The sequence below is a fragment of the Candidatus Pseudomonas phytovorans genome (assembly GCA_029202525.1).
Lineage (GTDB): Bacteria > Pseudomonadota > Gammaproteobacteria > Pseudomonadales > Pseudomonadaceae > Aquipseudomonas > Aquipseudomonas phytovorans.
In genome coordinates this window covers 4,669,026-4,726,696 of sequence record CP119325.1, presented here as the reverse complement: position 1 = coordinate 4,726,696, position 57,671 = coordinate 4,669,026, and the positions used below count along the sequence as shown (strand labels likewise).

At 61.1% G+C, this 57,671-nt stretch carries 47 protein-coding genes, 4 tRNA genes and 3 rRNA genes (2 of these 54 cut by a window edge); 30 read left to right on the top strand and 24 right to left on the bottom strand.

Translation table 11 applies throughout. The features are described from left to right. The 3 genes from P0Y58_20735 to P0Y58_20725 all read right to left on the bottom strand — a co-directional run. Positions 1-213: the 5' portion of a Na+/H+ antiporter subunit C gene (locus P0Y58_20735; GenBank protein ID WEK29312.1), read on the bottom strand. The gene continues 132 nt to the left of window position 1, outside the view; only the first 213 of its 345 coding nucleotides appear in the window; its start codon is at positions 211-213; the stop codon falls past the left edge of the window. Then, on the bottom strand, positions 213-3,128 hold the full coding sequence (locus P0Y58_20730) for a monovalent cation/H+ antiporter subunit A (protein ID WEK29311.1): 2,916 nt from the start codon (positions 3,126-3,128) through the stop codon (positions 213-215). Before P0Y58_20730 ends, P0Y58_20735 begins: the two co-directional genes overlap by 1 nt. A gap of 149 nt (positions 3,129-3,277) precedes the next feature. After that, entirely contained in the window at positions 3,278-4,228 is a 951-nt protein-coding gene (locus P0Y58_20725; GenBank protein WEK29310.1) for a DMT family transporter, read from the bottom strand. A gap of 83 nt (positions 4,229-4,311) precedes the next feature. Here P0Y58_20725 and P0Y58_20720 point away from each other — a divergent pair, with 83 nt between their 5' ends. Next, complete coding sequence (locus P0Y58_20720) at positions 4,312-4,875, top strand: XRE family transcriptional regulator (protein WEK29309.1); 564 nt, start codon at positions 4,312-4,314, stop codon at positions 4,873-4,875. A gap of 47 nt (positions 4,876-4,922) precedes the next feature. On the opposite strand, the gene P0Y58_20715 is transcribed toward P0Y58_20720, so the two are convergent. Continuing rightward, a complete protein-coding gene (locus P0Y58_20715; protein ID WEK29308.1) occupies positions 4,923-5,471 on the bottom strand; it encodes a cysteine hydrolase family protein in 549 nt (182 codons plus the stop codon). A 172-nt stretch (positions 5,472-5,643) separates the two neighbouring features. Between P0Y58_20715 and P0Y58_20710 the strand changes: the two genes are divergently transcribed. Continuing rightward, positions 5,644-6,024 carry an antibiotic biosynthesis monooxygenase gene (locus P0Y58_20710; protein WEK29307.1) on the top strand — a complete coding sequence of 127 codons (381 nt, stop codon included), beginning with the start codon at positions 5,644-5,646 and terminating at the stop codon, positions 6,022-6,024. Here the strand turns inward: P0Y58_20710 and P0Y58_20705 are convergent. Together P0Y58_20705 and P0Y58_20700 are read right to left on the bottom strand one after the other, a co-directional pair. Beyond that, positions 6,003-6,773 (bottom strand): alpha/beta fold hydrolase, encoded by a 771-nt coding sequence (locus tag P0Y58_20705; GenBank protein WEK29306.1) that lies wholly within the window; start codon positions 6,771-6,773, stop codon positions 6,003-6,005. The two genes, P0Y58_20710 and P0Y58_20705, sit on opposite strands and share 22 nt — an antisense overlap. Then, a complete protein-coding gene (locus P0Y58_20700; GenBank protein WEK29305.1) occupies positions 6,757-7,875 on the bottom strand; it encodes a DUF3182 family protein in 1,119 nt (372 codons plus the stop codon). Before P0Y58_20700 ends, P0Y58_20705 begins: the two co-directional genes overlap by 17 nt. A gap of 220 nt (positions 7,876-8,095) precedes the next feature. On the opposite strand from P0Y58_20700, the gene P0Y58_20695 reads away from it, so the two are divergent. After that, positions 8,096-9,904 carry an aminopeptidase P family protein gene (locus P0Y58_20695; GenBank protein WEK29304.1) on the top strand — a complete coding sequence of 603 codons (1,809 nt, stop codon included), beginning with the start codon at positions 8,096-8,098 and terminating at the stop codon, positions 9,902-9,904. A 41-nt stretch (positions 9,905-9,945) separates the two neighbouring features. Here P0Y58_20695 and P0Y58_20690 read toward each other — a convergent pair whose 3' ends face one another. Together P0Y58_20690 and rhtA are read right to left on the bottom strand one after the other, a co-directional pair. After that, a complete protein-coding gene (locus tag P0Y58_20690) occupies positions 9,946-10,227 on the bottom strand; it encodes a hypothetical protein (GenBank protein WEK29303.1) in 282 nt (93 codons plus the stop codon). A 190-nt stretch (positions 10,228-10,417) separates the two neighbouring features. Beyond that, entirely contained in the window at positions 10,418-11,305 is an 888-nt protein-coding gene (gene rhtA / locus P0Y58_20685; GenBank protein WEK29302.1) for a threonine/homoserine exporter RhtA, read from the bottom strand. A 632-nt stretch (positions 11,306-11,937) separates the two neighbouring features. Between rhtA and P0Y58_20680 the strand changes: the two genes are divergently transcribed. From P0Y58_20680 to P0Y58_20665, 4 genes are all read left to right on the top strand, one after another. Further along, positions 11,938-13,474: ribosomal RNA gene (locus P0Y58_20680) — 16S ribosomal RNA — on the top strand. A 278-nt stretch (positions 13,475-13,752) separates the two neighbouring features. Further along, a 23S ribosomal RNA gene (locus P0Y58_20675) occupies positions 13,753-16,645 on the top strand. A 151-nt stretch (positions 16,646-16,796) separates the two neighbouring features. Then, positions 16,797-16,912 (top strand): 5S ribosomal RNA (rrf, locus tag P0Y58_20670). The 16S, 23S and 5S rRNA genes sit together here, the layout of an rRNA operon. A gap of 181 nt (positions 16,913-17,093) precedes the next feature. Further along, positions 17,094-18,902: an ABC transporter ATP-binding protein/permease gene (locus P0Y58_20665; GenBank protein WEK29301.1), complete on the top strand. Its 1,809-nt coding sequence runs from the start codon at positions 17,094-17,096 to the stop codon at positions 18,900-18,902. 30 nt (positions 18,903-18,932) lie between these two features. Here P0Y58_20665 and P0Y58_20660 read toward each other — a convergent pair whose 3' ends face one another. From P0Y58_20660 to P0Y58_20650, 3 genes are all read right to left on the bottom strand, one after another. Next, on the bottom strand, positions 18,933-20,135 hold the full coding sequence (locus P0Y58_20660; GenBank protein WEK29300.1) for an MFS transporter: 1,203 nt from the start codon (positions 20,133-20,135) through the stop codon (positions 18,933-18,935). Between the two features lie 72 nt (positions 20,136-20,207). After that, on the bottom strand, positions 20,208-20,522 hold the full coding sequence (locus P0Y58_20655; GenBank protein WEK29299.1) for a helix-turn-helix domain-containing protein: 315 nt from the start codon (positions 20,520-20,522) through the stop codon (positions 20,208-20,210). Beyond that, positions 20,509-20,829 carry a transcriptional regulator gene (locus P0Y58_20650; protein WEK29298.1) on the bottom strand — a complete coding sequence of 107 codons (321 nt, stop codon included), beginning with the start codon at positions 20,827-20,829 and terminating at the stop codon, positions 20,509-20,511. Before P0Y58_20650 ends, P0Y58_20655 begins: the two co-directional genes overlap by 14 nt. A 447-nt stretch (positions 20,830-21,276) precedes the next feature. On the opposite strand from P0Y58_20650, the gene P0Y58_20645 reads away from it, so the two are divergent. The 5 genes from P0Y58_20645 (at position 21,277) to P0Y58_20625 (ending at position 26,443) form a co-directional block, all read left to right on the top strand. After that, on the top strand, positions 21,277-23,517 hold the full coding sequence (locus tag P0Y58_20645) for a TonB-dependent siderophore receptor (protein WEK29297.1): 2,241 nt from the start codon (positions 21,277-21,279) through the stop codon (positions 23,515-23,517). Positions 23,518-23,652: 135 nt separating this feature from the next. Then, positions 23,653-23,940 carry an iron transporter gene (locus tag P0Y58_20640; protein ID WEK29296.1) on the top strand — a complete coding sequence of 96 codons (288 nt, stop codon included), beginning with the start codon at positions 23,653-23,655 and terminating at the stop codon, positions 23,938-23,940. Beyond that, positions 23,937-25,457 carry a PepSY-associated TM helix domain-containing protein gene (locus tag P0Y58_20635; GenBank protein WEK29295.1) on the top strand — a complete coding sequence of 507 codons (1,521 nt, stop codon included), beginning with the start codon at positions 23,937-23,939 and terminating at the stop codon, positions 25,455-25,457. The genes P0Y58_20640 and P0Y58_20635 overlap by 4 nt, the downstream gene beginning before the upstream one ends. Beyond that, entirely contained in the window at positions 25,454-25,792 is a 339-nt protein-coding gene (locus P0Y58_20630; GenBank protein WEK29294.1) for a DUF3325 domain-containing protein, read from the top strand. Before P0Y58_20635 ends, P0Y58_20630 begins: the two co-directional genes overlap by 4 nt. Before the next feature lie 111 nt (positions 25,793-25,903). Continuing rightward, complete coding sequence (locus P0Y58_20625; protein ID WEK29293.1) at positions 25,904-26,443, top strand: histidine phosphatase family protein; 540 nt, start codon at positions 25,904-25,906, stop codon at positions 26,441-26,443. Between the two features lie 3 nt (positions 26,444-26,446). On the opposite strand, the gene P0Y58_20620 is transcribed toward P0Y58_20625, so the two are convergent. After that, complete coding sequence (locus P0Y58_20620; protein WEK29292.1) at positions 26,447-27,232, bottom strand: sulfite exporter TauE/SafE family protein; 786 nt, start codon at positions 27,230-27,232, stop codon at positions 26,447-26,449. Positions 27,233-27,339: 107 nt separating this feature from the next. Beyond that, the gene (locus P0Y58_20615; protein ID WEK29291.1) at positions 27,340-27,933 is read right to left on the bottom strand and encodes an XRE family transcriptional regulator; all 594 of its coding nucleotides are present in this window, start codon (positions 27,931-27,933) and stop codon (positions 27,340-27,342) included. A 116-nt stretch (positions 27,934-28,049) separates the two neighbouring features. On the opposite strand from P0Y58_20615, the gene P0Y58_20610 reads away from it, so the two are divergent. The 3 genes from P0Y58_20610 to P0Y58_20600 all read left to right on the top strand — a co-directional run bounded on the left by P0Y58_20610 (position 28,050) and on the right by P0Y58_20600 (position 30,703). Continuing rightward, positions 28,050-29,186, top strand: coding sequence for an FAD-dependent oxidoreductase (locus P0Y58_20610; GenBank protein WEK29290.1), 1,137 nt, complete (start codon positions 28,050-28,052; stop codon positions 29,184-29,186). A gap of 12 nt (positions 29,187-29,198) precedes the next feature. Beyond that, on the top strand, positions 29,199-29,576 hold the full coding sequence (locus tag P0Y58_20605) for a RidA family protein (GenBank protein ID WEK29289.1): 378 nt from the start codon (positions 29,199-29,201) through the stop codon (positions 29,574-29,576). A 62-nt stretch (positions 29,577-29,638) separates the two neighbouring features. Then, complete coding sequence (locus P0Y58_20600) at positions 29,639-30,703, top strand: hypothetical protein (GenBank protein WEK29288.1); 1,065 nt, start codon at positions 29,639-29,641, stop codon at positions 30,701-30,703. 27 nt (positions 30,704-30,730) lie between these two features. On the opposite strand, the gene mcpA is transcribed toward P0Y58_20600, so the two are convergent. Both mcpA and P0Y58_20590 read right to left on the bottom strand, forming a co-directional pair. Further along, complete coding sequence (gene mcpA / locus P0Y58_20595; GenBank protein WEK29287.1) at positions 30,731-32,617, bottom strand: methyl-accepting chemotaxis protein McpA; 1,887 nt, start codon at positions 32,615-32,617, stop codon at positions 30,731-30,733. 142 nt (positions 32,618-32,759) lie between these two features. Beyond that, the gene (locus tag P0Y58_20590) at positions 32,760-33,638 is read right to left on the bottom strand and encodes a LysR family transcriptional regulator (GenBank protein ID WEK29286.1); all 879 of its coding nucleotides are present in this window, start codon (positions 33,636-33,638) and stop codon (positions 32,760-32,762) included. Between the two features lie 102 nt (positions 33,639-33,740). Between P0Y58_20590 and P0Y58_20585 the strand changes: the two genes are divergently transcribed. Further along, complete coding sequence (locus tag P0Y58_20585) at positions 33,741-34,169, top strand: PACE efflux transporter (protein ID WEK29285.1); 429 nt, start codon at positions 33,741-33,743, stop codon at positions 34,167-34,169. Between the two features lie 21 nt (positions 34,170-34,190). Here P0Y58_20585 and P0Y58_20580 read toward each other — a convergent pair whose 3' ends face one another. The 6 genes from P0Y58_20580 to folD form a co-directional block, all read right to left on the bottom strand. After that, positions 34,191-35,252 (bottom strand): hypothetical protein, encoded by a 1,062-nt coding sequence (locus P0Y58_20580; GenBank protein ID WEK29284.1) that lies wholly within the window; start codon positions 35,250-35,252, stop codon positions 34,191-34,193. 95 nt (positions 35,253-35,347) lie between these two features. Beyond that, entirely contained in the window at positions 35,348-36,016 is a 669-nt protein-coding gene (locus P0Y58_20575) for a GntR family transcriptional regulator (protein ID WEK29283.1), read from the bottom strand. A gap of 16 nt (positions 36,017-36,032) precedes the next feature. Then, positions 36,033-36,737: a FadR/GntR family transcriptional regulator gene (locus P0Y58_20570; protein ID WEK29282.1), complete on the bottom strand. Its 705-nt coding sequence runs from the start codon at positions 36,735-36,737 to the stop codon at positions 36,033-36,035. 44 nt (positions 36,738-36,781) lie between these two features. Next, a complete protein-coding gene (locus P0Y58_20565) occupies positions 36,782-38,098 on the bottom strand; it encodes a C4-dicarboxylate transporter DctA (protein WEK29281.1) in 1,317 nt (438 codons plus the stop codon). A gap of 339 nt (positions 38,099-38,437) precedes the next feature. Further along, entirely contained in the window at positions 38,438-43,258 is a 4,821-nt protein-coding gene (locus tag P0Y58_20560; protein ID WEK29280.1) for an NEL-type E3 ubiquitin ligase domain-containing protein, read from the bottom strand. Positions 43,259-43,493: 235 nt separating this feature from the next. Continuing rightward, positions 43,494-44,348 carry a bifunctional methylenetetrahydrofolate dehydrogenase/methenyltetrahydrofolate cyclohydrolase FolD gene (gene folD, locus P0Y58_20555; protein WEK29279.1) on the bottom strand — a complete coding sequence of 285 codons (855 nt, stop codon included), beginning with the start codon at positions 44,346-44,348 and terminating at the stop codon, positions 43,494-43,496. 270 nt (positions 44,349-44,618) lie between these two features. Here folD and P0Y58_20550 point away from each other — a divergent pair. The 4 genes from P0Y58_20550 (at position 44,619) to P0Y58_20535 (ending at position 45,070) form a co-directional block, all read left to right on the top strand. Continuing rightward, positions 44,619-44,695: transfer RNA gene (locus P0Y58_20550), tRNA-Arg, on the top strand. Between the two features lie 42 nt (positions 44,696-44,737). After that, positions 44,738-44,813: transfer RNA gene (locus P0Y58_20545), tRNA-His, on the top strand. 52 nt (positions 44,814-44,865) lie between these two features. Further along, a tRNA-Leu gene (locus P0Y58_20540) sits at positions 44,866-44,950 on the top strand. Positions 44,951-44,994: 44 nt separating this feature from the next. After that, positions 44,995-45,070: transfer RNA gene (locus P0Y58_20535), tRNA-His, on the top strand. 86 nt (positions 45,071-45,156) lie between these two features. Here the strand turns inward: P0Y58_20535 and P0Y58_20530 are convergent. After that, positions 45,157-45,459, bottom strand: coding sequence for a Fis family transcriptional regulator (locus tag P0Y58_20530; protein WEK29278.1), 303 nt, complete (start codon positions 45,457-45,459; stop codon positions 45,157-45,159). Further along, entirely contained in the window at positions 45,456-45,812 is a 357-nt protein-coding gene (locus tag P0Y58_20525) for a type II toxin-antitoxin system RelE/ParE family toxin (GenBank protein WEK29277.1), read from the bottom strand. The genes P0Y58_20530 and P0Y58_20525 overlap by 4 nt, the downstream gene beginning before the upstream one ends. A 208-nt stretch (positions 45,813-46,020) precedes the next feature. Between P0Y58_20525 and P0Y58_20520 the strand changes: the two genes are divergently transcribed. The 7 genes from P0Y58_20520 to P0Y58_20490 all read left to right on the top strand — a co-directional run bounded on the left by P0Y58_20520 (position 46,021) and on the right by P0Y58_20490 (position 55,042). Beyond that, entirely contained in the window at positions 46,021-46,320 is a 300-nt protein-coding gene (locus P0Y58_20520) for a DUF6388 family protein (protein ID WEK29276.1), read from the top strand. Between the two features lie 246 nt (positions 46,321-46,566). Further along, positions 46,567-47,880, top strand: coding sequence for a trigger factor (gene tig, locus P0Y58_20515; GenBank protein WEK29275.1), 1,314 nt, complete (start codon positions 46,567-46,569; stop codon positions 47,878-47,880). A 91-nt stretch (positions 47,881-47,971) separates the two neighbouring features. Continuing rightward, the gene (clpP, locus tag P0Y58_20510; GenBank protein ID WEK29274.1) at positions 47,972-48,613 is read left to right on the top strand and encodes an ATP-dependent Clp endopeptidase proteolytic subunit ClpP; all 642 of its coding nucleotides are present in this window, start codon (positions 47,972-47,974) and stop codon (positions 48,611-48,613) included. 108 nt (positions 48,614-48,721) lie between these two features. Continuing rightward, positions 48,722-50,005, top strand: coding sequence for an ATP-dependent Clp protease ATP-binding subunit ClpX (gene clpX, locus P0Y58_20505; protein WEK29273.1), 1,284 nt, complete (start codon positions 48,722-48,724; stop codon positions 50,003-50,005). 162 nt (positions 50,006-50,167) lie between these two features. Further along, positions 50,168-52,564 carry an endopeptidase La gene (gene lon, locus P0Y58_20500; protein ID WEK29272.1) on the top strand — a complete coding sequence of 799 codons (2,397 nt, stop codon included), beginning with the start codon at positions 50,168-50,170 and terminating at the stop codon, positions 52,562-52,564. Positions 52,565-52,716: 152 nt separating this feature from the next. Continuing rightward, positions 52,717-52,989 carry an HU family DNA-binding protein gene (locus P0Y58_20495; GenBank protein ID WEK29271.1) on the top strand — a complete coding sequence of 91 codons (273 nt, stop codon included), beginning with the start codon at positions 52,717-52,719 and terminating at the stop codon, positions 52,987-52,989. Between the two features lie 181 nt (positions 52,990-53,170). Further along, positions 53,171-55,042, top strand: coding sequence for a SurA N-terminal domain-containing protein (locus P0Y58_20490; protein WEK29270.1), 1,872 nt, complete (start codon positions 53,171-53,173; stop codon positions 55,040-55,042). Positions 55,043-55,219: 177 nt separating this feature from the next. Here the strand turns inward: P0Y58_20490 and P0Y58_20485 are convergent, their stop codons facing one another. Beyond that, on the bottom strand, positions 55,220-56,260 hold the full coding sequence (locus tag P0Y58_20485; GenBank protein WEK29269.1) for a patatin-like phospholipase family protein: 1,041 nt from the start codon (positions 56,258-56,260) through the stop codon (positions 55,220-55,222). 177 nt (positions 56,261-56,437) lie between these two features. Between P0Y58_20485 and P0Y58_20480 the strand changes: the two genes are divergently transcribed. The 3 genes from P0Y58_20480 to P0Y58_20470 form a co-directional block, all read left to right on the top strand. Continuing rightward, positions 56,438-56,716 (top strand): lipoprotein, encoded by a 279-nt coding sequence (locus P0Y58_20480; GenBank protein ID WEK29268.1) that lies wholly within the window; start codon positions 56,438-56,440, stop codon positions 56,714-56,716. A 14-nt stretch (positions 56,717-56,730) separates the two neighbouring features. Continuing rightward, positions 56,731-57,498, top strand: coding sequence for a CHAD domain-containing protein (locus tag P0Y58_20475; protein WEK29267.1), 768 nt, complete (start codon positions 56,731-56,733; stop codon positions 57,496-57,498). A gap of 88 nt (positions 57,499-57,586) precedes the next feature. Next, on the top strand, positions 57,587-57,671 hold the 5' portion of the coding sequence (locus P0Y58_20470) for a thioesterase family protein (GenBank protein ID WEK29266.1). The gene runs 713 nt beyond the window's last position; only the first 85 of its 798 coding nucleotides appear in the window; its start codon is at positions 57,587-57,589; its stop codon lies beyond the right edge, outside the window.

Below are 57,671 nucleotides of genomic sequence, written 5' to 3'. Positions count from 1 at the left end.
CGGGTCGGTGTAGTGCAGTAGATCCTGGGTGACGCCATCCTTGATGATGGGCTCCTTGCCGATGAACAGGCTGCCCATGCTGAAGATGAACAGGTTCACGCCGTACGACAGCAGGCACAGGCCCATGATCACCTGATAGGTCCGCGGGCGCAGGATCAGCCACACCCCCGAGGCGGCCAGCACGCCGATGGCGACTGCAATGACTTCTTCCATCAGGCGGCTCCTGCTTGGCTGGTTTTCGATGAATTGCCCGGGCGGTAGGCGCGCACCGACTGGTGCGCCAAGGCAGTGAGGATCAGCAGTGTCGAGCCGACCACCACGGTGTACACGCCAACATCGAAGAACAACGCGCTGGCCACGTGCATATCACCGAGCAACGGCAGGTGCAGGTGGGCGGTATGGGTGGTCAGGAACGGGTAGCCCAGCAGCATGGCGCCGACCCCGGTCAGGGTGGCGCACAGCAATCCGGTGCCCATCCAGCGCAGTGGGCGCAGGCTCATCTGCGCCTCCACCCACTGGGTGCCAGCCACCATGTACTGCAGGATGAACGCCACCGACATCACCAGGCCGGCGACGAAGCCGCCGCCTGGCTGGTTGTGGCCACGCATGAACAGGTACATCGACACCAGCAGGGCGATCGGCAGCAGCAGGCGCACCAGCACTGCAGGCACCATCATGAAGCCCAGGGCAGTGTCTGTGGCATGCCGCGGGTTGATCAGGTCGGTGACCACGTCAGGCGCCAGTTGGCGTTGTTGTGCCGGCAACTGCATGCTCTCTTTTGGTGGGCGGAAGCGCCGCAGCAGGGCGAACACGGTCAGCGCCACGGCCGCCAGCACGGTGATTTCACCGAGGGTATCGAAGCCGCGGAAGTCGACCAGCATCACATTGACCACGTTGGTACCGCCACCTTGGGGCAGCGCCCGGCTCAGGTAGAACGAGGAAATGTCGTTGGGGGTGGGCCGGGTCAGCATGGCGTAAGACAGCAAGGCCATGCCGCCACCCACCAGCACCGCCAGCAACAGGTCGCGCAGGCGGCGCATGCGGGCACGCTCCAGGCTGCCCGGTAGCGGCGAAACGCCTTCGATACGCCGTGGCAGCCAGCGCAGGCCGAGCAGGATCAGCACGGTAGTGACCACTTCCACCACCAGCTGGGTCAGGGCCAGGTCGGGTGCGGAGAACCAGACGAAGGTGATGCAGGTCATCAGGCCGCAGACACTGACCATGATCAGTGCTGCCAAACGGTGGTACTTGGCCTGGTAGGCGGCGCCGAGGGCGCAGGCGATGGCGATCAGCCACAGCGCGACGAACACGCCCGAGCCCGGAATCTTGGGCCGGTCACCCCAGCTGAGCCCGCTGTAGAGCATGGGCGTGAGGCCGGCGAGGAAGGCCGCGAGCACCAGCATGAACAGTTGCGACTGAAGGCGCCGGGAAGTGAACAGGCGTTCGACGCGCCGCGCCAGCAGCATCAGGTGCACCTGCCCGTGCTCGAACAGGCGCTTGCCGTTGAAGCGCTCGATCACCGGTGGGTAGGGGAAGCGGCCCAGGCGTAGTTGCTTGCGCAGCAGCAGGTACAGGACGATGCCGCCGCTCATGGCCACAAGGCTCATGATCAGGGGCGCGTTCCAGCCGTGCCAGATGGCCAGGCTGTACTCCGGCAGGGTACCGCCTACTACCGGGAGGGCTGCGGCGGCCAGCAGCGGGCCGACCGACTGGGCGGGGAAGATGCCCACCACCAGGCAGGTGAGTACCAGCAGCTCGACCGGTGCACGCATCCAGCGTGGCGGCTCGTGCGGGGTATGGGGCAGGTCCTGGGCGGTGGGGCCGAAGAACACATCCACGGTAAAGCGCAGGGCATAGGCCACGCTGAAGGTACCGGCCAGGGTGGCGATCACCGGCAACGTTGCTTCGACCCAGGCGGTGGAGCTGATGAACACTGTTTCGGCGAAGAACATTTCCTTGGACAGGAAGCCGTTCATCAGCGGCACACCGGCCATCGAGGCACTGGCCACCATGGCCAGGGTCGCTGTGTACGGCACCAGGCGGATCAGGCCGCTGAGGCGGCGGATGTCACGGGTACCGCTTTCGTGGTCGATGATGCCGGCGGCCATGAACAGCGAGGCCTTGAAGGTGGCGTGGTTGAGAATGTGGAAAACGGCAGCGACCGCCGCCAGCGGGCTGTTCAGGCCCAGCAGCAGGGTAATCAGGCCCAGGTGGCTGATGGTCGAATAGGCCAGCAGGCCTTTGAGGTCGTTCTGGAACATGGCGGCGAAAGCGCCAAGAAGCAGAGTGATGGCGCCGGCACCGCCGACGATCCAGAACCACTCCTCGCTGCCTGATAGCACTGGCCAGAAGCGCGCCAGCAGGAATACGCCGGCTTTGACCATGGTGGCTGAGTGCAGATAGGCCGATACCGGGGTGGGCGCTGCCATGGCATGGGGCAGCCAGAAATGGAAAGGAAACTGTGCGCTCTTGCTCAGGGCGCCGATGAGGATCAGGGGCAGCAGCACCGGGTATAGCGCATGCTGGCGGATGGTGTCGCCGGCAGCCAGGACCTTGTCCAGGTCATAGCTGCCGACCACATGGCCAAGTAGTAGGGCACCCACCAGCAGGCACAAACCACCGGCGCCGGTCACCATGAGCGCCATGTAGGCGCCGCGCCGGGCGTCTGCGCGGTGGTGCCAGTAGCCGATCAGCAGGAAGGAGAACAGGCTGGTCAGCTCCCAGAAGAACACCAGCTGAATCAGATTGCCAGAAATCACCAGGCCGAGCATGGCGCCCATGAAGGCCAGGAAGAAGGCGAAGAAGCGCGGGACCGGGTCTTGTGGCGACATGTAGTAACGGGCATACAGCGACACCAGCGTGCCGATGCCCAGTACCAGCAGCGAGAACAGCCAGGCGAAGCCGTCCATGCGCAGCACCAGGTTCAACCCCAGGCTGGGCAGCCAGAGGAATTCTTCGCGAATCACGCCCCCGTGGGCAATTTGAGGGTACAGCAGTGCTACCTGGACGGTGCCGACCAGGGCCACGAGCCCGGCAAGAATGGACTCGGCGTTACGTGCGTTGTGCGGCAGCACGGCTGCCAGGCAACTGCCCACGAACGGCAGAAGCAATAGCACTATCAATGACATAGGGGCCTATTCTGGAGAAGTTTGCAAAGATCATACGTGCCGGGGGAGTGATCACCAACACGCAAGCTGTCGCAGAATCCTACAAACAGGCTGTGACAAGCTGTTTTTTTATAACAGTTTTTTACAAAGCATAGTCGCTGTTGCCATCTTTACAGCCCGGCCTGGCGTTCGCCTTCACCTTGCATGTCGGGTACTTCAACGGTTTCGCGGGGGCGGCGTACCTTGAGTTCGCTGACCACCACCGCGATCACGATCAGGAGGCCACCGAGCAGCGCCACACCCGGCAGGCGTTCGCCGGCAATGCGCCCGACGATCCCGGCCCACACCGGTTCACCCGCATAGATAAGGGTGGCGCGGGTGGGCGAGACCGATTTTTGCGCCCAGTTCATTGCCACCTGGATCACCGCGCTCATGGCACCCAGGCCTACTGCGCTGGCCAGTAGCAGCCAGGAGAAGTCGGGGATGCGTTCCTGGGTCGGCACGATCATCAGGAACGCCAGCAGCGAGGCGGTGGCCAGTTGCACCACGGTGACCCGGCGCACATCGACCTGGCCGGCGTAACGGCTGATCAGGATGATTTCGGCGGCGATGGCTACCGCGCTGATCAGGGTCACCACTTCGCCCTCGCTGAAGTGCAGGCTGCCGCCTGCCGGCCCGGCCAGCAGCATCAGGCCGACGAACGCCAGGCAAATACCGATGCTGGGCATCAAGCCAGGCCGACGGCCCAGCACTAGCCACTGCAACAGCGGCACGAACGGCACGTACAACGCAGTGATGAACGCGGACTGGCTGCTGCTGATGGTCTGCAGGCCCATCGTTTGCAGGCCGTAGCCGAGCATGATCGAGACGCCGATCAGCATGCCGGCCTTGAGCTCGGTGAAGGTCAGCCCGGGCAACGCCCGCGCCGAAACCACGCCCACGAACAATGCAGCCGCAGCGAAGCGCAGGCCGACGAAGAACATCGGGCCGCTGACGGTCATCACGTTGTGCACCAGCAGGAAGGTCCCGCCCCACAACATGGTGATGAACACCAACACCAGTTCGGCCTTGCTCAGGCGGAAGGTAACGGCGGGGGTCGGTTTGTTGCGGGCCTGGCTCATGGTCTTGCGCACTCGGAGGGGGCGGCGCACAATCGCCGCAAAGTGGGCAGTATACTGCGCAATCTTGACCAGTGAGCAATATAGTGCACAAAGATCCTTCGCATCGGGCATCGGTGCTGCAACATGTCAGCCTCAACGTACGCAGCCTGCGCAATGCTGCCGGGCTCAGCCAGACGGCCTTGGCCGAGCGCTCCGGGGTCAGCCGGCGCATGCTGGTGGCGATCGAGGCGGGCGAGAACAACGTCAGCCTCACAACCCTCGACCTGATCGCCGAAGCCTTGGACGTGGCTTTCAGCACCCTGATCCAGGCGCCTGACCAGCGCGACCCCGGCCGCATCGAGGAACTGGCCTGGGCCGGGGAGTACCCGCAGAGCAGGGCCGTGCTGCTGGGTAGCAGCACGGCGCGGCGCGAGGTGGAGCTCTGGGAGTGGACCCTGGCGCCGGGCGAATGCTATTGCAGCGAGGCCGATGCCGAAGGCTGGAGCGAGCAGATCTATGTGGCTGAGGGGCAACTGACGCTGATAATCGAAGGCGTAGAGCATCTCCTGCGGGCGGGGCAGTTCCATGTGTTCCCCAGCAACTGCCGGTACGCCTATCGTAACGATGCTGCGGTTGCAGTGAGATTTGTCCGCAATGTGGTGATTTGAGCTTGCAGGCTTTGGGGCGCAAAGTGCACCCCAAAGCTCCATGCAGATCAGTTCTTCAGCAGCTCATCCGTCTTCACCACCGAGGCATAGGCAAATGCCAACGCCGCCATTGCCGAATCATGCACCTGCGCGGCTGGCACCTGCTTGCCATTGAACTCCAACGGCAGGGTCGCGCAAGCATCGTGCGCCACGGTCACCTTGTAGCCCAGGTCGGCCGCTGCACGGGTAGCCGCGTCGATGCACATGTGGCTCATGCTGCCGACGATGGTCAAGGCTTCGACGCCATGCTGGTCCAGCGTGTGCTCAAGGTCAGTGCCGAGGAAAGCATTGACCTTGTGCTTGAGCACCACCGGCTCGCCTGTCGCGGGTTCGACCTTGGGATGGATGGCCGCACCTTGCGAGCCAGGGGCGAAGAATGGTGCATCTGCACTGTCGAATTCATGCCGCACATGCACCACCAGGTCGCCGCGCTGGCGTGCCGCCGCCAGCAGTAAGGCGGCGTTGTCGGCCGCTTGGTCCGCGCCATCAAGGGTCCACTTGCCGCCTGGGAAGTAGTCGTTCTGGATGTCGATGATGATCAGCGCCTGCTTGCTCATGCTGTCTCCTGGGGAAGTAGTCGTAGGGAGCCTTTAGTTATAGGCTGTTTGCACAGACTTGAGGATTGGCACGAGCGGCACCAAGCGGCAGAAACCACTTGACCTTGACTTTACTTGAGGTTTTACCCTGCTCGGCATCGCGAAGCATGCGCCCTTAACCAGGAGAACGTCGATGTCGGCAATCCCTCATGCCCTGTGGTTCACCCAGATGATCGAATACGAAGTGCCCAGCACGTCCCAGGATGCGCTGGCCCAGGCGCTGGTAGCACGCAGCGAATTGCTGGTTACGCGTTGCGAAGGGCTGCAGGGTGTCAGCATCCAGGCCAGTGACGATGGCAGCCGTGTGCTGCAATACCTGCAATGGCAGTCACGCCAGGCCTGGGCGGCGGCCGCTGTGTACTTCGTCGAGGAACCCTTCCTTGAACTGCTGGGCCAGCATCAGGCGCGTGGCGTCAACTTTGCTGCCTATCAGACCCTGCGCAGCCTGGTGCGTGGAGCCGATGGTGGCCTGCAGTGTGAGGTGGGTAAGCCTCAGGCATACCAGGGGGCGTAATGCGGATAGCGGTCCAGGCGGGCGCCTATCACCATTTCGCTGATCCATGCCGCCAGGATCGAGCTGTAGGCTTTCTGGCTCGCTTCGCTGGACAGCGCGTGGTCGGCACCGTCGACGATGCGATGGGTGAGCGAGTGGGCGCTGACGAACGCCGACCGGTAGCTCATCAGCGTGCTGTGCGGCACATAGTCGTCCTGCTCGGACTCCACCAGCAACACATCTCCGCCGAATTCGGCGCACGCCGCCAATGCGCGATTGTCTGCCGGGGCCAGCGATCGTTGGCGGTAGACGTTCAGGCGTTGGCGGTCGAGGGTTTGCTTTGGCGTGTTCCATTCTTCGTCCCAATACATGGCGGGTACCCGTAAGGCCAGCCATTTGACGGACCGTTCGCGGGTCAGCAAGGTTGCCAGGTAGCCACCATAACTGCTGCCGATGATGGCGATGGCACTGCTGTCCACGGCCGGATGGCTGAGCAGCCGGTCGTAGGCCACCAGTAAGTCCTGCAGATTCTGTTCACGGGTGACCGTCAGGCGCTGGCTTTCGGTTTTTTCATGGCCGCGCAGGTCGAAGGTCATGCACACGCAGCCCAGCCCGGTGATGTGCCGGGCACGGGCCAGATCACGCTGCTGGCTGCCGCCCCAGCCGTGCACGAAGAGGATGCCGGGCATCTTGCTGCCAGGGCTGACCAGTGTGCCGACAATGCTGTCGTTGTCGACTTTCAGTTCAACGGTTTCACTCTGAACGGCCATGTTCGCGAATTCGTGCAAATTTGCTGAGTTGTCCGAGTTCACTGTCGTTTCCTTGGTAGAAGAGAGTGGCGTCAGCGGGCAGATCGGGCGTTCCGAATACTTCGTGGGTGGAGGCACGCACCCGCTGCAATGCCGGGTCATCGGCAAAAGCCTGCAGGGCCAGCAGCTCGGCACTGCTGGCACCGCCCAGGCGCCAGGATTGTTCGAGCACACCGCTACGCAGGTGGCCCTGAGGGTTCAGGCCGCGAGCGATGTCGTAGTTGCGCCGTGAGGCGATGAAGCCTGCGAAGTGCTGCTCGGCAGCCTGCTCATAGGCGGTTGCCTGGTTGATGGCCAGACGCAGGTGGTCTTCCATCGGGAGTTGCAGTAGTGCGTGATAGTCACCACGTACCACCACCAGGTCGGAACCGCCGTATACCTCAATGCCCTGATGGTCGCGGGTCAGTTGCTGGGTGCCGTGATAGCTGCAGGTCAGGCCGGCGACGCGCACCTGGCCGACGCTGAAGGTTTGCACGTCGCTCAGGTCTTCTTCGAGTACTAGCCCCCACAGTGCCAGGCTCTGATCATCCATGGTGGCTAGCAGTGGCTCCAGCGCGTGCTCCGTGGTGATGACCTGCTGCCCGCGGCCTGCGCAGGCCAGCACGGGTTTGACCCTCAGGGGGCCGTCGAGCAGCAGCAACTGTGCGGCTGCACGCGCATCGGCCTTGCTGAACACGGTGTAGCCGCGCAGCAAGGCGTTGCTTGCCTGTCGAGCGAACTCATCGGTCCAGCCCGGCGGGAAGCTGGCCCCGGCCGGCAGCGGATGGGAAATCGCCTTGGTCGCCATGTAGGGGTATGGCACCAAGCCGCCGAAAAGGTCGTTCTCGCCAAGAATGCCCAGGGCGGCATAGCGCTTGGGGTCAATCAAGGTCTCTGTGGGCAGGTAATAGTAGCCATCGGCGTCGCCTGGCTGCTCGCCGGGCTGTAAATGTGGGCAGCCCAGCAGATGGGCCAGGCCATCGGCAAGCTTGAGGTGTGCGCCGTGCTCATGGTCGGGCGTGTGTTCGCGGGTGTCGAGCAGCACTACGCCGGCTTTCGCTTCGCTGGCACTTGGCATGGTCATCTGCCTGTGTGCGATGAATGTACTGTGTGTGAAGCCGGTGCCTTGGGGAAGTTCAGCGCAAGTTGATCGGTGGTCCTGACGCTTTTGTAGGAAGGGTCCTGTGAGCGCAGGGCGAGGCGGGCAATGCATGCGGTGTTCTGGTCGTCGCGATTGCAGCACTCTGGCGGCTGTTCCATTATCGGCATATTGGATCAACCGTGATGTAGCCGCAGGAGAGCGCATGAACGTCCAGACCACCCTTGAGCAAAGCGTGCCACAGCGCCTGACGAACGTGCGCCAGGCCATGGCAGCAGGGGGCATTGATGCCTTGCTGGTACCGTCGGCCGACCCCCACCTTTCCGAGTACCTGCCCGGTTACTGGCAGGGGCGCCAGTGGTTGTCGGGTTTTCACGGCTCGGTTGGCACGCTGGTAGTCACGCCGGGATTTGCCGGTTTGTGGGTCGATAGCAGGTATTGGGAGCAGGCGGATCACGAGCTGGCCGGCAGTGGTATCGAACTGATGAAACTGTCGCCAGGTAAACCCGGGGCACTGGAATGGCTGAGCGATAACGTTGAGGCCAACGGCAGCGTTGCGGTGGATGGGGCGGTCATGGCACTGGCATCAGCGCGCCAGCTGGCTGACCGGCTGAAGGCACGCGGGGCACGGCTGGTCACCGACACCGACCTGCTGAGCCAGGTCTGGGAGGGGCGCCCTGCGTTGCCAGGTAACCCTGTGTACCAGCACTTGCTGCCGCACGCTACGGTTAGCCGGGCGGAAAAACTCGCGCAATTGCGCCAGGGCATACAGGCCAGAGGGGGCGACTGGCACTTCATTGCTACCCTCGATGACATCGCCTGGCTGTTCAACCTGCGCGGCAGCGATGTTTCGTACAACCCGGTTTTCCTGGCCTTTGCCTTGATCAATCAGCAGCAGGCCATCCTGTTCGTGGGCCAGGACAAAGTGGATGCGCACCTGCGTCAGGTGCTGGCGGTCGACGGCATCGAGGTGCGTGATTACAGCGAGGCAGGTAAGGCTCTGGCTGCCGTTCCGGCGGGGGCGCGGTTGCTGGTGGATCCTGCCCGTGTGACCTGCGGGCTGCTGGACAACCTGGCAGCTGAAGTGGTGCTGGTCGAAGGGATTAATCCCACTACCCTGAGCAAGTCCTGCAAAGGTGACGACGACCTTGTGCATATCCGCCAGGTGATGGGGCAGGACGGTGCGGCCTTGTGCGAGTTCTTCGCCTGGTTCGAGGCCAACCTCGGGCAGGGGGTCATCACCGAACTGACGGTTGACGAGCAATTGAGTGCCGCACGTGCCCGGCGCCCGAACTTCGTATCGCTGAGTTTTTCGACCATTGCCGCCTTCAATGGCAATGGCGCAATGCCGCACTACCGTGCTACGCAGCAGTCGCATGCGGTCATCGAGGGCGATGGCTTGTTGCTGATTGACTCGGGGGGGCAATACCTGGGGGGCACCACCGACATCACCCGGATGGTGCCAGTCGGTAACCCCAGCCTTGCACAGAAGCAGGATTGCACCCGGGTACTCAAGGGTGTGATCGCCCTGTCGCGTGCCACGTTCCCGAAAGGGGTGTTGTCGCCGTTGCTCGACGCCATTGCCCGGGCACCGATCTGGGCTGATCAGGTGGATTATGGCCACGGTACCGGGCACGGGGTAGGCTATTTCATGAACGTGCACGAAGGGCCACAAGTCATTGCCTACCAGGCGGCCCCTGCACCCCAGACGGCGATGCAGGCGGGCATGATCAGCTCGATCGAGCCGGGTACGTACCGCCCGGGGGAGTGGGGCGTACGTATCGAGAACCTGGTGGTCAACCGCGAAGCGGGGAAGAGTGCCTTCGGTGACTTCCTGCGCTTTGAGACTTTGACGCTGTGCCCGATTGATACCCGCTGCCTGTTGCCCGAGCTGCTGACAAGGGAAGAGGTGGAGTGGCTGAACGGCTATCACACGACCGTGCGTGAGCGTCTGGCGCCTCTGCTGAAGGGCGATGCGCTGGCCTGGCTGGAGGCGCGCACCGCGCCACTATAAAAGGCCAATGAAAAAGGGCAGCTTGCGAGCTGCCCTTTTTGCTACTTGCAGATGACAATCATGCTGCGGCTGGTGTAACCCGCCGGGTTGATGCCGAACAAGTAGTCACCGGCTTCTTCATCGCTATCGCCCGAGCGTGCTATGACGCGGTAGCCGCGTGTGCTACAGGAGGTCGCGGCCTTGCTGTAGCAGTTGTCCCACGAAGAGGAAAGGCCGGAGCAGTTGATATGCAGGCCCTTCTTGCCCCTTTTGACCTCAGTCTTGGCTGTAGCGGCACATCCAGCAATAGCCAAGATGGCCAGGATGAGAAAAATACGTTTCATTCCTGTCCTTAAATGCAGGGCGGATCAGCTGTCTGGCCCTGTCGTTATCGCTTCGCTTCGTCCTGAAATATCCCCAGCGTCCGTGTTCGGTCCAGTAGATCGCGTAAAGATGATGATTCTGTGACAGCTTAATCAGCGAAACGGGCGGCTACAATCACTAATCCTGTCTCAAATGAAAATATTTCTCATATCAGTCTGGTGCTACAGCCGCAGTGGGCTCTTTGCGCATGGACAGGGTAGTACCTACCGACGCAGCGATGATTGCCCCAATCGCCAGCCATTGTGTGAGCGTCAGCACTTCGCCGAGGAACAGCAGGCCGGACAGTGCGCCGAACGCCGGTTCAATGCTCATCAAGGTGCCGAAGGTGCGTGCCGGGATACGCGTGAGGGCAACCATTTCCAGGCTGTAGGGCAGGGCGGTAGACAGTACTGCAACGGCGAGGGCTACGGGGATTAACGCAGGTGTGAGCAGTGCGCTACCCGCGTGGGCGATGCCGATGGGGGCGACAAACAGGGCGGCGACTACCACCCCCAAGGCTGCACTCTGGATCCCGTGCTCGGCGCCGGCGCGTTGACCGAACAGAATATAGAGGGCCCAACATACACCCGCCCCCAACGCGTAGGCAGCCCCTACCGGATCGAGTGCCTGACCGCTGTGCCCAGCCGGCAGCAACAGCAGCAGGCCGGCGATGGCCATGGCAATCCACAGGAAGTCGATCGGCCGGCGAGATGAGAAGATCGCCACTGCCAACGGCCCTGTGAACTCCAGCGCCACGGCGATGCCGATAGGCACTGTTTGCAAGGCCATATAAAAGAGGAAGTTCATCCCGCCCAGCGCCATGCCATAGATGACCACGTTGCGCAGGGTGGTGGGGGTCATGCGTACCCGCCATGGGCGCAATATCAGCAGCATGATGATGCTGGCGAAGATCAGGCGCAGGGTGGTGGTGCCTTGTGCCCCGATGATGGGGAACATGCTTTTGGCCAGGGAGGCGCCGGACTGAATCGATGCCATGGCAATGAGCAGGAGGCCGATCGGAAAGAGAGTGGTGGCCAAGCTGCGAGGCTGGTTGTTCATTTATAGGTGGCGATCCTGGGGCGGGGTGGATGATGAGCAATATAGTGCGCAAATGCCTAGGGGTGGTGCAAGGGGGTGGAGTGTTCGCCACAACACCTGTCGGCCTTGATACGGTCTTTTGCCCTTGTAGTTCACTTTCTTTAAATTAAAGGTTGACGGGGTTTCGAATCCCCTTATAATGCGCCCCACTTCCAGCGACAACGGAACGACAAACTCCTTGAGATTCAATGAGTTAGACGATTCGAAAGGCGCTGTAAGGGCTTCGATCGAAAGATCGGCAGCGGTGATAAAGGCGGTTGACAGCGGATTTAAATGCTGTATTATTCGCCTCCCGCTACGAGAGATCGCGGCGAGCCAAGTGTTTGAAGTTGAACGAGATTCTCGCAAAAAACTTCAAAATAAACGCTTGACAGGCTCTGAGGAAAGCGTAGAATGCGCGCCTCGGTTGAGACGAAAAGCTCTTAACCAAACGCTCTTTAACAAATTGAATCAAGCAATTCGTGTGGGTGCTTGTGAGTATGGACTGATAGTCAAAAAGATTATCAGCATCTCAAGTGACCATGCGAGAAATCACATAGTCATTTGAGATTGCTGAGCCAAGTTTAGGGTTTCTTAAAAACCCAAGCAGTATTGAACTGAAGAGTTTGATCATGGCTCAGATTGAACGCTGGCGGCAGGCCTAACACATGCAAGTCGAGCGGATGAGAAGAGCTTGCTCTTCGATTCAGCGGCGGACGGGTGAGTAATGCCTAGGAATCTGCCTGATAGTGGGGGACAACGTTTCGAAAGGAACGCTAATACCGCATACGTCCTACGGGAGAAAGCAGGGGACCTTCGGGCCTTGCGCTATCAGATGAGCCTAGGTCGGATTAGCTAGTTGGTGAGGTAATGGCTCACCAAGGCGACGATCCGTAACTGGTCTGAGAGGATGATCAGTCACACTGGAACTGAGACACGGTCCAGACTCCTACGGGAGGCAGCAGTGGGGAATATTGGACAATGGGCGAAAGCCTGATCCAGCCATGCCGCGTGTGTGAAGAAGGTCTTCGGATTGTAAAGCACTTTAAGTTGGGAGGAAGGGCATTAACCTAATACGTTAGTGTTTTGACGTTACCGACAGAATAAGCACCGGCTAACTCTGTGCCAGCAGCCGCGGTAATACAGAGGGTGCAAGCGTTAATCGGAATTACTGGGCGTAAAGCGCGCGTAGGTGGTTTGTTAAGTTGAATGTGAAAGCCCCGGGCTCAACCTGGGAACTGCATCCAAAACTGGCAAGCTAGAGTACGGTAGAGGGTGGTGGAATTTCCTGTGTAGCGGTGAAATGCGTAGATATAGGAAGGAACACCAGTGGCGAAGGCGACCACCTGGACTGATACTGACACTGAGGTGCGAAAGCGTGGGGAGCAAACAGGATTAGATACCCTGGTAGTCCACGCCGTAAACGATGTCAACTAGCCGTTGGAATCCTTGAGATTTTAGTGGCGCAGCTAACGCATTAAGTTGACCGCCTGGGGAGTACGGCCGCAAGGTTAAAACTCAAATGAATTGACGGGGGCCCGCACAAGCGGTGGAGCATGTGGTTTAATTCGAAGCAACGCGAAGAACCTTACCAGGCCTTGACATGCAGAGAACTTTCCAGAGATGGATTGGTGCCTTCGGGAACTCTGACACAGGTGCTGCATGGCTGTCGTCAGCTCGTGTCGTGAGATGTTGGGTTAAGTCCCGTAACGAGCGCAACCCTTGTCCTTAGTTACCAGCACGTTATGGTGGGCACTCTAAGGAGACTGCCGGTGACAAACCGGAGGAAGGTGGGGATGACGTCAAGTCATCATGGCCCTTACGGCCTGGGCTACACACGTGCTACAATGGTCGGTACAGAGGGTTGCCAAGCCGCGAGGTGGAGCTAATCTCACAAAACCGATCGTAGTCCGGATCGCAGTCTGCAACTCGACTGCGTGAAGTCGGAATCGCTAGTAATCGCGAATCAGAATGTCGCGGTGAATACGTTCCCGGGCCTTGTACACACCGCCCGTCACACCATGGGAGTGGGTTGCACCAGAAGTAGCTAGTCTAACCTTCGGGAGGACGGTTACCACGGTGTGATTCATGACTGGGGTGAAGTCGTAACAAGGTAGCCGTAGGGGAACCTGCGGCTGGATCACCTCCTTAATCGACGACATCAGCCTGCTGATGAGCACCCACACGAATTGCTTGATTCATTTGCTGATCAGAACTCAGTAATGAACATTCCCTGTGAATGTTGATTTCTGACTTTTGTCAGACCGTTCTTTAAAAATTCGGATATGTGATAGAAATAGACTGACATGCACTTTCACTGGTGTGTGATCAGGCTAAGGTAAAATTTGTGAGTTCTGCTCGAAAGAGCAACGTACGAATTTTCGGCGAATGTCGTCTTCACAGTATAACCAGATTGCTTGGGGTTATATGGTCAAGTGAAGAAGCGCATACGGTGGATGCCTTGGCAGTCAGAGGCGATGAAAGACGTGGTAGCCTGCGATAAGCTTTGGGGAGTCGGCAAACAGACTGTGATCCAGAGATCTCTGAATGGGGGAACCCAGCCAGCATAAGCTGGTTATCTTGTACTGAATACATAGGTGCAAGAGGCGAACCAGGGGAACTGAAACATCTAAGTACCCTGAGGAAAAGAAATCAACCGAGATTCCCTTAGTAGTGGCGAGCGAACGGGGACCAGCCCTTAAGTTGGTTTGAGATTAGTGGAAGGCTCTGGAAAGTGCCGCCATAGTGGGTGATAGCCCCGTACACGAAAATCTCTTGTCAATGAAATCGAGTAGGACGGAGCACGAGAAACTTTGTCTGAATATGGGGGGACCATCCTCCAAGGCTAAATACTACTGACTGACCGATAGTGAACTAGTACCGTGAGGGAAAGGCGAAAAGAACCCCGGAGAGGGGAGTGAAATAGATCCTGAAACCGTATGCGTACAAGCAGTGGGAGCCTACTTTGTTAGGTGACTGCGTACCTTTTGTATAATGGGTCAGCGACTTATATTCAGTGGCGAGCTTAACCGAATAGGGGAGGCGTAGCGAAAGCGAGTGTTAATAGCGCGTTTAGTCGCTGGGTATAGACCCGAAACCGGGCGATCTATCCATGGGCAGGTTGAAGGTTGGGTAACACTAACTGGAGGACCGAACCGACTACCGTTGAAAAGTTAGCGGATGACCTGTGGATCGGAGTGAAAGGCTAATCAAGCTCGGAGATAGCTGGTTCTCCTCGAAAGCTATTTAGGTAGCGCCTCATGTATCACTGTAGGGGGTAGAGCACTGTTTCGGCTAGGGGGTCATCCCGACTTACCAAACCGATGCAAACTCCGAATACCTACAAGTGCCGAGCATGGGAGACACACGGCGGGTGCTAACGTCCGTCGTGAAAAGGGAAACAACCCAGACCGTCAGCTAAGGTCCCAAAGTCATGGTTAAGTGGGAAACGATGTGGGAAGGCTTAGACAGCTAGGAGGTTGGCTTAGAAGCAGCCACCCTTTAAAGAAAGCGTAATAGCTCACTAGTCGAGTCGGCCTGCGCGGAAGATGTAACGGGGCTCAAACCATGCACCGAAGCTACGGGTATCACCTTTTGGTGATGCGGTAGAGGAGCGTTCTGTAAGCCTGTGAAGGTGAGTTGAGAAGCTTGCTGGAGGTATCAGAAGTGCGAATGCTGACATGAGTAACGACAATGGGAGTGAAAAACTCCCACGCCGAAAGACCAAGGTTTCCTGCGCAACGTTAATCGACGCAGGGTTAGTCGGTCCCTAAGGCGAGGCTGAAAAGCGTAGTCGATGGAAAACAGGTTAATATTCCTGTACTTCCAGTTATTGCGATGGAGGGACGGAGAAGGTTAGGCCAGCCTGGCGTTGGTTGTCCAGGTTTAAGGTGGTAGGCTGGAATCTTAGGCAAATCCGGGATTTCAAGGCCGAGAGCTGATGACGAGTTGCCTTTAGGCGACGAAGTGGTTGATACCATGCTTCCAAGAAAAGCTCCTAAGCTTCAGATAACTGGGAACCGTACCCCAAACCGACACAGGTGGTTAGGTAGAGAATACCAAGGCGCTTGAGAGAACTCGGGTGAAGGAACTAGGCAAAATGGCACCGTAACTTCGGGAGAAGGTGCGCCGGCGAAGGTGAAGGACTTGCTCCGTAAGCTTATGCCGGTCGAAGATACCAGGCCGCTGCGACTGTTTATTAAAAACACAGCACTCTGCAAACACGAAAGTGGACGTATAGGGTGTGACGCCTGCCCGGTGCCGGAAGGTTAATTGATGGGGTTAGCGCAAGCGAAGCTCTTGATCGAAGCCCCGGTAAACGGCGGCCGTAACTATAACGGTCCTAAGGTAGCGAAATTCCTTGTCGGGTAAGTTCCGACCTGCACGAATGGCGTAACGATGGCGGCGCTGTCTCCACCCGAGACTCAGTGAAATTGAAATCGCTGTGAAGATGCAGTGTATCCGCGGCTAGACGGAAAGACCCCGTGAACCTTTACTATAGCTTTGCACTGGACTTTGAATTTGCTTGTGTAGGATAGGTGGGAGGCTTTGAAGTGGGGACGCCAGTTCTCATGGAGCCATCCTTGAAATACCACCCTGGCAACTTTGAGGTTCTAACTCAGGTCCGTTATCCGGATCGAGGACAGTGTATGGTGGGTAGTTTGACTGGGGCGGTCTCCTCCCAAAGAGTAACGGAGGAGTACGAAGGTGCGCTCAGACCGGTCGGAAATCGGTCGTAGAGTATAAAGGCAAAAGCGCGCTTGACTGCGAGACACACACGTCGAGCAGGTACGAAAGTAGGTCTTAGTGATCCGGTGGTTCTGTATGGAAGGGCCATCGCTCAACGGATAAAAGGTACTCCGGGGATAACAGGCTGATACCGCCCAAGAGTTCATATCGACGGCGGTGTTTGGCACCTCGATGTCGGCTCATCACATCCTGGGGCTGAAGCCGGTCCCAAGGGTATGGCTGTTCGCCATTTAAAGTGGTACGCGAGCTGGGTTTAGAACGTCGTGAGACAGTTCGGTCCCTATCTGCCGTGGACGTTTGAGATTTGAGAGGGGCTGCTCCTAGTACGAGAGGACCGGAGTGGACGAACCTCTGGTGTTCCGGTTGTCACGCCAGTGGCATTGCCGGGTAGCTATGTTCGGAAGAGATAACCGCTGAAAGCATCTAAGCGGGAAACTTGCCTCAAGATGAGATCTCACTGGGATCTAGAATCCCCTGAAGGGCCGTCGAAGACTACGACGTTGATAGGTTGGGTGTGTAAGCGCTGTGAGGCGTTGAGCTAACCAATACTAATTGCCCGTGAGGCTTGACCATATAACACCCAAGCAATTTGTGCAGGCCTCTGAACAAGAAGCGCCAAATTGTGGTGGTGAAGACGAAAGAACCGAAAGTTCGAACGTACCCACAAATATCACATATCCGGATTCGCTGGGCTGTCCATCTGGACATTCTGGCTACAGAATTTCTTGACGACCATAGAGCATTGGAACCACCTGATCCCATCCCGAACTCAGTAGTGAAACGATGCATCGCCGATGGTAGTGTGGGGTTTCCCCATGTGAGAGTAGGTCATCGTCAAGATTCATTTCGCAAAACCCCTATCTGCGCATGCAGGTAGGGGTTTTGTCTTTGTGGTCTGAAATTTCCAACCTCCCCGTTGCACTGCAAGCCTCAGCGCCAATCATGAAATGTCTGTCATACACGTCTGGTAAACCCCGAGGCGATGCTACGCTCGCGGAAATACTCAGCACGGATACTCACCATGGACATGAACTGGCACCAGGCCCTGCAGGAAAGCCTGAGCTGGCTGGCAATCGCCTCGTGCATTACCCTTGTCTGCTTTACCGCTGCCGCAACGCTAGCGGTACGTTGCACGCGCTGGGGCAGCCAGTTCTGGCAGCTCGCCGGGCCTTACTTCAGTGTCAGGCGCAGCTGGCGGCCGCTGTTGGTGTTTGCGCTTTTGCTGGTGTTGACGCTGTTCTCGGTACGGCTCAACGTATTGTTCTCGTTTTGGTACAACGGGTTTTACAGCGCCCTGCAGGGCCTTGATCAAGCCGCTTTCTGGTACATGCTTGGCGTATTTGCCGTATTGGCCACCATCCACGTGCTGCGCTCGCTGTTCACCTTCTATGTAACCCAGGCATTCAGTATTCGTTGGCGGGTCTGGCTCACCGAGCGCCTGACGCAGGACTGGATGCACGGCGATGCCTACTACCGTGGTCAGTTCCTCGCTGAGCCGGTGGACAACCCCGACCAGCGTATCGAACTGGACGCCAATGCCTTTGTCAGCAACTCGGTGTCCCTCGCTTTAGGCGCAGTCAGTGCGTTGGTGTCGCTCGTGGCGTTCACCGGGATACTCTGGGCGCTGTCGGCACCGCTGGCCGTTGCCGGTGTGGAGGTCCCCCGGGCGATGGTATTTGCCGTGTATCTGTATGTCATCGTCGCCACCTGGATTGCCTTCCGCCTGGGGCGCCCGCTTATCCGCCTCAACTTTCTCAATGAGAAGCTCACGGCCAACTTTCGTTACGCGCTGATGCGCCTGCGCGAGAATGCCGAGAACATCGCCTTCTACCAAGGCGCTTTGGTGGAGAGGGGCACGCTGCTGGGTCGTTTTGGCGCCTTGATCGTCAACGCCTGGGCGCTGGTGTTCCGGAACCTGAAATTCAGTGGTTTCAACCTGGGGGTTAGCCAGGTTGCCGTGGTGTTCCCGTTTATCCTCCAGGCGCCGCGCTTCTTCAGCGGGGCGATCAAGTTGGGTGATGTCATGCAGACCGCCCAGGCCTTTGGCCAAGTGCAGGATTCGTTGTCGTTCTTCCGCGAGTCTTACGATGCTTTCGCCCAATACCGGGCCACCCTCGACCGTCTGACCGGTTTCCTTGATGCCAACGAGCAGGCAAGCGCATTGCCGCGTGTCACCACCGAGGTTCAGGAGCATGCTCTGCAAATCACTGACCTGCAGGTGCTGCGCCCGGACGGGCACGCCCTGGTCGCTAACCTCGACCTGAGTCTGCACTCCGGTCAGGCACTGTTGATCAAGGGGCCGTCGGGGAGTGGCAAAACTACGCTGCTCCGTGCCCTGGCAGGCCTTTGGCCGTACGCTGAGGGTGAGGTCAGGCGTCCGCTAGGGCACCAGGCGTTATTCTTGTCCCAGCGCCCCTATCTGCCGCTGGGCGACTTACGGACAGTCATCGCCTACCCGGCAGCCAGTCAGCCCGAGGACGCAGTGCGCATGCAGCAGGCCTTGCGCCAGGTCAATCTGGCTCATCTGGCCGAGCGGCTGGAGACCAGTTGCGACTGGTCGCACATTCTCTCGGTGGGTGAGCAGCAGCGGCTGGCGTTCGCCCGGGTGCTGTTCAACCGGCCTCAGGTGGTGTTCCTTGACGAATCCACCTCCGCGATGGACGAAGGGCTGGAGCACGCTTTGTATTCGCTGTTACGCACTGAAATGCCGGGCGCGCTGCTGGTCAGCGTAGGCCATCGCAGCACGCTGGCCGGGTTTCACACTCACCGTCTGGAGGTGGACGGGCAAGGGGGCTGGTCGTTGCTCAAGCAGCAACCGGCGTTGGCCTAGTCTGGATCGAGGGCCCCGCGCAAGGCGTGCTCAACGTAACAGCATCACCCCCACCAGGGTGGTGCTGGCAAGCCCTGCACCGAGCAGAAAGGTTGCCTGGAACCCCGCACCATCCCACAACAACCCCGCCACCACGCTGGCCACCAGCAGTGCCACCCCGGTCAGCAGGTTGAACAGGCCGAAGGCGGTGCCGCGCAGGTTGGCGGGTGCGCTGTCGGCGATCATTGCAGCGAAGATGCCCTGGCTGAAGCCCAGGTGCAGGCCCCACGCGGCAACCCCCAAGGCCAACCCGGCCCAGCCAGGCAGCAGGGCCAGCAGCAGATCGGCGGCGATCAGCAAGGCCAGCCCCGTCAGCAGCACACTACGACGCCCCAGGCGGTCCGAGAGCACCCCGGCAGGATAGGCCGACACCGAGTAGGCCAGGGCCATCAGCACCAGCACCGCCGGCGCCCACATCGGCGCCAGGCCCATGTCTTGGGCCCGCAGCAGCAGAAAGGCCTCGCTGAAGCGGGCGAGGGTGAACAACGTGGCCAGGCCGGTCAGTCGCCAGTAGGCCGGCCCCAGGTGTACCAGCTCGTGCAACGCCAGTGGTGCGCGCAGTGGGCGCATCGTGGCCGGCGCTTCGGGTTCACGCACGAAGGCGATGAGAATGTACACCGCCACGAATGCCGGGATCACCGCCACCCAGAACACCGTCTGGAAGTGGTTCGCAGTCAGCCACATCAGCACGATCGCCAGCAATGGCCCGAGGAAAGCGCCAACGGTATCCAGCGCCTGACGTAGGCCAAAAGCGGCGCCACGCAGCTCGGGTGGTGTGACATCAGCCACCAGCGCGTCGCGCGGCGCCCCTCGGATGCCTTTGCCGACCCGGTCGACGAAACGTGCTGCGGTCAGCCACTCCAGCCCGCAGGCCATGGGGAATACCGGCTTGGTCAGCGCGCCCAGGCCATAGCCGATGACTGTCAGCAGCTTGCGCTTGCCCAGCCGGTCGCTGAGGGCACCGGAAAACGCCTTGGTGATCGAGGCGGTTGCCTCGGCGATACCTTCGATAACGCCCACCGCCACCACCGAAGTGCCGAGTACGGTGACCATGTACAACGGCAGCAGGGCGTGGATCATCTCCGAGGAAATATCCATGAACATCGACACAAAGCCCAGCGCCCAGACACTACGCGGGATCTTTGGCAGGGCTCGGGTGGCACCGGCGGAGCTGTTTTCTTCAGTACTGCGCATCAGGGGGCTCGTCAGCGTCGCTACATCCCGAACTGTAGAAGCCCGTGCGCAGCTACGCTCGTTCAGCGGGTGTCACCGGTCTTGAAGCACTTCGCGGAAAACGTCCGGCCGAGAGGCAGCAATGTGGAGGAGGGACCGAGCGGCACCTGATGGCGCGCGCCTTCCTTGTTCCCACTCCTGAAGCGTGCGCACCGAAACGCCCAGCATTTCTGCAAACCTGGACTGGGAGAGCCCCGTTTTACTCCTCGCCTCGGCGGCCTCGGTCACCTCTACCTGATGGGTTGCACCATAGCGGCCAGCCTTCACGTCACGTATGGACTCCAGCAGTTCTTCACCAATGTTACGGCTGGCGTCGCGCAGCATCAGCGCTTTCTCAGTCAGGCGCATGGTTGAGCTCCTTGGCAATCTTGCGCAACACGTGCGCGGGTATGTTTTCGGTAGCGCTCTTGCAGTAAATGAGCAAAACAACGAGGGCGCCGTTAGCGAGCTGGGCCGTGTAAATAACCCGAATCGCTCCCCGCTTGCCTTTGCTATCCAGGCTCCAGCGCACCTTGCGGCATCCCCCTGTGCCGGAGATTACAGAGCCGGCATCAGGATCATTCGCAAGGTAGGACATGAATGCCCCATGCTCGTCTTCAGTCCAGTATTCAGGCCATTGCCTTGAAAAAAGTGGCGCTTCGATGATTGTCAGCATACTGCATCCCTACGTCTTTGACGTAGGGATTTTGCGTTTCTCGTCGACTATACAGAAGCGTGAGATTGTATCGGGTGGTTGCTGATCAACCTCAGATACTCAACCTCAGTGCCAGTGCCGCCAAGGTCAGGGTGAACAGAAAAATGAGTGCGGCTGGGAGCATGAACAGGTGACTCGGGTGGGGGAAGGCGACTGTAGCCAATCAAGGGGCGACTTGAAGATGGCCGGCATTCGGTGTGAGCGGGCACGCAGCGCTCTGTCCCGCGGCTCAGCAAAGTTCAGTTACAAACATGTAAACTTCGTAAATAAGATTTACTCTCATTTGTGGCTCCCTATATTTACCACCCCTGTTGGCCACCAAACTGTGTTTGCGAGGCCGGTGGGCGAGGGCCCCCGGTTTCCGACAGGGATGTGCCGTTTCGCTCATGATTCGCAGGAGATGTACCCATGCAGTGCAGAACTTCACCCAACAGCCTGGCCTTGGCGTTCGTCGCGCTGGCGTCACCAGCCATGATGGCCACGGCGGCCCAGGCCGAAGAGCAGCGCACGGGTGAGGTGCTGGAGGTGCCGGTTGCTGACAACGCGTTGGTGATTCAGGACACCCTGATCACCGCCGAGCGCGAAGCGCGCCAGGCCTTGGGGTCGTCGATCATCACCGCCGACGACATCAAGCGCCACCCGCCTTCCAATGACCTGTCCGATATCATCCGCCGCGAACCTGGCGTGAACCTGACCGGCAACAGCGCCAGCGGCGCACGCGGCAACAACCGGCAGATCGACCTGCGCGGCATGGGCCCGGAAAACACCCTGATCCTCATCGACGGTAAACCGTCCAGTGCGCGCAATGCCGTGCGTTATGGCTGGAATGGCGACCGCGACACTCGGGGTGAAACCAACTGGGTGCCAGCCGAAGCGGTCGAGCGCATCGAAATCTTGCGGGGCCCGGCGGCCGCACGCTACGGCTCCGGCGCCATGGGCGGGGTGGTCAATATCCTCACCAAACGCCCCACTGACGAGCTCAAGGGTAGCGTCAGCCTGTACACGCAACTGCCCGAAGACAGCGCTGAAGGTGCCAGCCAGCGGGCCAACTTCAACCTCGGCGGCGGCCTCACCGATAACCTAGGTTTCCGCCTGTTCGGCGGCCTCGCCAAGACCGACGCCGACGACCTGGATATCAATGCGAGCCACGCCAACAGCGCACTCGTTGCCGGCCGCGAGGGGGTGCGGAACAAGGACATCAATGGCTTGCTGAGCTGGAAGCTGAACGACGAACACCGCTTTGAAGCCAGTGCCGGGTACAGCCGCCAGGGCAATATCTATGCTGGCGACACCATGAACAGCAACGGCGGCAGCGACGTCGCGCTGATCTCCAGCCTGTATGGCCACGAAACCAATGTCATGCAGCGCAGCACTTACGACCTGACCCACCTGGGCGACTTCACCTGGGGTACCAGCAAAACCACCCTGGCTTACGAATACGTACGCAACTGGCGCCTCAACGAGGGTTTGGCCGGAGGCCCTGAAGGGGCGATCAACGACAGCGGCGCGGCGATGTCGCGGCTGCGTAACACGCGTTTGAACAGTGAGGTCAACTTGCCGTTCGCCGTCGGCAGCACCGAGCATGTGCTGACCCTGGGGGGCGAGTACCTGTACGAGTCGCTCAACGACCAGGGCTCGTTCCGCCCGCAAAGCTTCGACCCGAGTGGGTCGGGCAGTGACGCAATCAGCGGGTTCGACCGCAGCGAATCGAAGATGACCGCCAGAAGTTACGCGTTGTTCGTCGAAGACAATATCGTCATCGGCGACACGACGGTGACGCCTGGCTTGCGTTTCGATCATCACGAGATGTTTGGCGACAACTTCAGCCCGAGCCTGAACCTGTCGCACAAGCTCACCGAAGCGCTGTCGGTCAAAGGCGGCATTGCTCGCGCCTACAAGGTGCCGAACCTGTACCAGTCCAACCCTAACTACCTGCTCTACAGTCGCGGCCAAGGCTGTAGCGTGGAGCAGACCAACTCCGGTGGCTGCTACCTGCAGGGTAACGCCGACCTCAAGCCGGAGATCAGCGTCAACAAGGAAATCGGCCTCCTGTACGACCGCGGTACCTGGCGTACCAGCGCGACCTACTTCCGCAATGACTACAAGAACAAAATCATCGGTGGTACCGATGTGCTGTATGCCATCAACAGCGGCCGCCGCGTGACCGAATGGGAGAATGCCGGCGAGGCGCGGGTGGAAGGCATCGAAGGCAACTTCTTCATCGAATTGACGCCGACCCTGGACTGGAACACCAACCTGACCTGGATGCTCGACAACGACAACCGCGAGACCGGTGAACCGCTGTCGGTGATCCCGGAGTACACCGTCAATACCACCCTGGACTGGCGCGCTACCGAGCAGCTGTCGTTCCAGGTGGCGGGCACCTACTTTGGCAAGCAGAAGTCGCCGACCTACAACTACCGCACCCAGGAAAACTACGACCAGGCCGCGCAGCAGGATGTCGAGGCGTATGGCCTGGTGGACGTGAGCGCCGGGTACAAGTTCAACGCCAACTACGACGTGCGGGTGGGGGTGAACAACGTGTTCGACAAGCAGATCCTGCGTGGCGGCAACGCCAGTAGTTCGGGGGCCAATACTTATAACCAGCCGGGCAGGGCGGTGTTTGCTGCGCTGAACATCAACTTCTGATCCAAGGGGCCGCTATGCGGCCCATTCGCGGGTGAACCCGCTCCCACAAGTACCGCGCTGCCTTCACGGCTGGCACGATCCCTGTGGGAGCGGGTTCACCCGCGAATGGGCGGACGCATTTTTCAAGGACGCCAAATGCCTAAATTCTCCGCCTGGCTACAGATCTTCTCCCGCAGCAGTGCTGCGCTGCTCGGCGGCTATGCCCTTAGCTACGCCGCGACTGCCTGCCTGGCCCGCATCCTGCCGCTGTCTGCCGCCGATGCAGTCATCGTCGCGACCCTGCCCGCGTTCATTTTTTACACGGTCGCCATCCTCTGGGCCTTCGCCTGCCGTGATGCCCTGCGCGCCTGGGCGTCGCTGGCACTGGCTGCGTCCCTTGCCCTGATCGGCTTCTGGCCACAGGTACTGGAGCGGCTGGCATGAAAAATACCTTCACCCAATCGATGGCCTGGCTGCACACCTGGGCCGGCTTGATCTTCGGCTGGCTGTTGTTCGCCATCTTTGTCACCGGCACCCTGGCGGTGTTCGACAAGGAACTCAACCACTGGATGCAGCCGGAAATTCCGGCCACCCAAGTGTCCCAGGCCGACGCCGCCCGGCGCGCTATCGACTACCTGCAGGCCCATGAACCGCAGGCAGGCAACTGGGGGATCAGCCTGCCAAGCGAACGCGCGCCCGGGCTGCGCGTCTCTACCGGCGAGCGCCGCCACGGCGGTGGCGTACAGCTCGACCCGCGCACCGGCGAGGCCATCGAGGTGCGCGACAGTGTCGGCGGCAACTTCTTCTTCCGCTTCCACTTCACCCTCGACCTGCCACGCAACTGGGGTATTTTCGTGGTCGGTGCTTTGGCGTTGGTGATGCTTGCGGCATTGGTCACCGGCATTGTCATCCACAAGAAGATCTTCAAGGAATTCTTCACCTTCCGGCCCAACAAGGGCCAGCGCTCGTGGCTGGATTTCCACAACGCCAGTGCGGTGCTGTTGCTGCCGTTCCACCTGATGATCACCTACACCGGCCTGGTGATCTTCATGCTCATCTATATCCCCGCCGGGGTCGATGCGCTGTTCGCCGGTGACCCTCGCGCTTACTTCCAGGCCCAGGGCAATGCCCGCGTGGAACAACCCCGTGGCCTGGCCAGGCAGCCGGCCGCGTTGGTCGATGTGGCACCGCTGCTGGCCCAGGCCGAGGCGCGGCTGGGGCCGATCGGCGGCTTGAATGTCCGCAACCCGAATACAGCAGCGGCGCGCGTTGAAATCCGCCCCGAGCTGGGTAATCGCATTGCGCTGGCCAAGGGGCAGGCCATGGTCTTCGATGGCGTCAGCGGGCAACTGCTCAGCGACGTGCCTGAATGGCGCGCGGTGCCTTTGACCCAGCGGGTCATGGTCGGTCTGCACTTCGCCCAGTTCGGCGGCTACCCGATGCGTTGGCTGTACTTCGTTTGCGGGCTGGTCAGTTGCCTGATGATCGCCAGCGGCCTGGTGCTGTTCTGCGTGAAGCGCGGGCGCAAATATGCCAGCGCCGCTGCCGATGCGTCCTCCCGGCGCTGGTACCGGGTGGCGGAGGTGTGCAATGTGGGCTTCATCAGTGGCCTGCTGCTGGCGTGCGTGGGGCTGCTGTGGGCCAGCCGCTTGTTGCCGGTGGAGTGGGTACAGCGGGAAAGCTGGGAGGTACGTGCGTTCTTTGGTGTATGGCTGCTCGCGTTGTTGCATGCGGGCGTCAGACCGACTCGCCGTGCATGGGCCGAGCAACTGTTGCTGACGGCATTGCTGTGCATTGGCCTGGGGGCGTTTGGCGGCCTCGATGACGCGATGCGCCTGGGCGTGGCGGCCAGTGCGCTGGTGTTGGGCGTGTTGGTTGGGCTGGTGGCCTGGCGGGTGCGCCAAGCTGCGCCGGTGCAGCAGAAAGCCCGGGCAGGGCGGCAACAGGAGGCTGGGGCATGATGATGTGGATTGCAGGCGCAGTGTTGTTCGCCTATGTCGGCATGCTCGGGTTATGCCAAGGGCTGGAGCGGCATTACAAGCAGGTGTGGAACCGCACCTGCCCACGCGTGTTGCGTATTGGCCTGCGCATTGGCGGATGGTTGGCGTTGCTGACCAGCCTGACGCTGTGCGCCCAGGCCTGGGGCTGGGCCATGGGGCCGGTGGCCTGGTTCGGCGTGCTGTCGCTGGCGGGGTTGGTGCTGGTGATGTTGCTGCCGTACTGGCCGCGGCTGGCGGTGGGAGTGGCAGGGGCACTGCCGGTGTGGGCATTGGTGCAGGTGGTTAGCTCTCTATGAGCTGAACGCCCCGTAAGAAATACGTGTTTGTGCAGGTGACGACTTAGTTGCAGCCAAAACCCTCGCAGCATGCTAAACCATGGGCCCCAGCCCGCTGCGAGAGAACCCTCGGTGAAAGCCGTTCGCCTGACCCTGATCTGCCATGCCCTGACCCAGGCCCAGAAGACCGGGCGCCTGCACTGTGCAGAGGACGGCATTTTGCCGTTGGCGCAAAAAACCGACGCCATTCTGCCCGGCATGCAGGTGCTGACTGCGCCAGAGCGGCGAGCCTGCGAGACGGCGGCGTGGTTGTCGGGCCCGATGCAGATCGAGCTGGCACTGGCCGATTGCGACCTGGGGCATTGGCAGGGCTTGCCCTTGAAGCAGCTGCAAGCCGAGCAACCACAGGCGTTGGAAGAATGGCTGCAGGACCCGGCCAGTGCGGTGCATGGAGGGGAGTCGTTCGCTGACGTATGCCTGCGTGTGGCCGCCTGGCTGGCAGCTTTCGACACGCCGGGCGAGTGGCTGGCGGTGACTCACCCGATGGTCATGCGTGCCGTATTGGTACAGGTGCTGGGGTGCCCGATTCAGGCCAGCCAGCGCATCGACGTGCTGCCGCTTTCGCGCCTCGAATTGAGCTTTACCGGGCAGTGGCGCCTGCGCCTGGGCTAAGCATCAGAACGCCAGCTTGTAGCCGATCAGTAGCAGCATCGCCGCCAGGCACGGGCGCAGTACGCGGTCGGAGATCTTACCGGTGAGGTGGCTGCCCAGGTAGATACCCGGCAGCGAGCCCAGCAGCAGGTAGCCCAGCAGCGACCAGTCCATGTTGCCCATGCCCGCGTGGCCCAGGCCTGCTACCAGGGTGAGCGGCACGGCGTGAGCGATTTCGGTACCGACCAAGCGGCGGGTGACCAGAAACGGGTACAGCAGGAACAGCGCCACCGTACCCAGGGCGCCAGCACCGATGGAGGTGAGGGTGACCATGACCCCCAGCACTACGCCAGTGAGCACGGTGAGGGTGTTCAGGCTGCGGTCGCTGAGGTGGTAGTGGTCACCGGCATGGCGGCTGGCGAAGGCCTGTAGGCGCGACTTGAACAGGATGGCCAGCGCGGTCAGGATCAGCACCACAGCCAGGCCTTGCTTGATGATGGCGTTGAGGGCCGAGGTGTCGGTGTGCAGGGTGCTGAGGAACCACAGGGTCAGCGCTGCGGCGGGCACGCTGCCCAGGCTGAGCAGGCCGGTGATCTTCCAGTCGATGTTCTTGTGGCGCGCATGCACCCAGACGCCACTGGCCTTGGTGATTGCCGCATAGAGCAGGTCGGTGCCGACGGCCGTAGCCGGGTTGATGCCAAACCACAACAGGATCGGGGTCATCAGCGAGCCGCCACCGACGCCGGTCATGCCGACGATGAAACCCACGACCAGGCCAGCAATGGTGAAACCGAAAGAACCTACATCCATACGCTACTCGACTGCCCATCTTTGCCCGTTATCGGATGCAGCCAGCATATAGATTTTTTTATAGCCAAATAGACTTGTTCGTTATTAGGTTATAACCGTGCAGCCCGTCAGCGATCGGTCATGACCACCATCACATGGGCGTCCCCGCCGCCCTCACTTTCCGACAGGTAGATGTGCCCCACCTGGCTGTCGAAGTACGCTGTTTCCTGCGGCCCTATGCTCACGGCTTCACCCGTTTCGAACTCGATGCGCACGCGTCCGCTCAGCACCAGGGCGAACTCCTGCCCAGGGTGGCGGATAAAGTCGTCGAACTGGCCGCGTTCGCGGGCAATGATGCGGGCATAGGCCGGGGTCATGCGCCGCTCCGGGAAGTCGCCAGCAATGGGGTGGTAGTCGTAGGTGCCGGTGGAATACCCCGCCGCCGCCGGTAATGAGTCAACCACCACGGTCACCGGTACCGGGGCGGTGACTGTGCCACTGGCGCGAAACAATTGGGCAATGTCGACATTCAATGCCCGAGCGGCGGCGGCCAGCTTTTCGTAGCTGACCGAAACCTGTGCCAATTCCATCTTCGACAGGGTGGACACCGGCACGCCACTGGCTTGGGACAATTGCTTGAGAGTCATCTGGCGCGCCTTGCGCACCTGGCGCAGGCGCTGGCCGACTACGGCGCGGTCAAGCAGGGGTAGGGCAGCGGGCATTCAGGGTTCTCGGCATACGGCGTTGGTCGGGCATCTTACCTTGGACACTTGCGCATTTCTAAATTCTCATATATTAGAATTCTCATAAATGATAATTAGCCTGGCAGGAGCATGCATTGACCCCGACCTACGACACCCTGATCATCGGTGCCGGCATTGCCGGTGCTTCCTTGGGCTATCGCCTGGCTGGCCAGCAGCGGTTACTGCTGCTGGAGCGTGAGTCGCAGCCTGGCTACCACTCCACCGGGCGTTCGGCAGCCATGTTCATGGAGGCTTACGGCACCCCGCAGATCCAGGCACTCACCCGCGCCAGCCGGGCGTTCTATGAAGCTCCGCCGCAAGGCTTCTGCGACCATCCGCTGCTGGAACCGCGTGGCTGCCTGTATGTGGCCAGCGTGGAGCAGCGCGAGCTGCTTGCGCAGACCCACGCGCAGAACCTGGCCAATGGCACCGAAGTCAGCCTGCTTGACCGTGATGCCGCCTTGGCCCTGGTGCCGAGCCTGCGCGGCGAGACCCTGGCCGGCGCCGTGCTTGAGCCGGGTGCGATGGACCTGGATGTTCACGCCCTGCACCAAGGCTTCTTGCGCGGTTATCGCGCAGCCGGCGGCGAGCTGCGCTGCAACGCCGAGCTGATCCAGGCCTGGTATCTGGACGACTTGTGGCAGGTGGAGCTGGGCGACGGCAGCCGCGTGCAGGCGCGCCAGCTGGTCAATGCCGCTGGTGCCTGGGCCGACCGCGTGGCCGAGCAATGCGGCGTGGCGCGCATCGGCCTGCAACCTTGCCGCCGCAGCGCCTTCACCTTCCCCGGCCCGGCAGACCAGGACTTCGCCCGTTGGCCGGCAGTGATCGGCGTCGACGAAAGCTTCTACTTCAAGCCCGACGCTGGCCAGTTGCTGGGGTCGCCCGCCAATGCCGACCCGGTCGAACCCCAGGACGCCGCGCCCGAGGAGCTCGACGTCGCCTTGGGCATCTACAACATCGAAGCCATGACCACTTTGGCAATCCGCCGCCCCAGCCACACCTGGGCGGGGCTGCGCTCGTTCGTTGCCGACGGTGACCTGGTCATCGGCTTCGATGTGCACGCCCCCGCATTCTTCTGGCTGGCGGCACAGGGCGGCTATGGCATTCAGTCGGCTGCGGGCGCCTCGCGCCTGGCCGCCGACCTGCTACTCGGCCAACCACTGTGCCCTGGCCTTGTCAGCCAGGGGGTAGCACCTGAGTGCCTGTCCCCGGCCCGTTTCCAGCAATCCTGAAAGGAGTAACCCATGAGCAATGACATTCAGCGTTTCCCCAGCAGCCTGCCGTTCCCGTTCTCACGCGCGGTGAAGGCCGGTGGCTTTCTGTTCCTCTCCGGTCAGGTGCCGATGAGCGCAAGTGGCGAAGTGGTGCGCGGGGATATCCAGACCCAGACTCGCGCAGCCTGCGAGCGCATCGCCGAAAGCCTGGCGGCCTGCGGCGCGCGTTTCGACCAAGTGGTAAAGGCCACGGTATGGCTGTCGGACATGAGCCACTTCGCCGGTTTCAACGAGGTCTACAAGGAGTTCTTCGGCGCAGCATTGCCAGTGCGTTCGACCGTGGCCTCGGCATTGGCGCTTGGGGTAGATGTGGAAATTGAAGTGCAGGCGTTTGTCGGCGACGCCTGAACCCGCTGCTACAAACGCTCTGCGTTGGCAGAAAGACAACAACAATAAATCCAGAGGTTCACATGCAAGAGCAGCTGAAGATTGCCGGCGCATTTGTCGGCGTGATCGTGGGGGCGGGGTTCGCGTCGGGGCGGGAACTGTTGTTGTTCTTTGTTGATTTCGGCGTGTGGGGGCTGGTCGGTGCATTGGTCAGCGCTTTCCTGTTCACCTTCCTTGGCATGGCCCTGGCGGGGTTGGGCAACCGCCAGCAGGCCACCTCGCACAAGGATGTCATCCAGGCTATCTGCGGCCGCCACTTGGGGCTGTTCGTCGACTGGCTGATTACCTTCTTCATGTTCGCCGTCACCGTGGTCATGCTGGCCGGTGGTGGTGCGCTACTGGAGCAGCAGTTCGGGGTTCCGGCGCTGGCTGGCAGCGTGCTGGTGACGCTGGTGGTGGTGGGCATCGTGTGCCTGGACGTGCGCAAGGTAATTCTGGCTATTGGCGCCATCACTCCGCTGTTGATTCTGGTGGCGTCGGCGATTGCGTTGTATGCCGTATTCACCCGCGAGCAGAGCTTCGCCGCGCTCGATCACCTGGCCAGCCAACAGCAAGCTGGCACTCGCCACTGGCTGCTGGGCGCGTTCCTGTATGTGTCTTACAACATCGTGGCCGGTGCGCCGATCCTGGCCATTCTGGGCGGTTCGGCCAAGGGCGAGAAAACCGCCGTGTGGGGCGGCCTGCTGGGTGGCGCGGCGCTGGGCGGCCTGATGCTGGTGATGAGTGCCGGGCTGCTGTCACGCCTGGACAGCGTGGCCGACCTGCCCATGCCGATGCTGTCGATTGCCAACGAGGTGTCACCGTTGCTGGGACTGGTGATGTGCCTGATCATCTTCGGCATGATCGTCAACACTGCGGTCGGGACATTGTTCTCGTTCCTTTCAAGGCTGCTGCCTGCGGGCACGGCGAAGTTCCGTTGGGGCTCGGTGGTAACCGGTACAGTGGCGTTTGTCTGCAGCCTGGTGGGGTTCATCAGCCTGGTGGGTGAGGTGTACCCGTTGTTTGGCTACCTGGGCTTTGTGCTGATGGCGGCGGTCTTGCTGGCGTGGCTGCGGCGGGGAAGGGCTGCGAAAGCGGTTGTAGCTTAAGGGGGCGCAAAGCGCCCCCCCAGGCCATCAGATCCTGAAACTGCCTACCAGTTGCTTCAAGCGCCCGGCCTGCTGAGCCAGCTGGTCGCAATGGCGCAGGGTGTCGTTGAGGTTCTCCACCCCTTGCTGGTTCAGGGCGTTGATCTGGGTAATGTCCAGGTTGAGGCTCTCGACCACGGCAGTCTGTTCTTCAGTCGCAGTCGCTACCGACTGGTTCATGCCATCGATCTCGCCAATGCGCTGGGTCACGCTGGCCAGGCGTACGCCGGCCTGGTTGGCCACCTGCACGGTCTGTTCGCTGGAAACCTGGCTGGTGTTCATGGTGTGTACCGCTTCACGCGAGCCTACTTGCAGGCTGGTGATCATACGGTGAATCTCTTCCGCCGACTCCTGGGTGCGGTGCGCCAGGTTGCGCACTTCGTCGGCCACCACGGCAAAACCACGGCCGGCTTCACCGGCACGGGCCGCTTCGATCGCGGCGTTCAGTGCCAGCAGGTTGGTCTGCTGCGAAATGCCCTTGATCACATCGAGGATCTTGCCGATTTCGTCGGTGCTGGCGTTAAGCGTTTCGATCTGCGCGCACGACTCACTGATGCGCTGCGACAGGGCGGTCATGGCGCTGATCGCTTCCTCGACCACTTCGCGGCCACCGTGGGCCTGTTCGCTGGCGCCACTGGCATGCTGCGAAGCATCAGCGGCGTTACGGGCGATTTCCTGGGTAGCGGCGCCCAGCTCGTTGATGGCTGCGGCCACGCTGTTGGTGCGCATGCTCTGTTCTTCAGAACCGCTGATCGATGCGTTGGAGGCGCTGACCACTTTCTCCGACAGGTCATGCACCAGGCGGGTTGCCGAGGACACCTCACTGATCGAGGCGTGGATGCGTTCGACAAAACGGTTGAACGAGGTGGCCAGTTCGCCGAACTCGTCCTTGTTCTGCACGGCCAGGCGGCGGGTCAGGTCGCCTTCACCCTCGGCGATGTCGCGCATGGCGCGGCCCATGGTGGTCAACGGGCTCATCAGCACAGGGATCAGCAGGCCGAGCAGGCCGGCGATGGCAGCCACGGCAATCAGCATGGCGATAATCGCCGAGGTGCGGAATTGGCTGAGCGCTGCGTAGGCCTTGTCTTTATCGATCGACAGGCCGATGTACCACTGCGCCGAAGGCAGGCCGGCCACCGGGGCGAAGGAGATGATGCGGTCCTGGCCGTTGAGGATGACATCCTGCATGCCGGCGGCAACCCGCAGGTTGCTGCCGGGGTAGATGTCCTTGAGGTTCTTCATTACCTGGTCTTTGTCAGGGCTGACGATCACCTGGCCACTGGCGTCGGCCAGGAAGGCGTGGCCGATGCCGCCGAAATCGACCGAGTTGATGATCTCGACCAGGGTGTCGAGGGTCACGTCACCACCGACCACACCCAGCAGTTCGCCATTGCTCCTGCTCTTCACGGGGGTGGCGATAGTCACCATCAGGCCACCGACCGCGCCCTGGTACGGGGCTGTCAGCACGGTCTGCCCGGCGCTGGCCGCGGCGCCATACCAAGGGCGCTGGCGGGGGTCGTACCCGGCAGGCATCTGGGTGTCCGGGCGCTGGGTAAACACACCGTTGGCCTGGCCCAGGTAGGTGAACAGGAAATTGCGGGTGTAGGAAGGCTGCTCGATCAGCCCGGCCAAGGTCTCGCCGGCACCTTGCTGGCCGATATCCTGGGCCAGGTTTTCCAGCACCAGGATGCGCCCGCTCATCCAGTTTTGCACGCTGCTGGCGGTCAGAGCACCGGCCTGTTGCACCGAGGCCTCGATATTCTGGCGGATGGTGTTGCGTTGCAGGTAGTCGTTGTAGAGCGTGAACAGGGCGAATGCCAGGACCACGACGCCGCAGGCGCTGAGCAGGATCTTGTGGCGAAATTTCAGGTTCATGTTTCGAGACCTTGAGCCAATGAGGGGAGGGCGCAGCACGCTTGTGACGCATTGCGGGGCCTGTCGACCGGGATATCGGCTCAAGGGGTAAAAGATTGAAGTGCTTAAAGAAATTTCTTAAGGCCGTTTCGACGGGCGGTCATCAGTGGCGACCTAGCTGCTCGATCAGCAACCGCGCCGCTTGTTGCAGCGGCTGCTGCTTGCGCCACAGGACGTGGACCGGCAACTGCAGCTCGTTATGGGTGTTGCGAAAATCCAGGCGTACCAGGCGCCCGTTGGCCAGCAGTGGCGCGACCCGCGACAGCGGCAGGTCGCCCCAGCCCAGGCCGGCTTCCACCATCTGCAAAGCCAGGTCGAAGCTGTCGGTAGACCAATGCGTTGCACCGATCAGCGGGCGCGGGTCGGCCAGCGGCAGGTCGCGGCTGCGCACCAGGATCTGGCGAACCCGGGTCAGGTCTTCGAGGTAATGAATGCGGCCCTCGCGCAAGGCGGGGTGGGTGGGCGACAGGGTAGCTACCAGTGACTCCATGCCGATGTGCTGGAAGCCCCGGCGGGCATCGACCTGCAGGCCGGCAAAGGCCACGCAGAGGTCGGCCTGGCCACTGTCCAGCAGATGCAGGGCTTGCTCCTGCGGGGCGCTGAGCAGGGCGATGTCCAGCAACGGGTGGCGCTCGCCAAGGCGAGCGATGGCTGCCAGCAACGGGCCGTGGTCGATGTCTGGCACAACGGCCACGCTCAGGCTGCTTTCCAGCCCCTGAGACAGCTCAAGCGCATGCACTTGCAGCAGCCCCAGTTGTTCGGCAATCAGCCTGGCGTGTGGCTCCAGGGCCAACGCCTTTGCGGTAGGGCGAACTTCACGTGAGCCGCGCTCGAACAGGCTGTAACCCAGCTCGGCCTCAAGGTTGCCGATGGCCATGCTTACGGCCGAAGGCACCCGTTGCAGGGCGCGTGCGGCGGCGGAGAACGAGCCGCGGTCGAGCACGGCAAGAAATAATTGGATGTTGTCGCTGGAAAAGTTCATGGCTGCCTCCTGTCAGCAGATCTGACAGCTGCTGACTTTTGCTGTCAAGCACGATGAAGCATGATCGCGCCCCATCGCTTTTGTCATTGGAGGTAACCGCAGGTGCAGGGACTGAAACGCAAGCTGGTCTACGTAACTTTCTATGAACTGATCGGGTTGTGCATGTCCACCCTCGGGTTGGCATACCTTTCGGACACCCAGGCGTCGCATACCGGGCCACTGGCGATCATGATTACCACCATCGCCATGCTCTGGAACCTGGTCTACAACACCCTGTTCGAGCGCTGGGAGAGCCGTCAGGCCAAGCGCGGGCGCAGCGTGGCGCGCCGGGTGGCGCATGCCATCGGTTTCCAGCTGACCCTGGTGGTGTACCTGATCCCGCTGATTGCCTGGTGGCTGGACATGACCTTGGTGGAGGCGTTGCTGGTGGACATGGCGTTCATTGTGCTGATCCCTTGCTACACCTTTGCCTACAACTGGGCGTTTGACCGGATCTTTGGTTTGCCCAGCTCGGCAATGGCTGCAGCCTGATTCATCCTGTGCGGGTAACCACTAGGGCGGCAGGCGGATGATCAAAGGTGCTTGCAGCTGCTTCACCTGCGGCTCCACCGGTTGCTCGGCTGGCCGTGGTGCGCTGGCCAACAAGCTGTCCTCAACCTGCCCCGAGAGGTAATACACCCCTGCCATTGCCCCGCTCTGGCGGTTCTCCATCAACTCCTGCCATTCCTGGTTCAGCGCCACGTTGAGGATCACCCGCAACTGCTCGACCATCTGCGGCTGTTCGCGGTCATGGGTCATCATGCCGTAGCCGGCCGCAGCGATCGAAATCATCGCCCCTGCCACTTTGCCCACTGCCGAGGCCACAGCGCTGGCGATGCCGCGTGGGGCCAGTGTAGCGCCGAGCTTGTCGCTGGCCTGGGTGGCTACGGAATTCAGCCCGACATCAGTCCTCCCCGGGCCTTTGCTGGCCAGTTGATGAAGGTGCTGGCGCATGGCTTGCCAGGCCGGCTGCTGGTCCAGCGGCTTGGCCCGTAACAGTTGATACAGGCTGGCATTGCGGGCATCCGGTGGCCCCAGGGCGATGGCGGGGATGCGGTTGAGCCGCTGGCTGAGTTGCTCGGGTGGCGCGTTGTAGCGGCTGATGATGGCTGGCAGTTGCTGGCCGAACAGTTGCAGGTACAGCTCGCAGGCGCGGTCGCGGATGCTTTCGGGGTTGATCTGTTCGGCCACCGGTTCGATCACCCGCTCGTGGTACTGCTCCTGCAGGTACAGGGCCAGGCGCTTTTCCGCCGGCTCCCGGCCTTCGCCACTGTCCATTTTGTACCAGGCCACCTTGAGGGTGAGCCACTGCTGGGTCCAGTAGCCGGTGAACCACGGGATGAAGTCACTTTCGGTGCGCTGTTGTACCTGCTCCCGCCATACCCGCATGGAGCGCCGGGCATAATCGTTGGCCGAGCCGGCTGCGCCGACCGAGGCGTCGATCAGTTCCTGATCGATACGTTGCCAGGCGGCGGGTGTGAGCAGCGCTGGTGGTGGCGGGGCAGGCGGACGCTTACCCGCGCAACCGCCGAGGGCCAGAAGAAGGCACAGCAACAGAGGGATTCGAGAACTCACGCAACCGCCTCCCGGGTAGAGGCTGGGGTGGTTCTCGGAGTATAGGGTGGGGTTGAGGGGGCTGCCGTGCAGCCCATCGCCAATCGCCGCGGCGGTTATTCCAGGTCGAGCTTTTCTTCCAGGCGGTCAAGGTGCTTGTGCATCAGCCCAAGCGCCACCTCGGCGTCGCCTTGCTCCACGGCATCAATGATCGCCGCATGTTCTTGCCAGGCGCAGTGGTCGCAGCACGGCGATTCGTAGCGGGCGATGATCAGCGAGGTCATGGGTACCAAACCATTGAGAAACCGCGCCAGTGGCGCATTGGCGGCCACCTGCGCCAGCTTGAGGTGAAACTCGCCGCCCAGGCGGATCGCTGCGCAACGTTCGCCGCTTTCATGGTGCTGGCGCTCGCGTTCCACCAGTTGCCGCAGCTGGCGCACCTGCGCCGGCCGGGCGCGTTGGGCGGCCAGGGTGATCAGCGTGGTTTCGGCCAAGCGCCGGGCACTGAGCACCTGGCGCGCCTGGTCCGGGTCGGGCGCGGCCAGGTGCGCGGTGTGGCTGGGGCGCTGCACCACCACCTGCTGGTCGGACAAGCGCCCAAGCACGCGACGTATCACGGTGCGGCTGACACCAAAGGCATGGCCCAGCGCCTGCTCGGGCAGCAGGGCGCCCGGTGGCAGGCGCTGTTCGAGAATGGCGTCGAACAGCCGAGGGTAGATCTGCTCGGCCGACAGGCGGGTTTCGCCAACAGCAAGCAGGGCTGGCAGGTGAGGGGCGGCATTCATGGTCGCTCTCCTGGGGTCATGGGCGCGGGTGTTCGTCCGGAATGTTCAGCGGGATGCCCATGCGCTGGCCTTCGGCCAGAATGTGCTGGCGCATCTGGGCGCTGGCCTGGGCACTGTTGCGTTCGCGAATTGCTCGTACAACGGCTTCGTTTTCCTTGAGCCGGGCAGCCAGGTGTTCGGGCGAATTGCGCAGCATGTTGGCACTTTGCTTCAAGGCATTGCCGGTCTGCTGCACCACGCTCTGGAAGATCGGATTGGTGGTGAGGGTGAACAACGCCTCATGGAAAGCGATGTAGGCTTTTACCCCGGCTTCACTGTCATCGGCCTCCAGCGCTTCACGCATGTCCATCAGGGTCAGGCGCAACTGGCCGACGTCCTGGCTGTTGGCCGACTGCGCCACCAGCCCGACGATGAACGGTTCGAGGGTGTAGCGCAGCTCCAGCACATCGGCCAGGCTGGCCGCGGCGCTGGTGTCCATGCCCGGTTCCTGGGTGACGGCGTCGGCATCCAGCACCAGCACGCCCTTGCCCGGCAGCGAGCGCACCAGGCCCAGGGTTTCCAGTACGGTCACCGCTTCGCGCAGGCTTGGGCGGCTGATGCCCAGCTGTTCGGCCAGCTCGCGCTGGCCCGGCAGCATGTCGCCGGTACGCCATTGGCCCCGGGCCAGGGCCTGGCGCAGTTTTTCCACCACTGAGTTGACGACGGTTGATGAGCTGATCACGGTTCGCTCCTGCAAGGGCCGGCGTCAGCGCCGGCCACTTTCGGTCAAAATTCCTGTTGTTGATGGTGTGTGTTGGGCTGTTTACGCGGCGTCGGGGTAAAGCCGAGCTTGCCGTCAAGCACGTTCTGCGCGCGCTCCAGGTCAATGTCCTTTTCCCATCGGGCGATGGCCACAGTGGCCACGCAGTTGCCAATCAGGTTGGTCAATGCCCGGCCAATGCCCATGAACCAGTCCACCGCCAGCACCAGCACCAGGCCCACCACCGGAATCGCCGGTACGGCAGTGAGGGTGGCGGCGAGGATCACCAGCGCCGAGCCTGGGATGCCGTGAGCCCCCTTGGAAGTCACCAGCGACACCAGCAGGATGGTCAGCAGGTCGGTCATTTCCAGCGGCGTGCCGGTGGCGTTGGCGATGAACACGATGGCCAGGGTCAGGTAAATGGAGAAACCGTCGAGGTTGAACGAGTAGCCGGTGGGGATTACCAGGCCGACTGTGGAGCTGCCAATGCCCAGGTGCTCCAGTTTGCGCATGATCTGTGGCAGCACGGCGTCGGAAGAGGCGGTGCCAAGGACGATGGTCAGTTCTTCACGCAGGTATTTGATCAACGGCAGCAGCTTCAGGCCCGAGATACGCATTACCGTACCCAGCACGATCAGCACGAAGCCGGCGCAGGTCAGGTAGAACAACGCCACCAGCCCGCCCAGGTGCTGCAGCGACTCCAGGCCGTACTTGCTGGTGGTGAAGGCGATGGCGCCGAACACGCCGATGGGGGCCAGGCGCACGATCATGCCCATGATGCGGAAGATCACATGGCTCAGTTCGTTGATCAGCCGCGAAATACCGGCGGCCGAGTCACCTACCAGGTTCAGCGCGCTACCGAACAGCACCGAAAACAGCAGCACCTGGAGAATGTTGTTGTCGGCGAAAGCACCGACCACCGAGGTGGGGATCAGGTCCATGAAGAACGCCGTGGCGCCATGAATGTGCTGGCCGCGCTCGGCCAGGCCGTTGGCATCGGCGCTGGACAGTTGGTCCAGGTGTATGTTGGCACCGGTGCCGATGCCACTGCTGAAGGCGAATATCAGGCCGATCACCAGCGCCAGCGTGGTCAGCACTTCAAAGTAGATCACCGACTTCAGGCCGATGCGCCCGACCTTTTTCAGGTCGCCCGCGCCTGAGATGCCGCTCACCACCACGCAGAACACGATCAGCCCGATGAGCATCTTGATCAGCTTGATAAAGCCGTCGCCGAGAGGTTTGAGTTGCAGGGAAAGGTCGGGAAAACTGAGACCGCAGGCGATGCCGAGGGCAAGGCCGAGCACGACTTGCAGGAATATCGAACGCGAGCACCATTTGAGCATGGGGGAAGTCTCTGATCGGTGTCCTTGCTTCGGTAGCCGCACGGGGCGAAAGAGCGCAGGACTTAATTATTGTGGTCTTACCGGTTTGTTCAGCGCGAAGCCATAAAAGCGCGAAAACCCCCACATTGCAAGGATTTTTGGCCTTACCGGTCTGACCAGTTATGGGGCAATCTGGCTTGCCAGGCTCTACTTCGGTGCGTGCCGTGAGGCATCCAGGACGAATCTGTGCGGGCCTTGGCCAGTGCCTGAGCGACTGTTGCAAGCAGCTTGCCAAGCGCAGTAACGAAGCCGAACTGATCGGCAGCCCGCACAGCCGTCAAGCCAGCAAGCCTGAGCCCCTCAGGCGAGCGTGTTGGCCAATGCCTGGGTCAGGCTGCGCAGCAACGCCTGTTCCGCTGCTCTGCGGGTACTGAGCAGCAGGGCGCTGGCGCGCTGGTAAATGGCGCTTTCATCGGCATAGCGTCCGGAAACCAGGTCGACCCGTTGCACGGCGCGATTGCGCCGCCAGTGCAGGCCCTCGATGTGGCCCAGTTCCCGTTCCAGCGCATCGATGTAGGCTGCCGGTACGCTGGGGCCGGTATAGTCCCCCAGGTTGTTCGTGGCTTCGGTGAGCTCGCTGTGGTACTCGCTCGCGGCTTCCCAGTCCCTCGCCAGCGCGTCAAATTCATCAGCATGAAGCCGACGCAGCCAACTCTTCCAGAACTGCTGGTCACACGCCCACTGGCTGAACATGGCGGGGCCTACTTCGGCCCTCACGGCAGCACCCAGGCGGTGCACGGTCGCGGGGCTCAGGCGGGCCAGGTATTCGAACAGTATCTGTTGCGGTTGAGGTGGCAGCCCAAGTACTTCGCGCAGTTGCATACGCGCGTGCAGGGCCATCTCGATCTCGTCTATGAGGTAGTTCGGTTCGATCAGTGCTGCATCGTCCAGGTCGTCGTCGGCATGCAGGGGCGGGGCGGTTTCCCGTGCAGCAGCGTCTGGCGCTTCTGCCAATGCCCGGCGCCTGGACACCCGGGCGTTGTACAAGGCACCCACACGCTCGTCCAGGCGCTGCTGGCGCAGCAGCCCGGTGGCGCTGTGCAGTGCTACTTGGTCGTTGTGCGCATTGGGCGCTGCAGTATTGACAGCGTCCCACAGCATCACATCGGTTTCGATCTGCTGGAACAGCAGGCTGGCCTGGTCGACACAGCCTTCGGTGGCGTGGTTGATCGCCTCCAGGACTTGATCGTGCAGTTGCGCCCGACCCCATCCGGCACTGTCGGCCGCCCCCGAGTGGGTGCGGAGGGTGCGCAGGACATGCTGCATGCGGGCCCGCAAGTAGGTCGGCTGGCTCAGATAATCCGCTGTCCGGGTCAGTCGCTCGAACAGTAGGTACAGCGGTTGCCAGGACGGCTCGTTGGCGGTCAGCGCCTGGTGCTCCTGCAGTTCGTCAGGCCAGTCGATGTACCAAGGGTCCTCGGCATCGCCGACGCTGATCGCGGGCAGTCCGGCATCGGCCAGACGCAGTTGGGCTTGCTCGCTGAACGGATTATTGTCGAAGTCGAAAAAGGCTCGCGGCTCGCCCGGGCGCGCTGCCTCGGCAAATGCGCTGCCTTGCAGGTCGGGCACATCGGTGAGCTGGTTATCGCTGAGGTCAAGGCTTAACAGCCGCAAGGGGCGCTGGTTCAGCAGTTCGGTAAGGCCGGTCGGCCATTGGCCGATGCCGGTTTGTTGCAGGTCCAGGGCCTGCAACTGGTGCCATCCGCTGACATCGGGTGCAAGGTCCAGCGGGTTTTCCGCCATGAACAGGGTGTGCAGGCGGTTCAGGCGGGCGAGGGCGGCCCGGCTTTGCTCGGTCAGAGTGGTATCGTTACCAGCCATGCTCAGGTCGGTCAGTGATGGCCAGCGCTCCATTGCCTGGAAGTGCTCGGCGGCCAGGTTCAGTCCGTTGCTGTCAATGATGAGTGACGTCAGCGACGGCAGGTTTGCCAGCCGGTCCAGAGCGGCGACCGGCAGTGCCTCAAGCGCATTGCCCAGATCCAGGCGCAGCAGGTTGCTGCGCCCTTGCAGCATATCGAGGGTAGCGGTTTCGCTCAGGTCCAGGCCATTGCCCGACAGATCGAGGTTTTGCAGTTGGTCCATGTGCCCTACCGAGGGCGGAATGTGCTCAAGCATGTTGCCCTCCAGGTCCAGGGTCCGCAGGTGGGAAAATCTTCCAAGGAAACTGTCCAGGCTGGCGTGCGAAGACTCAGACAGGAAGGTGACACTCAACTGGCGTACATGAGGCATTGGTGTAGACAGGGTGGGCAACGTACCGAGGTTGCGGCCATCGAGGTCGAGAATCACATGCTCGATGCTGCTGGCGGAGTTGGTCGACTCCCTGCGCCAGGCCATGCGCAGGCGCCTCGCTGCTTCGGTACGGGCTGAGCGTTGTGCCACGAGCGTACCGCCGTTGGCGAGATCAGGGCTGTGAATCCATTGCTGCAGGCTGCTGTCCAGCTGCATGTATTCGCCTCTCAGGCGTTCAAGCAGCGTGCCAAACGGCTGCTGCCCGGCTTCCTGAAGCAGGCGATGGCGCAGGATCAGGCGCGCATCTGGCTCGGTGGAGGGGAACAACTGGTTGAACAGTTCATCAGCGGTAAGCCACCCTCGGCCGCGCCCGCTCAAGGGGTAGCCAATCTGGCCACCGGGCAGCCGTCGCGGCAAGCGGTAGAAGGGGCGCACCGGTTGCATGCCCAGGTACCCCGGCGTTGCAGCGCGGTCGCTGGCAAGCTTGTCGAACAGCGCAGCGTTGAGCAGGTCGGGCTCATGGATCTGCAAGCTGAGGGAGGTTCGTTCGCTATCCGGCAAGGCATTGAGGATTGCCTGGAAGATATCGCTCCGGTTGGCCAGCGTTTCTCCTTGCTCGTTACGGGGCTCATACCCGTTCCCGGTGCGTATGACGGTTTTTGCAGTCACGCTTTCTTTGCCGCAGGCATGCAGCAGGCGACCGGAAACCGAACCGTCGCGCAGTTCGATACGGGCCTCGTTCGTCCAGCCGGGTAACTGTTCGAGGGCAGCGAATACCAGTGCATCGCGATCCGCGACTGGGCCATTGGTCTGGTGAAAGCGTGCCAAGGCACCGCTGATACGGGCCTCCCTCAGGTACAGGCGCGCGGTTTCGGCCAGGCGCATGGGCAGGCGCTGGGTTCGTTGCATCTGCAGCACGTCCGCGGGACTCGCCTGGTCGAGGATTTCGCCTTGCGCCCTGGCACTGAGGGAAGGGAAATCCCGTGCAAGTGGGCCGCCATCCGTTGCTCGCAGCAGCGGCTCAGGCACTTTGCCATCTAGCGATTCCAGGGTGTCCAGGAGTAACGCCGGGGCGGATTCACGGTCGACCATTACCCGGCGCACAATCGCTTCGTCGTAGCCGCTGCATTGCAGGGCACGCTGCAACGCAAGCCGATCCCTGCCGGTGGCGCTAGCGGCCAATCGCTGCAAAAGCTGTGCGCGATCCCAGTGCAACGGTTGTTCATGGGCGAAAACCCACGGCCCGGGTTGCTGACCGTACAACGCTGGCTGAATGCGTTGCCCTGGGCTTGCGACCAGGCGTCGACCACCATCGACGCTATTTTCCAGCGGGTAATGCTGGTCCTGCAGCTTGAGCCAGGTACGCCCTTTAGCTTGATGCAGGCCATCAGGTCGGGCAGCCCACTGTGGGGGCGCTGCACGGTGGAAGGGCGTGAGGTCGCCGTGCCACAAGCGGCGGCCCGCCTCGCTTTCGACCAAGTGCCAATCCTGCAATGGCCCGGTGGGTGCGTTGAAACCCTCCACGGCGCCCAGGGCTGCGAACTGCACCAGGCTCTCGACCACGCTGAACAGATGGGCGATCGCTTCATCGCTGTCCTGCTCGTTGGCGGCGTGAACACCTTCGAGGAATTCGTCGACGATCTGGGCGCCACCTGCCACCAGCATCAGTTCGGCAAGACCCGGTACAAAGAAACCGGCCAGGTTCAGTACTGTCAGCCCGGCGCTCAGCCAACTCTCAAGGTGCTCCAGTTGCGTGCGTGCATCCAGTTGGCGGACCGGTACGGCCACGCTCGCGGCATCAAGGAACTTGCGTTCTACCAGGGTTCGCGCACGCGCCCTGAAGCAGTTGCCTGGCCATGGTTCCAAGGTCAACGGTAGTCGGACGTTCTTGTCGCGTGTTGCCTGCCAGATGTCGCGAGGCCCGGGAAACGCACGCCTGATCCAGCTGAATCGGTCACCTTTGTCCAGCACCGGTGTTGTGGCTTGCAGGTCGGCATAGGGGTAGTGTGGGTACAGGGTTTCTCGAAGGCGTTGCAGAAAAGCGGCCTGCTGGGCCAGCGGTACGTGGCGGATGAAGAATGTGCGGAAATCGTGATCGGCCAGCCGGTCGGTTAGGTCGGCTTTCAAACTGCCCAACGAGGCATGCTGGCGCAGCGCGCCCTGCGGATCGCCCGGTAGATACAGCAGGCAAGGCTGGCCGGCTTCAGGGTCTTCCAGCTGGATGACCATGGGGCCGTTTAACGGGGTCCCGAACAGGCTGACGAACTGGCACAGTACGTTACGTCCGCCCTTTTCGGTGATGATTTGCGCTCGGCTATCCAGCGCAGCTTGTGCCAGCGCTGCGCCGTGGCAGTCAATGTGGCCACGTAGGCGGGCGATGGCCAGCTCGGCGCACAATGCGCTGCGGTCCTGGGTTTCGAGCAGGTCGCGAAATGTATCGTTATCGACGATGTCGCCCAGGTGGTAGCGATAGCGCTGGCCCAGGTCCAGGTTGCGAATGCCCTGGATCAGCGTCGCGGCATCAAGCTCCAGGGAGCTGAAATCTGCGCGGATTACCTTCACGGGGATATCGGCTTCGGCATTCTGCAGGGCGGCTTCGAGAACCGACAGGCGCCTGCGGGGCTTTGCGCCGTCGAACACAACCTGTGCCTTGAGCAGTGTTGCCACTGGGGTATCCGGGAACCAGTGTGCCAAAGCTTCCGTCAGCAACGGCAGGCAGAAGGTATCCACTGGCTGCAAGAGAGCCAAGGCCTGTTTGACACGTTGGGTCTGGCGCTCGCTGTCGCGGATCAGCACGGCCAGTTCGGCGCGCTGGGCTGGGCTGGCCTGGCTTAACCATCGCGGGATCTGACGCTGGACCAGGGCGAGATGGGAGTGGTGTGCATGTGTCATCGACAGCTCCTGCTGGAAGGGAGCAGCGAGCCTAGCGATGACTTGTGCAGACGGGTGGGTAGATAGACACTACCCGTCTAAAGCACGCAGCTACATGGAACCGGGAAGTCGTGGGCCGCGACCAGAACATGAACTTCTGTCGCCTGTGGGCGATGCGTGAGTCGAGCGCCCTACCTCTAGCATCAGGCAAAAAAAACGGCACCTGCCAGAGGTGCCGTTCTCGCATCACGCGCTATTACTTATGCAGCTCTTCTGCCGCATACAGCGTGTTTTCCAGCAGGCACGCCCGGGTCATCGGCCCGACGCCACCTGGCACCGGGGTGATCCAGCCAGCGCGCGGCAGGGCGGTCTCGTAGACCACGTCGCCGACCAGTTTGCCGTCTTCCTGGCGGTTGATGCCCACGTCGATCACGATGGCGCCTTCCTTGACCCACTCACCCTTGACCAGGCCCGGCTTGCCGGCAGCCACGACCACCAGGTCGGCACGCCCGACATGGCCGGCCAGGTCCTTGGTGAAGCGGTGGCAGACGGTCACGGTGCAGCCGGCCAGCAGCAGCTCCATGGCCATCGGGCGACCCACGATGTTGGAGGCGCCGACGATTACTGCATCCATGCCGTACAGGTCCTGACCCGTGCTTTCCAGCAGGGCCATGATGCCTTTCGGTGTGCATGGGCGCAGCAGCGGGATGCGCTGGGCCAGGCGGCCTACGTTGTAGGGGTGGAAGCCGTCTACGTCCTTGTCCGGACGAATGCGTTCGAGCAGCAGCGAGGCGTCCAGGTGCTCCGGCAGCGGCAGTTGCAGGAGGATGCCGTCTACGGCCGGGTCGTCATTGAGGCGATCGATCAGCTCGGTCAGGGCCTGCTGCGAGGTTTCGCTCGGCAGGTCGAATGCCTGCGAAATGAAACCGACCTCTTCGCAGTCCTTGCGCTTGTGCGAAACATAGACTTGCGAGGCGGGGTCGGTGCCGACCAGGATCACTGCCAGGCCCGGCGTACGCAGGCCTTGCTGGCGACGCTCCACGACACGTTGAGCGATCTGCTTGCGCAGGCTGGCGGCGATCGCCTTGCCATCGATTAGGTGTGCAGTCATAGACGCGTGATTAACCATCGAGAAGGAAACAATAAAGAGTGCGTATTCTCGCACGACACGCGCCAAGGGCAAAGGCGGGTGGTCGGGCAAATCCCCTAACCCCTTAAATAATTTAAATTTTTTTGAAAAAGGTGTTGACGACTTTGGGGGTCGCCTATAAGATTCGCCGCACTTGTCGGGCACAGCCTAGCACTGGTTGGCTAAGTCGGGCAGAATGAGTGGTTTAACAGTTACCTGTTAATGACTTGTTCGGTTAGGCTTCAAGCTTAAGCGCCCGTAGCTCAGCTGGATAGAGCATCCGCCTTCTAAGCGGATGGTCGCAGGTTCGAGTCCTGCCGGGTGCGCCATTAGGCAGCTTGGGCAAGCAAGTAAGGTTGTAATGCAATATGGTGGGCGTAGCTCAGTTGGTAGAGCGCCGGATTGTGATTCCGGTTGTCGTGGGTTCGATTCCCATCGTCCACCCCATATTTTTCAAAGGCGCCTCGATAGCATCTGGCGCCTTTGTTTTAAGCGTTACGCGGACGTGGTGAAATTGGTAGACACACTGGATTTAGGTTCCAGCGGCGCAAGCTGTAAGAGTTCGAGTCTCTTCGTCCGCACCATGCTTCTGTAAAGTTGTACCGCAACATCGCAAGACCGCAATATGGTGGGCGTAGCTCAGTTGGTAGAGCGCCGGATTGTGATTCCGGTTGTCGTGGGTTCGATTCCCATCGTCCACCCCATATTCTAGAAAAGGCGCCTTGATCGTGAGATCGGGCGCCTTTTTGTTTTGGGTCTTGAACGGTGGCTGGCTGGCTGGCTGGCTCGCTCAGGCGAGGGCGGGTCCGTTCTCCGGCACCAGGCGTACCTCTACGCGTTGCCCGAGGGCTCGCGCTGCGCTGGCCAAAGTTGCCAGTGTCATGCCTGGGTCATTCTGATCCAGTGCGCGGTCAACGGCAGTTCGGCTGGTGTGCATGCGCTCGGCCAGTACTTTCTTGCTGATTTTTTGCGCCTTCATGGTCTCGGCGATCTGCCAGGCGATCACGCGCTTGAGGGAGGCTGCAGATACCTCTTCGGCAAGTTGGTCGCCTGCCAGAAAGTCGTCGAAATCGGTGCCGATATGTGGGTTCATTGCGCATGCCTCTCTAAGGCGGTTTTGCGCCGTCTGGCGGTGGCCAGGTCTGGCGCAGGTGTTTTCAGGCTCTTCTTGATGAAGCCGTGAAGCAGGATCATGGTGTTTCCGTCAACGGTGAAGAGAATCCGGGCGATTCGGTTCGTCAGGTTTATCCTGGCTTCCCACAAGCCATTTTCGAGCTTTCTGACAAGGGGCATGCCGAGTGGCCAGCCAATCTGAATTGTCTTGATTTCGGTGCCTATAAGGTATTTGTCTGTACGCTGGAGGGATGCCAGCCATTCGCGTACGGGTTCGTTACCGGCCTCGGTGCGAAAGAAGCGTGCTTTGAGTGTAGGGTTGTTCCTGTCCATGGAAGTGTACCAAAAAAGGTGCTCCATTCAAGCTGGGAGGGCGTTCCCGTGCCATGGGGCGTTTCCTGCAATGCCGTAAGGCAATTCGCTGGACGGTAAATCAATGCGGCTTGCCCCCTTGTAATCCTCTAGTGACACCCCAATAAAAGCTGTTAGATTTCAGCCGGTTGAAATACCGGCCCGTTGGCCGGCAGAGGATCACTCCCCGATGATTGCAAAAGAAGCCCGTCAGGCCCTGGCGCTACAGCGCTTTGCCGAAGCCAATCCGCAACTGCTTGAGGAGATCCGCGAGCTGGATGCGCGCGAGCAGGCCCAGCAGATCGAGTGGGCGTTCGAGGATGCGGCCGATGAGCAGGGCATTCAACCTTGGGAGCTGGCGCTGCAATTGATCGCCGAAACCCCGGAGCAGCTTCAGGCCATGCGCCTGGAGACGCACCGCGAGGTGGCCGAGGCGCTGGGGATGGAGTGGGAAGAATACTGCCAGTTCAACGAAATCGAGCCTGAATAAGGAAGCGAATTCGCCACTGGCAGTTGTTTGACAAGGTATTTCGGTTGCAGGCCGCCCCAGGCGTCGTGCAGCCCTTATTGAAGCAGGCTCGGCGGTATGCCGTGCGGGCCTTGAAAGTTAATCGACCGGCGTGGTTTCCCGTCGTCCCGAGTGGGGTGACTTCTGCAGCGCGACTCACTAGAATGCTTGCCCTTGATTCTGGAGTCGGGCTAACGCCGGCTAACGTCTGTGCAACGAGGAATATCCATGCAAGTTTCTGTTGAAAACACTTCCGCTCTCGAGCGCCGCATGACCATCGCCGTTCCGGCTGAGCGCGTCGAGAACGAAGTCAACAAGCGTCTGCAGCAGACTGCCAAGCGCGCCAAGATTGCGGGCTTCCGTCCTGGTAAAGTGCCGATGAACGTGATTCGTCAGCGTTTCGAGGCTGACGCCCGTCAAGAGGCTTTCGGTGACCTGGTCCAGGCTTCCTTCTACGAAGCCATCGTCGAGCAGAAGCTGAACCCGGCTGGCGCCCCTGCTGTAGAGCCCAAGTCCTTCGAAAAGGGCAAGGACCTGGAGTTCGTCGCCATCTTCGAAGTGTTCCCGGAGTTCACCGTTGCCGGTCTCGAGTCGATCAACGTCGAGCGCCTGAGCGCCGAAGTGGCTGACGCCGACCTGGACAACATGCTGGATGTACTGCGCAAGCAGAACACCCGTTTCGAGGTTGTCGAGCGCGCCGCCCAGAACGACGACCAGGTCAACATCGACTTCGTCGGCAAGGTCGACGGTGAAGTGTTCGCCGGTGGTTCGGCCAAGGGCACTCCGCTGGTGCTGGGCTCCGGCCGCATGATCCCGGGCTTCGAAGAAGGCCTGGTTGGCGCCAAGGCCGGCGAAGAGCGCGTTGTCAACGTGACCTTCCCAGAGGACTATCAGAACCTGGACCTGGCTGGCAAAGCTGCCGAGTTCACCATCACTGTCAACAGCGTTGCCGCCCCTGTGCTGCCAGAGCTGAACGAAGAATTCTTCGCCCAGTTCGGCATCAAAGAGTCGACCCTGGAAGGCTTCCGCACCGAAGTTCGCAAGAACATGGAGCGTGAGCTGCGCCAGGCGATCAAGACCAAGGTTAAAAACCAGGTCATGGACGGTCTGCTGGCCGCCAACCCGATCGAAGTGCCAAAGGCTTTGCTGGAAAACGAAGTCAACCGTCTGCGCGTGCAGGCCGTTCAGCAGTTCGGTGGCAATATCAAGCCTGAGCAACTGCCGGTCGAGCTGTTCGAAGAGCAAGCCAAGCGCCGCGTGGTGCTGGGTCTGATCGTGGCCGAAGTGGTCAAGCAGTTCGAGCTGAAGCCGGACGACGCCAAGGTTCGCGAGATGATCGAAGAAATGGCTTCGGCTTACCAGGAGCCTGAGCAGGTCATCGCTTGGTACTACAAGAACGACCAGCAAATGAACGAAGTCCGTTCGGTTGTGCTGGAAGAGCAAGTTGTAGATACTGTCCTGCAGAAAGCGACTGTGACCGACAAGTCGGTCTCGTACGAAGAAGCCGTTAAACCAGCTGAGGCTCCTGCCGCTGCTGAGTAACAGGCTACTCTCGTAGGAAACCCCCACAAGCCAGCCTTCGCGCTGGCTTGTGCGTATTCAAGCCATGACTATTTGGGAGTGAGCGCAGGACATGTCCCGCAATTCTTATATTCAGCAGAGCTCTGACATCCAGGCCGCAGGCGGCCTGGTCCCGATGGTTATCGAGCAGTCCGCCCGTGGCGAGCGCGCCTACGACATCTACTCGCGCCTTTTGAAGGAGCGCGTGATCTTCCTGGTAGGTCCTGTAGAAGACTACATGGCCAACCTGGTAGTGGCGCAGATGCTGTTCCTCGAAGCGGAAAACCCGGACAAGGATATCCATCTTTACATCAACTCCCCAGGCGGCTCGGTGACTGCTGGCATGTCGATCTACGACACCATGCAGTTCATCAAGCCGGACGTCTCCACCATCTGCATCGGCCAGGCCTGCAGCATGGGTGCCTTCCTGTTGACTGCCGGTGCGAAAGGCAAGCGTCACTGCCTGCCTAACTCGCGGGTGATGATTCACCAGCCGCTTGGCGGCTTCCAGGGCCAGGCGACCGACATCCAGATCCACGCCCAGGAAATCCTCAGCATCAAGGCGCGTCTCAACGAGCTGCTGGCCTACCATACCGGCCAGGACCTCGAGACCATTCAGCGTGATACTGAGCGTGACAACTTCATGAGCGCCTCGCGCGCGGCCGAGTACGGCCTGATCGACTCGGTCTACGACAAGCGGCAACTGGCCTCCTGAACCGGAGTGCCAGAGCAGGTAGGTGCGGAAAGCGCCTACCTGCGGACTTGAAAAAGCCCGCAATTGCCTTCATCTTGTGTTGCAAGCCTACCGGATTGGATCGATCGAATGACTGACACCCGTAACGGCGAGGACAGCGGCAAATTGCTCTATTGCTCCTTCTGCGGCAAAAGCCAGCACGAAGTGCGCAAATTGATTGCCGGGCCCTCGGTATTTATCTGCGACGAGTGCGTCGACCTGTGCAATGACATCATCCGTGAGGAGGTGCAGGAAGCCCAGGCCGAGAGCAGCGCGCACAAATTGCCTTCGCCGAAAGAAATCAGCGGCATCCTGGACCAGTACGTCATTGGTCAGGAGCGCGCGAAGAAGGTGCTGGCCGTAGCGGTGTACAACCACTACAAGCGCCTGAACCAGCGTGACAAGAAGGGCGACGAAGTCGAACTGGGCAAGAGCAACATCCTGCTCATCGGGCCGACCGGCTCGGGCAAGACCCTGCTCGCCGAAACCCTGGCACGTCTGTTGAACGTACCGTTCACCATTGCTGACGCCACCACCCTGACCGAGGCCGGTTATGTGGGTGAGGACGTCGAGAACATTATTCAGAAGCTGCTGCAGAAGTGCGACTACGATGTGGAAAAGGCCCAGATGGGCATTGTCTACATCGACGAAATCGACAAGATTTCGCGCAAGTCGGACAACCCGTCCATCACCCGCGACGTCTCGGGCGAGGGCGTGCAGCAGGCGCTGCTGAAATTGATCGAGGGCACTGTGGCCTCGGTACCGCCGCAAGGTGGGCGTAAACACCCGCAACAGGAATTCCTGCAGGTCGATACCCGCAACATCCTGTTCATTTGCGGTGGCGCGTTCTCGGGCCTTGAAAAGGTCATCCAGGGCCGTTCCACCAAGGGTGGTATCGGTTTTGGCGCAGAAGTGCGCAGCAAGGAAGAGGGCAAGAAGGTTGGCGAGTCCCTGCGTGAGGTCGAGCCGGACGATCTGGTCAAGTTTGGCCTGATTCCGGAATTCGTTGGCCGTCTGCCGGTGCTGGCTACCCTCGACGAGCTGGACGAGGCTGCGTTGATGCAGATCCTCACCGAGCCGAAGAACGCCCTGACCAAGCAATATGCCAAGTTGTTCGAGATGGAAAGCGTCGACCTAGAGTTCCGCACCGATGCACTCAAGGCCGTTGCACGCAAGGCCCTGGAGCGCAAGACTGGCGCCCGTGGCCTGCGTTCGATCCTCGAAGGCGTGCTGCTCGACACCATGTACGAGATCCCTTCGAACAAGGATGTCAGCAAGGTGGTGATCGACGAGAGCGTCATCGAAGGCACCTCGCAGCCGTTGATGATCTACGAAAACAGCGAGCCGCAAGCCAAGGTCGCGCCAGACGCCTGATTCAGGCGATGGCCAGTGATGGTTGCAAGCAAGAAGGGGCCTACGGGCCCCTTTCTGCTTTTCCTGCGCTAGCGCTTGTAATTTCCCAGGCATGCCCCCACATTAGGTCCAAGCATCATTTCCACCGGTTTCCGGCCATAAGGCCGCTGTAGAGGCGAAATCATGAAGACCACCCTCGACTTGCCTCTTTTGCCATTGCGCGATGTCGTTGTTTACCCGCACATGGTTATCCCGCTGTTCGTGGGGCGCGAAAAATCCATCGAAGCCCTCGAGGCAGCGATGACGGGCGAAAAGCAGATCCTGCTGCTTGCCCAGAAAAACCCGGCCGACGACGACCCGGGCGAGGACGCCCTGTACCGTGTAGGCACCGTTGCCACCGTGCTGCAACTGCTGAAACTGCCTGATGGCACCGTCAAGGTGCTGGTCGAGGGCGAGCAGCGCGGCGCCGTCGAGCGATTCACCGAAGTAGAAGGGCACATCCGTGCCGAAGTCTCCCTGATCGACGAAACCGATGCCGCCGAGCGCGAGTCAGAAGTGTTCGTGCGCACGTTGCTGTCGCAATTCGAGCAGTACGTGCAGTTGGGCAAGAAAGTCCCTGCCGAAGTGCTGTCTTCGCTGAACAGCATCGAAGAGCCAGGGCGTCTGGTCGACACCATGGCCGCGCACATGGCCCTGAAGATCGAACAGAAGCAGGAAATTCTCGAAATTGTCGACCTGACCACGCGTGTCGAGCACGTGCTGGCGCTGCTGGATGCGGAAATCGACCTGCTGCAGGTTGAAAAACGCATTCGCGGTCGGGTCAAGAAGCAGATGGAGCGCAGCCAGCGCGAGTACTACCTGAATGAGCAGATGAAGGCCATTCAGAAAGAACTCGGTGACGGCGACGAGGGCCACAACGAAGTCGAAGAGCTGAAAAAGCGCATCGAAGCCGCTGGCCTGCCCAAGGATGCCCTGGCCAAGGCCCAGGCCGAGCTGAACAAGCTCAAGCAGATGTCGCCGATGTCGGCCGAGGCCACTGTGGTGCGTTCGTACCTCGACTGGCTCGTGCAGGTGCCGTGGAAGGCCCAGAGCAAGGTGCGCCTGGACCTGGCAAAGGCTGAGGAAATCCTCGATGCCGACCACTATGGCCTGGATGAGGTCAAGGAACGCATCCTCGAGTACCTCGCCGTTCAGAAACGCGTCAAGAAAATCCGGGGCCCGGTGCTCTGCCTGGTCGGCCCACCCGGCGTAGGCAAGACCTCGCTGGCCGAGTCGATCGCTGCGGCCACCAACCGCAAGTTCGTACGCATGGCCCTGGGTGGCGTGCGTGACGAGGCCGAGATCCGCGGCCACCGCCGTACCTACATCGGCTCCATGCCCGGTCGCCTGATCCAGAAGATGACCAAGGTGGGTGTACGCAACCCGCTGTTCCTGCTTGACGAAATCGACAAGATGGGCAGCGACATGCGTGGCGACCCGGCCTCGGCACTGCTGGAAGTGCTCGACCCGGAGCAGAACCACAACTTCAACGACCACTACCTGGAAGTCGACTACGACCTCTCGGACGTGATGTTCCTGTGCACCTCGAACTCGATGAATATCCCGCCGGCGCTGCTCGACCGGATGGAGGTCATCCGCCTGCCGGGCTACACCGAGGACGAAAAGATCAACATCGCGGTCAAGTACCTGGTGCCCAAGCAGGTCAAGGCCAACGGTTTGAAGCAGGAAGAGCTGGAGGTCGATGTTTCGGCGATCCGCGACATCATCCGCTACTACACCCGCGAAGCCGGTGTGCGTGGCCTGGAGCGGCAAATTGCCAAGGTCTGCCGCAAGGTGGTCAAGGAACATACCGGGCAGAAGCAGGTCAAGGTCAAGGTGGCCAGCGAGCAGCTGGAACACCTGCTGGGCGTGCGCAAATTCCGTTACGGCCTGGCCGAGCAGCAGGACCAGATCGGCCAGGTCACCGGCCTGGCGTGGACCCAGGTGGGTGGCGAACTGCTGACCATCGAAGCCGTGGTCATCCCCGGCAAGGGCCAGTTGATCAAGACCGGCTCGCTGGGCGATGTGATGGTCGAATCGATCACCGCCGCACAGACCGTAGTGCGCAGCCGGGCCGCGAGCCTGGGGATTGCCGCCGACTTCCACGAGAAACGCGACGTGCATATCCACATGCCGGAAGGCGCTACGCCGAAGGACGGCCCAAGCGCGGGTGTGGGCATGTGCACCGCGCTGGTGTCGGCGCTGACGCAGATTCCGGTACGTGCCGACGTGGCCATGACCGGCGAAATCACCCTGCGTGGTCAGGTGCTGGCCATCGGCGGATTGAAGGAAAAACTGCTGGCGGCACACCGTGGCGGCATCAAGACGGTGATCATTCCAGAGGAGAATGTTCGCGATCTGAAGGAGATTCCGGAAAATATCAAACAGGATCTTCAGATCAAACCGGTCAAATGGATTGACGAAGTCCTGCAAATTGCGCTGCAATACGCCCCGGAGCCCTTGCCAGATGTGGCTCCTGAGATTGTCGCCAAAGATGAAAAGCGCGACGGCGATGCTAAGGAAAGAATCAGCACGCATTAGTAGTTTTTGGCTGGGGGGCTTTCCTTGACAGTTTTTTCGGGCCCTTGCTATAAAGCGGCACGCTATTGTCATCAGGCCACTCAGCGCACGTTTCATAAGCTTTTCATTACATACTTAGAAACAAACTCAATAGAGAAATAAGGGGACTTAGAGTGAACAAGTCGGAACTGATTGACGCTATCGCCGCATCTGCTGACATTTCGAAAGCCATCGCTGGCAAAGCGCTGGACGCAGTTATCGAGTCCGTCACCGGCGCCCTGAAGCAAGGTGACGATGTGGTACTGGTTGGCTTTGGTACCTTCTCGGTCAAGGAGCGCGCCGAGCGCACCGGCCGCAACCCACAAAGCGGTGCAGCTATCAAGATCGCTGCCGCCAAGGTTCCAGGTTTCAAGGCTGGCAAAGGCCTGAAAGACGCCGTCAACTAAGTCGTCTTTCAGCCGGACCCGGCCTGGCCTGGTCCGAGCACGCTGATGGCGGGGCGCAAACGTTCCCGCCTGACACGTTTGCTAAGAAAAGGCGCATCCTCGGATGCGCCTTTCTTTTATCAGGATTCTACCCACGCTCCGCGGTTGTCGACGCAGTGGTACAGCCGTTTCTGGGGGACGCATGCTGCAAAATATCAGGGACAATTCACAAGGTTGGATTGCCAAGACCATCATCGGCCTTATCGTCGTATTGATGGCGTTGACCGGTTTCGAAGCCATTTTTCAGGCCGCCACCCATAGCCAGGACGCCGCCAAGGTGAACGGCCAGACCATCAGCCAGAACGAGCTGGGCCAGGCGGCCGACATGCAGCGCCGTCAGTTGATGCAACAGTTGGGCAAGGATTTCGACCCGGCATTGCTGGATGACAAATTGCTGCGTGAAGAGGCGCTCAAGGGCCTGATCAGCCGCAAGTTGCTGCTGCAAGGCGCCGAAGATGCCAAGTTTGCCTTCTCCGAGGCCGCGCTGGATCAGGTGATCCTGCAAACGCCGGAGTTCCAGGTGGACGGCAAGTTCAGTGCTGAGCGTTTCGACCAGGTCATCCGCCAGATGGGCTACGGCCGCATGCAGTTCCGCGAGATGCTCGCCGAGGAAATGCTCATCGGCCAGCTGCGCACCGGCCTGGCCGGCAGCAGCTTTGTCACCGACCAGCAGGTCGATGCCTTCGCTCGCCTGGAGAAGCAGACCCGCGACTTCGCCTCCCTGACCTTCAAGGCCGACCCGGCCGCAGTCAAGGTCAGCGAAGAAGAGGTCAAGGCGCATTACGACCAGCACGCCAAGGAATTCATGTCGCCTGACCAGGTGGTGATCGACTACATCGAGCTGAAGAAGTCGGCGTTCTTCGATCAGGTCAAAGTGACTGACGAAGAGCTCAAGGCCCAGTACGAGAAGGAAATCGCCAACCTAGCCGAGCAGCGCCATGCCGCGCACATTCTCATCGAGGTCAACGACAAGGTCACCGACGCCCAGGCCAAGGCCCGTGCCGAAGAGATCGAGCAGCGCCTGGCCAAGGGTGAAGACTTTGTCGCGCTGGCCAAGGAGTTCTCCCAGGACCCAGGCTCTGCCAACAGTGGTGGTGACCTTGGCTTTGCCGGCCCGGGTGTCTATGATCCGGCGTTCGAGGATGCGCTGTACAAGCTGCAGGATGGCCAAGTTTCGGCGCCAGTGCGCACCGAGTTTGGCTACCACCTGATCAAGCTGCTGGGTGTGCAAGCGCCGGAAGTGCCGAGCTTCGCAAGCCTGAAGGACAAACTGACCCGCGACCTGAAAATCCCGCTGGTCGAGCAGCGCTACGTCGATGCCAGCAAGCAGTTGCAGGATGCTGCCTACGAGGCTTCCGACCTGGCCCAGCCGGCTCAGGACCTGAACCTCAAGGTGCAAACCTCTGCAGCCTTCGGGCGCGAGGGTGGTGAAGGCATTACTGCCAACCGTTCGGTGGTGCAGGCTGCGTTCTCTGAAGAAGTCCTGGAGGAGGCTGCCAACAGCACCGCCATCGAGCTTGACCCGGAGACCACTGTTGTATTGCGCGTCAAGGAACACCGCAAGCCGGAGCAACTGCCGCTGGAAGCTGTGGCCAAGAACATCAGCGAGCACCTGGCCAAAGAGAAGGCGACTGCCGAACTCAAGACCAAGGCAGACAAGCTGATCGCCGGCCTGCGTGACGGTTCCATCGCAGCAGGCAGCGTGCACGAAGGGCAGGACTGGAAGGCCTATGAAGCAGTCACCCGTGGCGAGGACGGTATTGACCCGGCCGAGCTGCAGGCGCTGTTCCGCCTGGGCAAGCCGCAAGCCAAGGACAAACCGGTGTATGGCAGCGTGGTGCTGCGTGACGGTAGTCTGGTGGTGCTGCAACTCAAAGGCGTCAACGAAGGCGCTACCGCCACCGACGAAGAGAAGCAGCAGATCCGCCGCTACCTCGCGTCGCGTGCTGGCCAGCAGGACTTCGCGGCGTTCCGCAAGCAACTGGAAGCCAGTGCGGATATCACCCGTTACTAAGGTGATCTTTGCATGAAGAAACAGGCCGCCTCGTGCGGCCTGTTTCGTTTCTGTCTCCTGTACCGGCCTCTTCGTGGGTGAACCCGCTCCCACAGGTACCGCGCCGAATCCAAAGTCAGCGCGGCCCCTGTGGGAGCGGGCTCACCCGCGAAGAGGCCGGCACAGGTCCTACAGCGCTTACCGCTTCACCCCTTCATAGTTATCCAGCGTATCCCGCGCAATTTCCCGGCCCAGCGCAATCAGCTCGGGCGCCTTGTAGAACTCGAAGAACCGGCATACCCGCTTGGGTACGTTGATCAGCACATCCGGTGGATAGCCGGCGATCTTGTATTGCGCCAGGGAAGTCTGCATCACCTCGAAGCTCTGGTTGATCAGGTCCAGCAGCGAAGCAGGCCCTACGTTGTCGATGATGAACGAGCCGGTCGCCGACTTTGGCGCACCCTCGCGTTCCGGGGCCGCTGCCGGTTGCTGGCCTTCCGGGTCGGCGGCATCGGCCAGCCACGGGTTTGGCGGTGCCAGGCCTTCGGCGACTATCTCCTGTTCGATGCGCATCAGCTCTTCCGCCGGCTTGCGTCGGAACGGCAAGCGCGAGCCCAGCGAGCTCAAAAGGGAGTCAAAACGCATCTTGAACGCCGCAGGGCGCTCGATCACCGGTAACTGGTACTGCTTCTGGTTGGTGGCGTTGAGGTTGACCGCGATGATCAGGTCGCAGTGGCTGGACACCACAGGCACAATTGGCAGCGGGTTCAGGATGCCCCCGTCGACCAGCATGCGGCTGCCCTGCATTACAGGGGTGAACAGGCTTGGGATGGCTGCCGAGGCGCGCATGGCCTGGTGCAGGCAGCCTTCCTGGAACCAGATTTCCTGTTGGTTGGTGAGGTCGGTCGCAACCGCTGTGTAGGGGATGCGTAATTGCTCGATATTGATCTCGCCGACGATCTTGCGGATTTGCCCGAACACTTTGTCGCCTCGAATGGCGCCGAGGCGAAAGCTGACGTCGACCAGGCGCAGCACGTCCAGGTAGTCGAGGCTCTCGATCCAGTTGCGATAGTCGGTCAGTTTGCCGGCAGCATAGATACCGCCAACCACTGCACCCATGGAGCAGCCTGCAATACAGGCAATGTCATAGCCGCGCCGCTCGATTTCTTCGATCACACCGATGTGTGCATACCCTCGGGCTCCGCCCGAGCCCAATACCAGCGCCACGCGTTTACTCATGAATATTCCCCGTCCAGTGCAACCATGGTCCTACAATGCACCCATCACAGGCTGTGCTTCAATGTAGATCGTGCTGAGCTACTGTAATAAAACTGGCCAGGCGAACCGGCCAGGCAGGGCACTTTTCAGCTGCCGGGGCGTCGAACAGCCACTGTTTTTTCCATTGAGGTATTACCGATGAAAGCCTGGATCTGCCTTCCACTGATTGCCCTGGCCCTAGCTGGCTGCGCGGGCAAGACGGCCTACCGTGACAGCTGCGCGACCCAGCTGGATGCCGCCTGGAAGGAACTGGACCTGGCCAAGGCCGAAGGCTTTGCCGGCGCTGTGAGTTACTCCAAGGCCTTGTCTCTGCTGACCGGTGCCAAGACCCAGCAGCAGTTCGAAGGTTACGAAAGCTGTACGCGCAAAGCCGAAAAGGCGCGCTTCTACATTCGTGAGTCCCGTGCCGGGCGTTGACCAAGGAGCGCTGTATGTCTGCAATGCTGGACCATGTCGTTGCCCAGATACTGGCCGTGCAGGTGCGCTTGCTGGCTTGCCGTGAACGCCTGGCGGCCGATACCGACAGCGAGGCCTTGCACGACCTGCGCATAAGCCTGCGGCGCCTGCGCAGCTTGCTCAGGCCCTTGCGCGGGCTGCCGGGAGTGGAGCAATTGGAGGATGCCGCCAGCGCATTGGGTACCCTGACTACGCCGCTGCGTGACCGGGAAGTGCTGGCAGCCGAGCTGATCGGGAGCGGCCATACCGCAGCTGGTCAGCGGCGCCTGGAAGGGCGGGGCCGGACCTTTGCCAGTGTCGCTGCCAGCCCGCAGCTGACCCGGGTGCTGGCGATTGTTGACGCGTTCCCGTTGTTCCTGCGGGCGGCAGGCCGCGAGGGGTTGGTCAAGTCGCTGGACAAACGCATCGACAAGCGCCTGCTCAAACAGTGGCGTACGTTGTACGAAGCCTTGCAGGACCCCGCTCACGACCGTCACCGCCTGCGTCTGCTGATCAAGCGTGTGCGTTATGGCGACGAAGCCTACCCGCAGCTCGACCACGCCGGGAGGAAGCTGCAGCGTCTGCTGAAAAAGGCGCAGGGCGACCTGGGCGACTGGCATGACCGCCTGCAGTGGTTGCTGCAGGCGCGCGACCATGCTGACCTGGCCCCCTGCAAGGCCGCTTGGGAGCGGGAGCTACGCGAGGCGGAGCGCAAGTCGGATGCGACGCTGGATGCGCTGCAGCAGGCGCTGGCGCGTCGCTAGCCCGACAATTGACCGATATGCGGGCTGATCGCCCGGGGTTTGCTGGCTACGATGGGCAGACCTTTTCGCTGCGGGCAGGAGCCAGCCAATGAACTTCAACCAACTGCTCGACGCCGTGCGGGCCAACCCGGATGCCGTCAGCATCCCGCCCAGCTGGGCCCAAGGCCGCGCTG

Bases quoted from the DNA above. Each gene is read 5' to 3' on its own strand.
- P0Y58_20730 (WEK29311.1), bottom strand. From the start codon at position 3,128: ATGTCATTGATAGTGCTATTGCTTCTGCCGTTCGTGGGCAGTTGCCTG.
- P0Y58_20725 (WEK29310.1), bottom strand. From the start codon at position 4,228: ATGAGCCAGGCCCGCAACAAACCGACCCCCGCCGTTACCTTCCGCCTG.
- P0Y58_20715 (WEK29308.1), bottom strand. From the start codon at position 5,471: ATGAGCAAGCAGGCGCTGATCATCATCGACATCCAGAACGACTACTTC.
- P0Y58_20710 (WEK29307.1), top strand. From the start codon at position 5,644: ATGTCGGCAATCCCTCATGCCCTGTGGTTCACCCAGATGATCGAATAC.
- P0Y58_20705 (WEK29306.1), bottom strand. From the start codon at position 6,773: ATGGCCGTTCAGAGTGAAACCGTTGAACTGAAAGTCGACAACGACAGC.
- P0Y58_20700 (WEK29305.1), bottom strand. From the start codon at position 7,875: ATGACCATGCCAAGTGCCAGCGAAGCGAAAGCCGGCGTAGTGCTGCTC.
- P0Y58_20695 (WEK29304.1), top strand. From the start codon at position 8,096: ATGAACGTCCAGACCACCCTTGAGCAAAGCGTGCCACAGCGCCTGACG.
- P0Y58_20690 (WEK29303.1), bottom strand. From the start codon at position 10,227: ATGAAACGTATTTTTCTCATCCTGGCCATCTTGGCTATTGCTGGATGT.
- rhtA (WEK29302.1), bottom strand. From the start codon at position 11,305: ATGAACAACCAGCCTCGCAGCTTGGCCACCACTCTCTTTCCGATCGGC.
- P0Y58_20665 (WEK29301.1), top strand. From the start codon at position 17,094: ATGGACATGAACTGGCACCAGGCCCTGCAGGAAAGCCTGAGCTGGCTG.
- P0Y58_20660 (WEK29300.1), bottom strand. From the start codon at position 20,135: ATGCGCAGTACTGAAGAAAACAGCTCCGCCGGTGCCACCCGAGCCCTG.
- P0Y58_20655 (WEK29299.1), bottom strand. From the start codon at position 20,522: ATGCGCCTGACTGAGAAAGCGCTGATGCTGCGCGACGCCAGCCGTAAC.
- P0Y58_20650 (WEK29298.1), bottom strand. From the start codon at position 20,829: ATGCTGACAATCATCGAAGCGCCACTTTTTTCAAGGCAATGGCCTGAA.
- P0Y58_20645 (WEK29297.1), top strand. From the start codon at position 21,277: ATGCAGTGCAGAACTTCACCCAACAGCCTGGCCTTGGCGTTCGTCGCG.
- P0Y58_20640 (WEK29296.1), top strand. From the start codon at position 23,653: ATGCCTAAATTCTCCGCCTGGCTACAGATCTTCTCCCGCAGCAGTGCT.
- P0Y58_20635 (WEK29295.1), top strand. From the start codon at position 23,937: ATGAAAAATACCTTCACCCAATCGATGGCCTGGCTGCACACCTGGGCC.
- P0Y58_20630 (WEK29294.1), top strand. From the start codon at position 25,454: ATGATGATGTGGATTGCAGGCGCAGTGTTGTTCGCCTATGTCGGCATG.
- P0Y58_20620 (WEK29292.1), bottom strand. From the start codon at position 27,232: ATGGATGTAGGTTCTTTCGGTTTCACCATTGCTGGCCTGGTCGTGGGT.
- P0Y58_20615 (WEK29291.1), bottom strand. From the start codon at position 27,933: ATGCCCGCTGCCCTACCCCTGCTTGACCGCGCCGTAGTCGGCCAGCGC.
- P0Y58_20605 (WEK29289.1), top strand. From the start codon at position 29,199: ATGAGCAATGACATTCAGCGTTTCCCCAGCAGCCTGCCGTTCCCGTTC.
- P0Y58_20600 (WEK29288.1), top strand. From the start codon at position 29,639: ATGCAAGAGCAGCTGAAGATTGCCGGCGCATTTGTCGGCGTGATCGTG.
- mcpA (WEK29287.1), bottom strand. From the start codon at position 32,617: ATGAACCTGAAATTTCGCCACAAGATCCTGCTCAGCGCCTGCGGCGTC.
- P0Y58_20590 (WEK29286.1), bottom strand. From the start codon at position 33,638: ATGAACTTTTCCAGCGACAACATCCAATTATTTCTTGCCGTGCTCGAC.
- P0Y58_20575 (WEK29283.1), bottom strand. From the start codon at position 36,016: ATGAATGCCGCCCCTCACCTGCCAGCCCTGCTTGCTGTTGGCGAAACC.
- P0Y58_20565 (WEK29281.1), bottom strand. From the start codon at position 38,098: ATGCTCAAATGGTGCTCGCGTTCGATATTCCTGCAAGTCGTGCTCGGC.
- P0Y58_20560 (WEK29280.1), bottom strand. From the start codon at position 43,258: ATGACACATGCACACCACTCCCATCTCGCCCTGGTCCAGCGTCAGATC.
- folD (WEK29279.1), bottom strand. From the start codon at position 44,348: ATGACTGCACACCTAATCGATGGCAAGGCGATCGCCGCCAGCCTGCGC.
- P0Y58_20530 (WEK29278.1), bottom strand. From the start codon at position 45,459: ATGAACCCACATATCGGCACCGATTTCGACGACTTTCTGGCAGGCGAC.
- P0Y58_20525 (WEK29277.1), bottom strand. From the start codon at position 45,812: ATGGACAGGAACAACCCTACACTCAAAGCACGCTTCTTTCGCACCGAG.
- P0Y58_20520 (WEK29276.1), top strand. From the start codon at position 46,021: ATGATTGCAAAAGAAGCCCGTCAGGCCCTGGCGCTACAGCGCTTTGCC.
- tig (WEK29275.1), top strand. From the start codon at position 46,567: ATGCAAGTTTCTGTTGAAAACACTTCCGCTCTCGAGCGCCGCATGACC.
- clpP (WEK29274.1), top strand. From the start codon at position 47,972: ATGTCCCGCAATTCTTATATTCAGCAGAGCTCTGACATCCAGGCCGCA.
- clpX (WEK29273.1), top strand. From the start codon at position 48,722: ATGACTGACACCCGTAACGGCGAGGACAGCGGCAAATTGCTCTATTGC.
- lon (WEK29272.1), top strand. From the start codon at position 50,168: ATGAAGACCACCCTCGACTTGCCTCTTTTGCCATTGCGCGATGTCGTT.
- P0Y58_20490 (WEK29270.1), top strand. From the start codon at position 53,171: ATGCTGCAAAATATCAGGGACAATTCACAAGGTTGGATTGCCAAGACC.
- P0Y58_20485 (WEK29269.1), bottom strand. From the start codon at position 56,260: ATGAGTAAACGCGTGGCGCTGGTATTGGGCTCGGGCGGAGCCCGAGGG.
- P0Y58_20480 (WEK29268.1), top strand. From the start codon at position 56,438: ATGAAAGCCTGGATCTGCCTTCCACTGATTGCCCTGGCCCTAGCTGGC.
- P0Y58_20475 (WEK29267.1), top strand. From the start codon at position 56,731: ATGTCTGCAATGCTGGACCATGTCGTTGCCCAGATACTGGCCGTGCAG.